The sequence below is a fragment of the Luteimonas suaedae genome (assembly GCF_008312895.1).
GTDB lineage: Bacteria > Pseudomonadota > Gammaproteobacteria > Xanthomonadales > Xanthomonadaceae > Luteimonas > Luteimonas suaedae.
The window spans coordinates 57,672-114,505 of sequence record NZ_VSSP01000004.1; the positions used below are offsets into that span (position 1 = coordinate 57,672).

At 68.7% G+C, this 56,834-nt stretch carries 47 protein-coding genes and 2 pseudogenes (2 of these 49 cut by a window edge); 21 read left to right on the plus strand and 28 right to left on the minus strand.

Annotated elements, in window-relative coordinates; genetic code table 11:
* Window positions 1-792, plus strand: partial view of an alpha/beta fold hydrolase gene (locus tag FXO19_RS07985; protein ID WP_149194557.1) — the 3' portion only. The gene continues 60 nt to the left of window position 1, outside the view; 792 of the gene's 852 nt are visible here — the last part of the coding sequence; its start codon lies beyond the left edge, outside the window; its stop codon occupies window positions 790-792.
* 7 nt (window positions 793-799) lie between these two features.
* Here the strand turns inward: FXO19_RS07985 and FXO19_RS07990 are convergent, their stop codons facing one another.
* A complete protein-coding gene (locus FXO19_RS07990; protein WP_149194558.1) occupies window positions 800-1,738 on the minus strand; it encodes a LysR substrate-binding domain-containing protein in 939 nt (312 codons plus the stop codon).
* A 102-nt stretch (window positions 1,739-1,840) separates the two neighbouring features.
* Here FXO19_RS07990 and FXO19_RS07995 point away from each other — a divergent pair, with 102 nt between their 5' ends.
* The 3 genes from FXO19_RS07995 (at window position 1,841) to FXO19_RS08005 (ending at window position 4,586) form a co-directional block, all read left to right on the plus strand.
* Window positions 1,841-2,950 carry a twin-arginine translocation signal domain-containing protein gene (locus tag FXO19_RS07995; RefSeq protein WP_149194559.1) on the plus strand — a complete coding sequence of 370 codons (1,110 nt, stop codon included), beginning with the start codon at window positions 1,841-1,843 and terminating at the stop codon, window positions 2,948-2,950.
* A gap of 112 nt (window positions 2,951-3,062) precedes the next feature.
* A complete protein-coding gene (locus FXO19_RS08000; protein WP_187775689.1) occupies window positions 3,063-3,674 on the plus strand; it encodes a DUF2242 domain-containing protein in 612 nt (203 codons plus the stop codon).
* 477 nt (window positions 3,675-4,151) lie between these two features.
* Entirely contained in the window at window positions 4,152-4,586 is a 435-nt protein-coding gene (locus tag FXO19_RS08005; protein ID WP_149194561.1) for a sugar transporter, read from the plus strand.
* A gap of 288 nt (window positions 4,587-4,874) precedes the next feature.
* Here the strand turns inward: FXO19_RS08005 and FXO19_RS08010 are convergent, their stop codons facing one another.
* The 4 genes from FXO19_RS08010 to msrB form a co-directional block, all read right to left on the minus strand.
* Entirely contained in the window at window positions 4,875-5,861 is a 987-nt protein-coding gene (locus tag FXO19_RS08010) for a S41 family peptidase (protein ID WP_149194562.1), read from the minus strand.
* Window positions 5,862-6,332, minus strand: a complete 471-nt coding sequence (locus FXO19_RS08015) for a MarR family winged helix-turn-helix transcriptional regulator (protein ID WP_149194563.1) — start codon at window positions 6,330-6,332, stop codon at window positions 5,862-5,864.
* A 118-nt stretch (window positions 6,333-6,450) separates the two neighbouring features.
* Window positions 6,451-6,963, minus strand: a complete 513-nt coding sequence (msrA, locus tag FXO19_RS08020) for a peptide-methionine (S)-S-oxide reductase MsrA (protein ID WP_149194564.1) — start codon at window positions 6,961-6,963, stop codon at window positions 6,451-6,453.
* Entirely contained in the window at window positions 6,960-7,409 is a 450-nt protein-coding gene (msrB, locus tag FXO19_RS08025; protein ID WP_149194565.1) for a peptide-methionine (R)-S-oxide reductase MsrB, read from the minus strand. The genes msrA and msrB overlap by 4 nt, the downstream gene beginning before the upstream one ends.
* A 261-nt stretch (window positions 7,410-7,670) precedes the next feature.
* Between msrB and FXO19_RS08030 the strand changes: the two genes are divergently transcribed.
* A complete protein-coding gene (locus FXO19_RS08030; RefSeq protein ID WP_255516346.1) occupies window positions 7,671-8,048 on the plus strand; it encodes a DUF2277 domain-containing protein in 378 nt (125 codons plus the stop codon).
* 244 nt (window positions 8,049-8,292) lie between these two features.
* On the opposite strand, the gene FXO19_RS08035 is transcribed toward FXO19_RS08030, so the two are convergent.
* Complete coding sequence (locus tag FXO19_RS08035) at window positions 8,293-9,261, minus strand: bifunctional helix-turn-helix transcriptional regulator/GNAT family N-acetyltransferase (RefSeq protein ID WP_149194566.1); 969 nt, start codon at window positions 9,259-9,261, stop codon at window positions 8,293-8,295.
* A 347-nt stretch (window positions 9,262-9,608) separates the two neighbouring features.
* Between FXO19_RS08035 and FXO19_RS08040 the strand changes: the two genes are divergently transcribed.
* Window positions 9,609-9,839: a hypothetical protein gene (locus FXO19_RS08040; RefSeq protein WP_149194567.1), complete on the plus strand. Its 231-nt coding sequence runs from the start codon at window positions 9,609-9,611 to the stop codon at window positions 9,837-9,839.
* Window positions 9,840-9,910: 71 nt separating this feature from the next.
* On the opposite strand, the gene FXO19_RS08045 is transcribed toward FXO19_RS08040, so the two are convergent.
* Window positions 9,911-10,648 carry a DUF899 domain-containing protein gene (locus tag FXO19_RS08045; RefSeq protein WP_149194568.1) on the minus strand — a complete coding sequence of 246 codons (738 nt, stop codon included), beginning with the start codon at window positions 10,646-10,648 and terminating at the stop codon, window positions 9,911-9,913.
* Window positions 10,649-10,766: 118 nt separating this feature from the next.
* The gene (locus FXO19_RS19415; RefSeq protein ID WP_223115458.1) at window positions 10,767-11,228 is read right to left on the minus strand and encodes a hypothetical protein; all 462 of its coding nucleotides are present in this window, start codon (window positions 11,226-11,228) and stop codon (window positions 10,767-10,769) included.
* A gap of 181 nt (window positions 11,229-11,409) precedes the next feature.
* Between FXO19_RS19415 and FXO19_RS08060 the strand changes: the two genes are divergently transcribed.
* Window positions 11,410-11,790, plus strand: coding sequence for a RidA family protein (locus FXO19_RS08060; RefSeq protein ID WP_149194569.1), 381 nt, complete (start codon window positions 11,410-11,412; stop codon window positions 11,788-11,790).
* 43 nt (window positions 11,791-11,833) lie between these two features.
* Here the strand turns inward: FXO19_RS08060 and FXO19_RS08065 are convergent, their stop codons facing one another.
* The 8 genes from FXO19_RS08065 to FXO19_RS08090 all read right to left on the minus strand — a co-directional run bounded on the left by FXO19_RS08065 (window position 11,834) and on the right by FXO19_RS08090 (window position 19,304).
* A complete protein-coding gene (locus FXO19_RS08065) occupies window positions 11,834-12,883 on the minus strand; it encodes a saccharopine dehydrogenase family protein (protein ID WP_149194570.1) in 1,050 nt (349 codons plus the stop codon).
* Between the two features lie 8 nt (window positions 12,884-12,891).
* Window positions 12,892-13,044 (minus strand): hypothetical protein, encoded by a 153-nt coding sequence (locus FXO19_RS19195; protein ID WP_187775690.1) that lies wholly within the window; start codon window positions 13,042-13,044, stop codon window positions 12,892-12,894.
* On the minus strand, window positions 13,041-13,178 hold the full coding sequence (locus FXO19_RS19200; protein ID WP_187775691.1) for a hypothetical protein: 138 nt from the start codon (window positions 13,176-13,178) through the stop codon (window positions 13,041-13,043). Before FXO19_RS19200 ends, FXO19_RS19195 begins: the two co-directional genes overlap by 4 nt.
* 102 nt (window positions 13,179-13,280) lie before the next feature.
* Complete coding sequence (locus tag FXO19_RS08070; RefSeq protein WP_255516347.1) at window positions 13,281-14,009, minus strand: helix-turn-helix transcriptional regulator; 729 nt, start codon at window positions 14,007-14,009, stop codon at window positions 13,281-13,283.
* A gap of 219 nt (window positions 14,010-14,228) precedes the next feature.
* Window positions 14,229-15,062, minus strand: coding sequence for a nuclear transport factor 2 family protein (locus FXO19_RS08075; RefSeq protein WP_187775692.1), 834 nt, complete (start codon window positions 15,060-15,062; stop codon window positions 14,229-14,231).
* Entirely contained in the window at window positions 15,038-16,063 is a 1,026-nt protein-coding gene (locus FXO19_RS08080) for a nuclear transport factor 2 family protein (protein WP_187775693.1), read from the minus strand. Before FXO19_RS08080 ends, FXO19_RS08075 begins: the two co-directional genes overlap by 25 nt.
* A gap of 81 nt (window positions 16,064-16,144) precedes the next feature.
* Complete coding sequence (locus tag FXO19_RS08085; protein ID WP_149194573.1) at window positions 16,145-18,367, minus strand: DUF5916 domain-containing protein; 2,223 nt, start codon at window positions 18,365-18,367, stop codon at window positions 16,145-16,147.
* Between the two features lie 103 nt (window positions 18,368-18,470).
* A complete protein-coding gene (locus FXO19_RS08090; protein ID WP_149194574.1) occupies window positions 18,471-19,304 on the minus strand; it encodes a nuclear transport factor 2 family protein in 834 nt (277 codons plus the stop codon).
* Between the two features lie 292 nt (window positions 19,305-19,596).
* On the opposite strand from FXO19_RS08090, the gene FXO19_RS08095 reads away from it, so the two are divergent.
* Window positions 19,597-20,562 (plus strand): LysR substrate-binding domain-containing protein, encoded by a 966-nt coding sequence (locus tag FXO19_RS08095; RefSeq protein WP_149194575.1) that lies wholly within the window; start codon window positions 19,597-19,599, stop codon window positions 20,560-20,562.
* Here FXO19_RS08095 and FXO19_RS08100 read toward each other — a convergent pair.
* On the minus strand, window positions 20,559-21,842 hold the full coding sequence (locus FXO19_RS08100) for an arginase family protein (RefSeq protein ID WP_223115459.1): 1,284 nt from the start codon (window positions 21,840-21,842) through the stop codon (window positions 20,559-20,561). The two genes, FXO19_RS08095 and FXO19_RS08100, sit on opposite strands and share 4 nt — an antisense overlap.
* Here FXO19_RS08100 and FXO19_RS08105 point away from each other — a divergent pair.
* A complete protein-coding gene (locus FXO19_RS08105) occupies window positions 21,841-22,467 on the plus strand; it encodes a LysE family translocator (protein ID WP_149194576.1) in 627 nt (208 codons plus the stop codon). The genes FXO19_RS08100 and FXO19_RS08105 overlap by 2 nt on opposite strands.
* Before the next feature lie 52 nt (window positions 22,468-22,519).
* Here FXO19_RS08105 and FXO19_RS08110 read toward each other — a convergent pair whose 3' ends face one another.
* Together FXO19_RS08110 and FXO19_RS08115 are read right to left on the minus strand one after the other, a co-directional pair.
* Window positions 22,520-23,734, minus strand: a complete 1,215-nt coding sequence (locus FXO19_RS08110) for a potassium/proton antiporter (protein WP_223115460.1) — start codon at window positions 23,732-23,734, stop codon at window positions 22,520-22,522.
* A 127-nt stretch (window positions 23,735-23,861) separates the two neighbouring features.
* On the minus strand, window positions 23,862-24,131 hold the full coding sequence (locus FXO19_RS08115; RefSeq protein WP_149194578.1) for a hypothetical protein: 270 nt from the start codon (window positions 24,129-24,131) through the stop codon (window positions 23,862-23,864).
* A 126-nt stretch (window positions 24,132-24,257) separates the two neighbouring features.
* Between FXO19_RS08115 and FXO19_RS19550 the strand changes: the two are divergent.
* The 3 genes and pseudogenes from FXO19_RS19550 to FXO19_RS08130 form a co-directional block, all read left to right on the plus strand.
* Window positions 24,258-24,458, plus strand: a pseudogene (locus FXO19_RS19550) (hypothetical protein); the annotation flags it as partial.
* A 93-nt stretch (window positions 24,459-24,551) separates the two neighbouring features.
* Window positions 24,552-24,935 carry an ArsR/SmtB family transcription factor gene (locus FXO19_RS08125; protein WP_149194580.1) on the plus strand — a complete coding sequence of 128 codons (384 nt, stop codon included), beginning with the start codon at window positions 24,552-24,554 and terminating at the stop codon, window positions 24,933-24,935.
* Complete coding sequence (locus tag FXO19_RS08130) at window positions 24,932-25,486, plus strand: SRPBCC family protein (protein ID WP_149194581.1); 555 nt, start codon at window positions 24,932-24,934, stop codon at window positions 25,484-25,486. Before FXO19_RS08125 ends, FXO19_RS08130 begins: the two co-directional genes overlap by 4 nt.
* A gap of 68 nt (window positions 25,487-25,554) precedes the next feature.
* On the opposite strand, the gene FXO19_RS08135 is transcribed toward FXO19_RS08130, so the two are convergent.
* Window positions 25,555-26,481: a dienelactone hydrolase family protein gene (locus tag FXO19_RS08135; protein WP_149194582.1), complete on the minus strand. Its 927-nt coding sequence runs from the start codon at window positions 26,479-26,481 to the stop codon at window positions 25,555-25,557.
* A gap of 194 nt (window positions 26,482-26,675) precedes the next feature.
* On the opposite strand from FXO19_RS08135, the gene FXO19_RS08140 reads away from it, so the two are divergent.
* Window positions 26,676-27,110 carry a low affinity iron permease family protein gene (locus FXO19_RS08140; RefSeq protein WP_149194583.1) on the plus strand — a complete coding sequence of 145 codons (435 nt, stop codon included), beginning with the start codon at window positions 26,676-26,678 and terminating at the stop codon, window positions 27,108-27,110.
* A gap of 375 nt (window positions 27,111-27,485) precedes the next feature.
* Here FXO19_RS08140 and FXO19_RS08145 read toward each other — a convergent pair whose 3' ends face one another.
* Entirely contained in the window at window positions 27,486-28,562 is a 1,077-nt protein-coding gene (locus tag FXO19_RS08145) for a LacI family DNA-binding transcriptional regulator (protein ID WP_187775694.1), read from the minus strand.
* Window positions 28,563-28,777: 215 nt separating this feature from the next.
* Between FXO19_RS08145 and FXO19_RS08150 the strand changes: the two genes are divergently transcribed.
* The 6 genes and pseudogenes from FXO19_RS08150 (at window position 28,778) to FXO19_RS08180 (ending at window position 41,139) form a co-directional block, all read left to right on the plus strand.
* Window positions 28,778-30,934 carry an alpha-glucuronidase family glycosyl hydrolase gene (locus FXO19_RS08150; protein ID WP_255516348.1) on the plus strand — a complete coding sequence of 719 codons (2,157 nt, stop codon included), beginning with the start codon at window positions 28,778-28,780 and terminating at the stop codon, window positions 30,932-30,934.
* A 65-nt stretch (window positions 30,935-30,999) separates the two neighbouring features.
* A complete protein-coding gene (locus FXO19_RS08155) occupies window positions 31,000-32,949 on the plus strand; it encodes a sialate O-acetylesterase (RefSeq protein ID WP_255516355.1) in 1,950 nt (649 codons plus the stop codon).
* 349 nt (window positions 32,950-33,298) lie between these two features.
* Entirely contained in the window at window positions 33,299-34,555 is a 1,257-nt protein-coding gene (manD, locus tag FXO19_RS08160) for a D-mannonate dehydratase ManD (RefSeq protein ID WP_149194585.1), read from the plus strand.
* Between the two features lie 170 nt (window positions 34,556-34,725).
* Window positions 34,726-36,425, plus strand: a pseudogene (locus tag FXO19_RS08165) (glycoside hydrolase family 43 protein).
* 172 nt (window positions 36,426-36,597) lie between these two features.
* Window positions 36,598-39,414, plus strand: a complete 2,817-nt coding sequence (locus FXO19_RS08170) for a glycoside hydrolase family 3 protein (RefSeq protein ID WP_149194586.1) — start codon at window positions 36,598-36,600, stop codon at window positions 39,412-39,414.
* Between the two features lie 249 nt (window positions 39,415-39,663).
* Window positions 39,664-41,139: a mannitol dehydrogenase family protein gene (locus tag FXO19_RS08180; protein WP_149194588.1), complete on the plus strand. Its 1,476-nt coding sequence runs from the start codon at window positions 39,664-39,666 to the stop codon at window positions 41,137-41,139.
* A 37-nt stretch (window positions 41,140-41,176) separates the two neighbouring features.
* Here FXO19_RS08180 and FXO19_RS08185 read toward each other — a convergent pair whose 3' ends face one another.
* From FXO19_RS08185 to FXO19_RS08195, 3 genes are all read right to left on the minus strand, one after another.
* A complete protein-coding gene (locus FXO19_RS08185) occupies window positions 41,177-42,478 on the minus strand; it encodes an aminotransferase class V-fold PLP-dependent enzyme (protein ID WP_149194589.1) in 1,302 nt (433 codons plus the stop codon).
* Window positions 42,478-44,862, minus strand: a complete 2,385-nt coding sequence (locus tag FXO19_RS08190) for a TonB-dependent receptor plug domain-containing protein (RefSeq protein WP_149194590.1) — start codon at window positions 44,860-44,862, stop codon at window positions 42,478-42,480. The genes FXO19_RS08185 and FXO19_RS08190 overlap by 1 nt, the downstream gene beginning before the upstream one ends.
* 161 nt (window positions 44,863-45,023) lie before the next feature.
* Window positions 45,024-47,156: an alkaline phosphatase D family protein gene (locus FXO19_RS08195; protein ID WP_187775695.1), complete on the minus strand. Its 2,133-nt coding sequence runs from the start codon at window positions 47,154-47,156 to the stop codon at window positions 45,024-45,026.
* A gap of 200 nt (window positions 47,157-47,356) precedes the next feature.
* Here FXO19_RS08195 and FXO19_RS08200 point away from each other — a divergent pair, with 200 nt between their 5' ends.
* Complete coding sequence (locus FXO19_RS08200) at window positions 47,357-49,684, plus strand: TonB-dependent receptor (RefSeq protein ID WP_149194592.1); 2,328 nt, start codon at window positions 47,357-47,359, stop codon at window positions 49,682-49,684.
* Window positions 49,685-49,834: 150 nt separating this feature from the next.
* On the opposite strand, the gene FXO19_RS08205 is transcribed toward FXO19_RS08200, so the two are convergent.
* Both FXO19_RS08205 and FXO19_RS08210 read right to left on the minus strand, forming a co-directional pair.
* Complete coding sequence (locus tag FXO19_RS08205; RefSeq protein ID WP_187775696.1) at window positions 49,835-52,789, minus strand: TonB-dependent receptor plug domain-containing protein; 2,955 nt, start codon at window positions 52,787-52,789, stop codon at window positions 49,835-49,837.
* 400 nt (window positions 52,790-53,189) lie between these two features.
* Window positions 53,190-54,203 carry a glycosylasparaginase gene (locus FXO19_RS08210; protein WP_149194594.1) on the minus strand — a complete coding sequence of 338 codons (1,014 nt, stop codon included), beginning with the start codon at window positions 54,201-54,203 and terminating at the stop codon, window positions 53,190-53,192.
* 367 nt (window positions 54,204-54,570) lie between these two features.
* Here FXO19_RS08210 and FXO19_RS08215 point away from each other — a divergent pair, with 367 nt between their 5' ends.
* Window positions 54,571-54,939 (plus strand): L-rhamnose mutarotase, encoded by a 369-nt coding sequence (locus tag FXO19_RS08215; RefSeq protein WP_149194595.1) that lies wholly within the window; start codon window positions 54,571-54,573, stop codon window positions 54,937-54,939.
* Between the two features lie 103 nt (window positions 54,940-55,042).
* Here FXO19_RS08215 and FXO19_RS08220 read toward each other — a convergent pair whose 3' ends face one another.
* Window positions 55,043-56,458 carry an aspartate aminotransferase family protein gene (locus FXO19_RS08220; protein ID WP_223115461.1) on the minus strand — a complete coding sequence of 472 codons (1,416 nt, stop codon included), beginning with the start codon at window positions 56,456-56,458 and terminating at the stop codon, window positions 55,043-55,045.
* Between the two features lie 10 nt (window positions 56,459-56,468).
* Window positions 56,469-56,834: the 3' portion of a VOC family protein gene (locus tag FXO19_RS08225; protein ID WP_149194596.1), read on the minus strand. It continues 66 nt past the right edge of the window; the window shows 366 of its 432 coding nt (coding positions 67-432); its start codon lies off the right edge, out of view — the gene reads right to left on this strand; it ends in the stop codon at window positions 56,469-56,471.

A 56,834-nucleotide genomic window follows, 5' to 3' on the forward strand; every position in this document is an offset into this window, starting at 1 on the left:
GCGGGCGACCGGGAGCAGCCGGCGCTGCTCCTGCTCCACGGGTTTCCGAGTTCCTCGGAATCGTTCCGGAACGTCATCGGGCCGCTCGCGCAGGACTGCTTCGTGATCGCCCCGGACCTGCCGGGATTCGGCGCTTCCGAGCCGATCGAGCCGCCGACGTTCTCGCGCTTCGCCGATGTGATCGAGGGGTTGTTGACGCAGCTCGGCGTCGAATCCTTCCATCTCTATCTTCACGATTTCGGCGCGGTGGTGGGCTTGTACCTGGCCACGCGCGCGCCGCGGCGGATCCGCAGCCTCATCGTCCAGAACGCCAATGCCCATGAGAGCGGAATGGGGCCGGGGTGGGCGGCCACCCGGGCCTACTGGGCCGACCCCAACCCGAAGCACGAGGCCGAGGCGACCGCCCATCTGAACTTTGAAGGGGTCCGCTACCAGTACGTGGGCGACGTGCCGCCGGACATCGCCGCGCGTCTCGATTCCCGGCTGTGGGAGGAGGACTGGCGGATCATGTCGCTTCCCGGCCGGATCGACATGCACCGTGCGCTGGTGCTCGACTACCGCAACCATGCCGCGCGATTCGGAGAAATCGCCGACTACCTCGATCGCCGGCAACCGCCGGCGCTGATGCTGTGGGGGCGGCACGATGTCTTCTTCGACCTCGACGAAACCCTCTCCTGGATGCGGGCGCTGCCGCGCATGGAAGCGCACATCCTCGACGGCCCGCATTTCCTGCTGGAGACCCATGCGGACGAATGCGCCGCGTTGATCGGCGCGTTCGTCCGGCGGCTCTGAGCGATGCTCATGGTTCCATGATCCGCGCCCTGCGGGTGAAGGCGCGGGCGGCGTCGAGGTCGCGTTCCACCTCGTCGCACAGCCAGTCGCGGAACCTGGCGACCTTCCCGCTGTGCTGTCGAGCGACGGGGAAGGTAAACCAGAACGATCTGCCGTCGCCGGCGACGAAATCGTGCGCCGGCACCAGCCGGCCGGCCTTGATCTCACTCTGGAACAGGATGGGCGACCCGATCGCGACGCCGTGACCGGCCGCCGCCGCGGCGATATCGAGATACTCGGCCGACAAGCGGGTGCCGAAGCTGCCAGGCAATGCGACATCGCTGAAGCCCAGCGCGCGGTACCAGAGCGTCCACCAGTCGTCGCGGCCCAGCAGCGGAACGTCCAGTGGGCGACGTGGATCGGCGATGCCCGCTACCGCCGCCTTCAGGCCGGGTGCGCACAGCGGCATGAAGATACTGGGGAACAGCTCGATCGCGCGCAGTCCGGGCCAGTTGCCGTATCCATTGCGAATGGCCGCGTCGAAACGGCCCGCGCCCAGGTCCTGGGCCTCCGGCGACAGGTCGATGTCGAGCACGATCTCCGGGTGCTTCAGGCGAAATCTGCCAAGTTTCGGCGTGAGCCAGCTCGTGCCGAGGGTCGGCAGCGTCGTCAATGAAAGCCGGGCCTCGTCCGCGTCGGCGGCCTTGATAAAGCTGGCGCGCAGGGCGGCAAAGGCGTTCGTGGCCTCCCGCGCGACGAGTCTGCCCGGGTCGGTGAGCTCGACGTGCTGGGCATGGCGCAAGAACAGGCGCACGCCGATCTGTTCCTCCAGGCGCCGCACGTGATAGCTCACCGAGGCCGCTGTGGTATCGAGCTCCTGCGCCGCCTTGGCGAAGCTGCCGAGGCGAGCCGCGACTTCGAAGGCCCGGATTGACACAAGGGACGGAAGCGGGCGCTTGCTGACCATAAGTCTGACTTAGCCTGAGGGCTGGGATTCGAATGGTCAACGACCCCCGGGTCCACCACCATCCGGGCAGGTTTTCCCGCAACCACATCAAGGACACCGCCCATGAATCGGCACCTGCCTCCCCCTTACTCGCGGCGTGATTTCATCAAGATGCTGACGGTAGCGGGCGGCGGAGCCGCCCTTGGCCTGCCTGCACTGGCCGCGGCGCGATCCGGTCGCCACGGCATGGCTGGTGGCGCGGCCGGCCGAGGCGCCGCGCGCGACTGGAACTGGCTGGTCGGCAGCTGGGACGTGTGGCACCGCCGCTTGAAGGAGCGCCTGGTCGGCGACACGCGCTGGGAAGAGTTCCCGGGCAGGAGCGTGCTATGGCTCGCCATGGACGGCCTGGGTACGATCGACGACAACGTGGTCGACCTGCCTGGTGGTTCCTATCGCGGACTGACCCTGCGCGCGTTCGATCCGGGCACGGGTCAATGGTCGATCTGGTGGCTCGACGGACGTCATCCGACCCGTATCGATCCGCCGGTCGTCGGCGGCTTCGAAGGCGACGTCGGCACCTTTTTCGGCCGGGACACGTTCAAGGGCCGGCCGATCACGATGCGGTTCCGGTGGCAGGACATCCACGGTGTGCGGCCATGGTGGGAGCAGGCGTTCTCCGACGACGGTGGTGCGAGCTGGGAAATCAACTGGCGAAACTATTTCACGCGCACGGACGCCGCGCCGACGCCGCTGCCGTTGCTGGCCGACGCGCCGTCCGACTTCGATTTCCTGGTCGGGAGCTGGGACGTGCGGCACCGGCGCCTCAGGCGACGGCTGGTCGGCAGCAACGACTGGGACACGTTCGACGGCACACTGGTCAACTGGCCGGTGCTCGGCGGGAAAGGCAATGTCGGCGATAACGTCATGAATCTGCCCAGCGGGACGATCCGGGGGATCGGGCTTCGCTCCTTCGATCCCGGCACCAGGCTGTGGTCGAGCTGGTGGCTGGACAGCCGCACGCCGTCGACCATCGCGCCGCCGACGCGCGGCGGGTTCGCCGACGGCGTCGGCACCTTCATCGGCGACGACACGCTCGACGGCCGGCCGATCAAAACACGCGTGGTCTGGTCGCACATCACCGCGCGCTCGGCGCGTTGGGAACAATCCTCATCGGCGGATGGCGGCGCGACCTGGGAGCCCAACTGGATCAGCGAGCTGGCGAGGAAAACTTAAGGCTGCGGGAAAATTAGGGATAGAGGACGACCTGCCGCGCAACAGCACGTTCAGTCGGCTTGCACGCCGTCGCCGGTACACTCGGTGTCCCCCGAGATCGCGCGTTCCTTCCATGCCCTCCGCCAAGCGATTTCATCGACCCATCGCGCTCGCCGTCGTGCTGGCGACGTCGTTGGCTGCCTGCAGCTCGAACCGCAGCAAGTCGCAGGCGCCGCCCCTGGGCGAGGTGTTCGGCGCCGAGGACACGTATTCACGCAGCTACCCGGTGGCGCCGGCCGTTGCCTGCGAAGCCGCGCGCCGCGCGTTGCTCGGGCAAGGCTACTTGATCGGCCGGATTGCACCGGAGACGGTGGAGGCCACCAAGAACTTCCAGCCCGAGTCCGACATCCACACCCAGCTTGCCGTCCGCACCACCTGCGTGCCGAAGGCGGACGGTGGCTCGATCGTGTTCATCAACGCGGTGCAGGAGCGCTACGCGCTCAAGGCCCAATCCAGTTCGGCCAGCGTCGGCGTCAGCATGATCGGCTCTGTGTCGCTGCCGATCCCCATCGGCGGCAGCAACGCCAACCTCGTGCGGGTCGGCAGCAACACGGTACAGAACCAGGCGTTCTACAGCAGCCTGTTCGACCGCGTGAACTTCTATCTGCCCGGCACCCCGACCGACACGCCGCCTCCGCCGGAGCCGGACACTCCGCCCGATCCGGTCATAGGGGAACAGGAGTGAGGAAAGCAGGTCGAGAGAAAGGGTGATCGAGGCATCGGTGCCCACTGCGCCAGCGCGCGATGATTCGTGAGAGTCGAGACGGGACAACGTATAGGGGCCTGCAGGGCGGAATACGCAGCGACGGGTCGCTCGTGTGCCCGACCACGTCCACATAGGCAATGGCGCCAGGCACAAATGGCGCTTACTTAGGCATCGTCATTCCCGCGAAGGCGGGAATCCATGGACGTCAAGCCAACGAAAATCAACGGCCTTGAATTCCCGCCTTCGCGGGAATGACAGGCTAGATGTTTCTGGTCGAGTAAGTGCCATTCGTGCCGGGGCGATTTTCAGACGGGATTCCAGGGGACGTCGTCCATGCCTTCTGCGGCAGGAAGCCTTGGTTACCAGGAGGCACTACGGGTGTGATCCACACGCCGGCGTCGCAGCCGCTGCGTTACGGTCGGACAGAAAAACGTCCCTGACCGCAAGGAGTCGTCGATGCCGGCCACTGCCGAATCCGGGGTGCCGCTGCGCCACCACGTTATCGCGGTACTGGCGGCGGCGTGGAACCTGCTCGGGGTGACGCTGTTCGTGGTGCGGATCGCGATGACGCCGGAGCTGGCCGCGCAGGTCGGCGGCGCCGCGGCGGCGGCGGCCGAAATGCCGGCGTGGATCGACCTGGCGTTCGGGGTCGCGGTGGTCACCGGGCTGTCCGGCGCGATCGCCTTGCTGGTGCGCCGACGCTGGGCGGCGCCGATGCTGCTGGTGTCGCTGGGCGCCGCGGCCGTGCAGGCCACCGCCGTACCGGCCGTCCTGGCCATGCGCGATGCGCTGCATGCGTCGGCGCTGGCGGTGCCGGTGGCCCTGCTGCTGGTCGCGCTGGCGCTGTGGTCGTACGCGCGCAGCGTCCGCACGCGCGGATGGTTGCGCTAGCTGGCGGAAGGCCGAATAGCCAGGTTCACTCCCCGACCAGAGGTTCGAGCACGTGCGGGACGGCGTGATGCTCGTGGGCGATCAGCCAGCGGCCGCCCACCTTCGTCAGTCCCAAGGCCAGGCGGCAGACCGGGCGCGCGTGTTTCCATCCAGGAATCGTCGCGAACGGCTTCCGGTGCGCAGCGCTGTTCGCATTCCGCGCCACTCCCGCCAGGTTCGATTGCGGCGGCGGCCGGCGCGCCGGCCGCACGGTCCGGAGCACATCTGGCGAGGCCCGCGGTCGCGCCGCTACTCGCGCGCGCGCGCCAGCGCTTCCTGCGCCATCGCCACGGCGGTCTCCAGCGCCGCCTCGGCCGGCACGGCGACGTCCGGTTTCACGCCAACCGTCTGCCAGTTGGCGTTGGTGAGCGGGTTGACCGAGCGCTCGGTCTCCAGCCACAGCATCAGGCCACGGCCGACGCTGCGGTACTCGAACGGGTTGGCGCCGCCGCCCGATGCCTCGCCGACGACGGTCACTCGGCCAAGCGCCTGCAGGTCGTAGGTGAACGCTTCCGCCGCGGAAAAGGTGCGCGGCGAGGTGAGCACGTAGACCGGCTTGTCCGCTCCGTAGCGCGGACCGGGCACGTAGGGGTGGGTGTGCTGTCGGGTCGTCTCGCCGGTCTTGCGTGCGTAGACCCCGCTCAGGGGGTGATGGCCGCCGTCGAACAGGTAGGAGCTGAGCAGGTTGGCCATTTCGCCGTGCCCGCCGCCGTTGGCGCGCAGGTCGATCACCAGAGCGTCGGTGTGCGCCAGGAACCGCATCGAGGCCACCGCGGTGTCGCCACCCATGTCGACCGGGGCGAACACGCTCAGCTCGAGCAGGCCGATGTTGTGGTCCAGCCGCTCGACCTTGCGGAACCCGAAGTTCAGCTGCGGCCCGTAGTAGCGTTCGCGCTCGCGGCGGTCGAAGTCGGCATCCGCGTCCGCGTCCTCGCCGGCCGCGGCGGGCTTGCGGTCGACCTCGACGTACAGATGTCCCGGCCCGGAGATGCCGCGGATGGTGGCGGTCAGCGCGGCGGCCAGGGCCTCGTCGGAGGATGCCGCGTAGGTACCGGCCGCCAGCTCCCGGCGCAGCGCGCCGGCGATGGTGCGGCCCAGATCGGGGTCGACGTATTCGTCCTCGATCAGTTGTGCCACCCGTTCGACGATGGCGGCATTGCCCTCGCGTACCCGGGCGTCGGCGACGATCGACGCGCCCAGCAGGGCCGCCGCGATCAGGAAGCGATGCAGTGCCATTTACTTGTTTCCTTGCCTGGACAGAGCCTTTTGGATCCGGTCTTCGAAGGGGCGCTGCTCCAGCGCGGCGATGGCGGCGCCGGCGACGTCGGCGAGCGAGGCGCCGATGTCCTCGTCCAGCGTGGCGGCGGCCCGTGCGGTGGCGCGCCAGTGCCGGGTCAGCAGCGGCAGCGCCTGGAGCAGGGCCGGGGACATCGAGATCCGCTTCGAACGTGCATCGGCGCCGGGCTCGGTGCATACCCAGCCGGCCCGCGCCATCTGCGCCACGGTCTGGCTGAGCGCGGAGTGGCTGAGCCCGGCCGCCTCGGCCAGGGCGCGGATGGTCAGCGGCCCGTGTGCCTGGAGCGCGCGGACGACCGGGGTATAGCGCGGGCGGTAGCCGGGCAGCCCAGCGGCGGTGTAACTGTGCTCGACGCCGCCGTCGAGCAGCTGCAGCAGATGGCGCAGGCGGGTGCCCAGGGTGGCGTTCATAGAGCCTCAACAGCGCTTATATATAAGCACTGTCACAAATTCCCCGGCGCGGGTCAAGAGGCGCCTCGCGACCCACACGGCGATGTCGCGCCGGAAGCGATGGCGCGCGCGTGCGCGGTTACTCCGTCGCCGCGCCCCGGCGCGGCAGCACCCATCCGGGCCGGACGAAATGACAGGTGTAGCCGTCCGGGTAGCGTTCCAGGTAGTCCTGGTGCTCCGGCTCGGCTTCCCAGAACGGGCCCGCCGGCGCGACTTCGGTGACCACCGTGCCGGGCCACAAGCCGGAGGCGTTGACGTCGGCGATGGTGTCCTCGGCGACGGCCTTCTGCGCGTCGTCCACGTAGAAGATCGCCGACCGGTAGCTCGGGCCGAGATCGTTGCCCTGGCGATCGGGCGTGGTGGGGTCATGGATCTGGAAGAAGAACTCCAGCAGGGCGCGGTAGCTCGTCTTCGCCGGGTCGTAGGTGATCTCGATCGCCTCGGCATGGGTGCCGTGGTTGCGATAGGTGGCGTTTTCGACGTCGCCGCCGGTATAGCCCACGCGCGTGGAGACCACGCCCGGCAGCCGGCGGATCAGGTCCTGCATGCCCCAGAAGCAGCCGCCGGCAAGCACGGCGCGTTCGGTCGTCATCGGATGTCCTCCACCTGGTCGAGGTAGGCGCCGTAGCCTTCCGCCTCCATGCGCTCGCGCGGCACGAAGCGCAGCGAGGCCGAGTTGATGCAGTAGCGCAGGCCGCCGCGGTCGGGCGGGCCGTCCGGGAACACGTGGCCGAGATGGCTGTCGCCGTGCGCGGAACGCACCTCGACGCGCTTCATCCCGAGGCTGTCGTCGCCGAGTTCGTTGACGTTGGCCGGTTCGATCGGCTTGGTGAAGCTGGGCCAGCCGCATCCCGATTCGTACTTGTCCGAGGAGGCGAACAACGGCTCGCCCGAGACGATGTCGACGTAGATGCCCGGGGCCTTGTTGTCGAGGTGTTCGCCGGTGCCGGGCCGCTCGGTGCCGTTCTGCTGGGTCACGCGGAACTGCTCGGGGGTCAGCCGGGCGATGGCTTCCTCGGTCTTCCTGTAGTTGGCCATGTTCATGCTCCGTCGCAGTACGGGGATGGCGGCCCGAAAGCGGCGCCGTTCCATACAGATGCGCGCGCTGGGCGGGGTTTTCAATCCACCCCGGGGCCAGGCCGCCGTGACCGGAAGAGGAAAGATGTCGCGGCCTTGCGGTGAGCCGAGGCCCGCCGCCACACCCGGGCGACGATCCGCGATGGCTATACCGTGGGCCGGGGGCCAACTATACGATGGGCCTTGGGCCCGTATGGTTGCGTTGACGGTGTGTCGCGCGTCGTGTCGATCGCGCCATGCCTCATCCGTCGCATTGATAACCCAGACACGCTGGAGGATCCCATGTGCCGGAACATCCGCACGCTGTACAACTTCGAACCGCCCGCCACCCAGGACGAGATCCGCGCATCCGCGCTGCAGTTCGTGCGCAAGCTGAGTGGTTTCAATACTCCGTCCAAGGCCAACGAAGCCGCGTTCGAGCATGCCGTCGCACAGGTGACCGATGCGGCGCGAACGTTGATCGATTCGCTCACCACCGTGGTGCCGCCAAAGAACCGCGAAGTCGAGCGCGCAAAGGCGGCGGCATCGTCCGCCAAACGCTTCGGGGGGCGTGACGGCCATGCGGTGGGCAAAGGCCCACCCGATAGCCAACCCCGATAGGGCGGGCCCTGGGCCCACCGCACCACCCCGGCGGCGACCCGGACGGCCACGCGATGGGCTGGAGCCCGCTCCTTCGGCCGTTTCGTCGCATGGCGGTTGATCGGCGGCCTCCCGCGCGACAGGCTGCATCCTGGCCGCAACAGGGGAGGATCATGAAGACAATCGCGCTGCTTCTCGCATCGGTTTCCATCGCCTCGAGTAGCGCATAACGCCGATGGGCGGACCTGCCGCCCACCACGCTGCGCTACGCGCCGCCGTTCCGCTGCTCGCGGTAGATCATGTAGACGTCCGCACGCTGGTAATGCGTGCCGGGTTTCACCCCCGGCTGCAGCACGAAGCCCGCGCTTTCGTAGAGCCGCAGCGCCGGCTGCAGGCGCTTCTGCGATTCCAGGAACAGCTCGCGGCCGCCCAGCCGTTGGAACTCGGTAATCGCGGCCTGCATCAGCTTGCGGCCGATGCCCAGGCCCTGGTGGCGCTCGGTGACGGCCATCTTGGTGAGCTCGTACACGCCGGGCGCATCCACCATCAGCGCGCAGGTGCCGACCGCCTCGTCGCCGACCAGGGCGATCAGGATCGCGCCGCCCGGCTCGAGGACGTGTTTCTCCGGCTCCGACAGCACGGCGTGGTCGATCGGCTCGATCCGGTAGTACTTCGCCAGCCACTCGGCGTTGATCCGGTAGAAGTCTCCGCGCCATTCCGGCGCGAACGGCACGATGCGCACCTGGGCGGCCTGTCGCTGGCGCAGCCGCTGGGCGATTTCGGCCGGCAGCGGTTGTTCGTCCAGGCTGGTCTCATACCGCGACAGTGCGTCGAGCAGGTCCACGCCGATGTCCATGATCCGGTGCTCCACGGTGTCGCGCATGGCCTGCCACAGCGGTCGCGCGGCCTTGAGTTCGGCTTCGCAGCGTTCGGTGAGCGCCAGCACCCGCTGTCGGCGGTCGCTGGGAGCGGGCTCGCGCTGCAGCAGGCCGGCCCGGGTGAGCTTGGTGGCCAGCTGGCTGACGGCGGAATGGGTCAGGCCGATCTCCCGGGCGATCTCGCCCACGCTCAGCGGCCCACGCTCCTGCAACAGCCGCAGCACCGGGAACCAGCGCGCCTGCAGGCCGATGCCGTGCTCCTGGTAGACCTGATCGATCAGGTCGTAGCTGCGCTCGCTGATGACCTTCAGGCGACTGGCGAGGGCGAGGGTGCCCTGGACCGAGAGGAAGCTCATGGCGATGTCCGGCGATACTTACGTAAGTGCTAACATAAACATCCGCGTGGCGGTCGGCAAGCCTGTCGGCAGCTTCGGTCCGTCCGCCCGGCGGCGGGGCAGGCTGGACAGGGGCTCGACAAGCACGGAGCGACGACGACCTGCCATCGAGAGACGGGCGCTTAAGTAAGCGCCACTCCACTCTGGCCCCGCTTCTGGCCGGGTATCCTCCCGTCGCTATATTTTCCGGCTGGTCGGCCGTTCCGAGGGGTTCGTCGCACGTCGGTTGCCAACGACGGTCGGGGTCCGCAACCTGTTCCTGCCGACGCCAAGACCGGCGCCGCGCACGAGGCCGCAGGGAGACTGAGATGAAGACGCTGATCGTAGTCGTTGCCTGGTGCATCCTCTTTGTCCTGTGCTGGCCGCTGGCCCTGCTGGCGCTGGTGCTCTGGCCGATCGCCTGGCTGCTCGCCTTGCCGTTCCGTCTGATCGGCATCACCTTCTCGGCCCTGTTCGCATTCCTGCAGGCGGTCCTGTTCCTGCCTGCCCGCGTGCTGGGCTGGCGCCCGGCACCGGCGCGTCACGCGGCGACCGCCTGAGCCGACCGGGTCGGCTTCATCCTGGTATCACATGTCGATACGTCCGGCGGCTTGCTTCGCGCCTTGCCGGACTAGCCGTCGCGCTTCTGCAAGGCGGCGTCTGCGGCGTCCGACACCTCGACCCACTTCGGGTCGGGCGCAGCGCCGGGAACGTAGCTGTCGTGCCAGTTCCACCACTTGTACGGCGGGGTCTGGGGATAGCCTTCCGGCGAGTCCTCCCAGGTCTCCTGGCGCCCGAGCGCCGTCAGATCGAGGTAGCTCCAGGTGGTGCCCATCGCCTCGTCGCCGCGATTGTTGATGAAGTAGGTGCGGAACACGCGGTCGCCGTCGCGGATGAACGCGTTGTGGCCGTGCCATTCATCGACCCCGAAGTCGGCGTCGAAACTGTCGGTGATGGTGTACCAGGGAATTTCCCAGCCCATCCGCGCCTTCAGGCGCGCGATGTCGGACTGCGGTGCGCGCGAGGCGAACACGAGGGTCGTGTCGCGCGCGTTCAGGTGGGTGAGGTGGGCGACCTGGTCGGCCACCAGGGAACAGCCGATGCAGGCATGCTCCGGCCAGCCGTGCACGCCGGGTTCGAAGAACGCGCGGTAGACGATCAGCTGGCGGCGGCCTTCGAACAGGTCGAGCAGGCTCGCCTTGCCCGCGGGCCCGTCGAAGGCATACGTCTTTTCCACGGCAGCCCACGGCATCCGCCGCCGCTCGGCGGCCAGCGCGTCGCGGGCGCGGGTCAGGGCCTTTTCCTTGACGAGAAGCTGCTCGCGTGCAGCCTCCCACTCTTGCGGCGACACGATGGGTGGCGTGTTCATGGCGTGCTGTCCTTTCTTCTGGCCGTTCATGGATGATGTAGTCGTGGTCATCGCAACCTCCGGATCTGTCGATCTTTCGTATCGTAGGGATGGAACGTCGCTGCCGTGCCCGCTTCCATCATCGGGTCGTCGCGCCGGAAGTTGCATTCCATGTTGCCTGCGCGCTGTTGTTCCTCGGTGAAGGATGCGTTGAAGTTGAAGTCGCTTCCGTGCGACGACGCTCAGGGAAACGCGCTGCCGGTTCCGCGTCATGGGAGCCGCCCTCGACCGTGCGGATTGCAGATCGATCGGCTAACGCCGGATCACGGCCGCCGGCGCCGCTCCGGCGGCGGGAGACCAGCTTCAGCCACGGTGCCGTGTGGAAGGCGCTCATGAGCAGGTACATCAAGGCCATTCCGTCGAGCGGGGACGCGCCGTGCGCGGTGGGGCCCGTCATCCCGTGCGAGCCGCCGCTGGAAATGGCCGTCAACAGCGCCATCGTTGCGAAGGCCGGCGCGGCCGCGAGGCAGACCCAATCGGCTGCGACGAGAGAGGCGCTTGCGAGCCGGTTTTCACGTGTCTGGATTGTGCACGTCTTCATTTCAGAGCCTCCGGTTTTCTCGATGCTGTCGGTTGTTGCCGGGCATGCGGCATACGCTAGCGTCGAGTACTCGAAGGGTGGGAGTGACAAGTGTGTCGGGATTCGGATCGCCCCGTTGACCACTGCTCCGCCAGGCCTTGGACGCCGGTGGCGCGACTTCTCGCTGCGATAGGGACGGGCCATGCTCCGCTGGAGCCTTTGCGGAAACACAGCGACCGCCGACGATTACAAGCCGGCCGGCAGGACGGGTGGTTTCGTCGGCGATGCGGCGGCGCAGTGGCGCGCGGTCCTCACGAACATCAAATCGGACCTGGAGGAACTCGGCAGCGCGCTCGAGCATCTCATCAGGCTGGCCATCTTCGTCAGGGGGCCGTTTCCCGATGGCGGCGTTCTGGGCTCTCCGAACTATCGCCTGGACGTGATGGACGAGTTCTTTGCCGAGCATTGCCCGAAGCACTGCAGCGACAACAACCCGCCGCCCTCGGAGGTGATCGGCGTGGCGGCGCTTGCGCAGCTCGATATCGTCGTTGAAATCGTTGCGGTCACGGTGCTGCCGGACTGAATCGCGGCTGACAGGCTTTCAGCCGGGCATGCGGGGACGCTCTTCAGGTCCGGGTCTCGAAGAAGACCGAGAAGTGCTCCGGCGACAGCGCCGTCAGGAAATCGCGGGCGTCGAACGCCTGCGCGGTGGAGAGCGTGCCGGGCCCCGGCGTCTCTCCGGCCATCACGCGGTCCAGCGCCTCGACGATCAAAGGTGCAGTGACCGCGTAGATGTCACGCCCCTGCGCGATGGCGCGACGCATCCGCCCCTGTCGGCGCACCTGCACGTCCATGGCGAACGTCTGCGCGGAACGTCCGCGCTCGTCGGCCGCTATCGGCGGCGGCGTGTCCGGATCGCGAAGGTCATGCAATGGCGCCAGGTTCATGTAGGCATGCACTTCCGGGCAGCGGAGGTGGCGGGCGATGGCGACGATCTCGGACAGGGGCAGCGACACCGTTTCCTGCGTGCCGAAAGGCGGCGGAAATTTCCAGGTCCGCATTGGTGGCGGATCCGGCGCGACGCGCAGTGCGCCGCCCTCGACCACCCAGCGCCTCCCGTGGTTGCGTTCGCCGGTCACGCGCGTCCCCCGCGTGGGATGCCAGCCGTCCAGGCCCACCGCGATGTCGATGGCGTCCGCGTCCGGCCAGTCACCGAGGGCGGCGGTGGCGAGCAGGTCGGCCAGCGCGCCGTAGAACGCCACCGATGGCAGCGCAACGACGCCCGCTTCGCGCACGCGAGCGCCGAAGCGTTCGTGCACCGCGAACGCCGCGCGCTGCTCCGCGCTGGTGTCGAGGTAATGGATGCGCGCGCGCAATGCGGCTTCGAGCACCGCCTCGGCGGTATCGAGGAAGGGACCGGCGGCGTTGATGACGGCGGCCGTCCCGTCCAGCGCGCGATCCAGCGAGCGCGGATCATCGACCGCCGCCACCCGCCGTTCGAGACCGGGAAACCGCACCGCCATGGCTTCCAGCCTGGCGGCGTCGCGGCCGCAGAGGATCGGCGTGCGGCCGCGGCGCAACAGCTCGGCGACGATGAAGCGCCCGGTATGGCCATACGCGCCGTAGACGGCCACCGTCGCCGACGATCCTGCCGGCCGCTCCGGTTCCGCTGGCATTCCGTGGCTCATGCGTCACCCGGCGCCATCGCCCCGGGCGCGGAGGCATCGCCATGGACGAACGGGGCGGCTGCACCGCCACCGAGTTCGACCTGGATGACCGCGCCCGAACGCGCGGCCAGGGTCTTGCGCGTGCCGAAGGATCCGCGTGCATCGATCACCTGCGCGCCTCGGCTTCCCTCAGCTTCTGCGCGCATTCCTCGCAGCACGCCTCGACGACGTGGCCGCCGACGGTCACTTCGATGGCATTGCCGTCCAGCGGGTAGTCGCAGGCGGCGCAGGTCTTTTCGTTCATGACGTTCTCCGTTCGTGCCCGTCAATCCGGGCGTGCCCAGGAGATCATCGCGAGCGGCTTGGCGCTGTCGAAATCTTTAGCGATCGGCGGCGGTCAGGCACTCTAGGCCAGCGCCGATTCGCGAAACGCGGACGGCGTGCGGCCGTAGGCCTGCTTGAATGCCGCGGTGAAGTGGCTGTGGCTGGAGAAGCCCAGGTCGAGCGCCAGCGCCGAGATGTCCTCGCAGCGGACGACGAGATCCAGGGCGCGCGCCAGTCGCAGCCGCAGGTGGTAGCGGTGCAGCGGCAGGCCTTCGACCTGCTGAAAAGCCTGGGTCAGGTAGATCGGCGATCCGCCGATCTCGGCCGCGATTTCCGCCAGGCTCCAGCGCCGGCCCACCTCGCTGGCCAGCAGCACCTTGACCCGGTCCACCAACCGCCGGCGCGCCCGGGTGGCGGCAGTGGCGTGGGCGGTGCGCGGCCCCAGACTGCGGCACATCAGGGTCAGCGCCAGGGTTTCGGCTTGCAGCGGCTCGATGCCGCCGTGGTGCAGGCCGTGGCGCAGCAGCGCGACGAGCGCCTGGGCGCGCGGGTCGATGCGCAGAGATTGCACGCGGAAGCCAGGTTCCTCGCGCCGGTGCAGCAGCGCGGCGGGCGCCAGCTCGCGCAGCAGCGCCGGCGATATCGACAGCACCAGGCTGGCGTCGCCGCCGATGACCGGGTGGCTGACCTGGTAGCCCTCGCCGGCGTTGAAGAACAGCACGTGGTTGGCGTCGGCTACCGACTGGTCGCCGCCGACGTGGCGCAGGTAAAGGCCGCGGTAGGAAACACCAGATGGGTGGCGGCCGCGCATTCCTCGGCGCTGCGATGGCGGCAGCTGCCGCGACAGCACACGTTCTTCACCGCGAGCGTACCGGTGTCCAGCAGCGGGCTGATCTCGAATTCCGGCACCGGAATATCTGCGCGGCGGCCGCCGATGCACGCAGCTTAGCGCGTCAGGACCGGCCGGGCGCGAACCGCCGCAGCCGCCGCGTCAGGAAACCTCGGCTCCCTTTGTCCCTAGGCGGAAGCGTCACGGAGCCAGATGCCACTCGTCGATGATCAGGCCGTCGCGCACGCGATAGATGGTCAGGTGATCGCGCGGCGAGCCGTCGGGGTCGGTGTAGCGTTCGCGGGTCGCCACCCATTCGCTCAGCGCCACGCTGTCGACGAGGTCGACTTGCGACCGAGGTCCCTCGGCATACAGTTCACGGTAGAAGCGCCTGCGGCTGGCCTCGTCGATGACGCGCGCGGGAGGAGCGCCGCCCAGCTTTGCAGGATCGCGGCGGGCGTGGAAGTGTTTCGCATCCGGGTGATAGAGCCCGACGACCGCGTCGGCATCGCCACGATTGTTGGCGTTCCCAAGCTGCCGGATCACGGCCTTGGCCGCCGCGCCGGATTGCGGTGCGGCCGCCGGCTCGCGGGCGATGTGCCAGATGCCCTCGATCAGGCCGTTGCGCACGCGGAAGGCGGTGAATGCATGTTCGGGCGGCGCGCCGTCCGGCATGTGGATCGCGACGCGCACGACCGCGAGATCATGCAGCGAGACCATTTCGAGCACCTCGTGGCGCATCGGCGGTTGCGCGACGAACGCCGCCTTGAAGTACGCACGCAGCTCCTCGCGCGTGCGCATCCTGTCCGAACGCGGGCCGACGAGCGTGTGCGCTTCGGTCGGCAGGCGATAGATCTCGATCCGGGGCGCGAATACGGCGGCCAGGCCCTCCACGTCGCCGGCGCTCAAGGCTTCGAAATCCTTCAGCACCACGGCTTCGGTGTCGTTGGCCGCGGTTATCGCGCTGGCGACCGTCGGCGACGCCGGCAGCGCGGCCAGCAGCAGGACGATCAACGGCAGGACCGGGATTCGCATGACGGCACTCCTGGAGTAATGATGGGCATGCCAGAACGCGCCATGCCGGGGCGCGCGGCCCGCAAGCCGGGTGCGGGGAGCGATGGACGCATCGCGCCAGACGCCGGCGTTTCGAGGATGTCTTCGCCGAGCAGCCATTGCTCCGTGACGCGTCCGTCGCGGACGCGATAAATGAAAGCCCGATTGACGGTCCTTTCCGGGGCATCGGAGAAACCGGTGAGGTGTGATTGCTCGACCACCAGGTCGCCCACCGAAAACAGCTTGATGGCTTCGACCTGCGCCGGCGCGCCGGCGAAATAATGGCGGAACAACGTTTCGCGGCTGGCGGCATCGCCCAGCATTTCGGGCGGCGTGTCTGCGAGCTTGCGCGGGTCGTCGGAATAGCGGAAGTGCTTCGCGTCCGGACTGAACAACACGAGGAAGCGGTCCGTGTCGCGCGCGTTGTTGGCGGCGATCAACTGCCGGATCACCTCGGCCGGGTCGGGCCCGACCGGCGCCTGGGCGGGAATCCAGGCGATATGCCACAGATCATGGATCTGGCCGTCGCGGACACGATATCCGGTCAGGAACCGCATGCCGGATGCATCGTCCTGCGGATCGGTGGACACCCCCGCCGCGATGATCACGTCGCCCACGGCCGCCATCTCGGCGACCGTCTCGCGCGCCATCGGCTTGGCGGAGATCGCCCTGAAGTAGGCCGCCAGCTGGTCCTTGCTGCCGATCGTGTCCGACAACTCGCCGGTGAGCTTGTATGGATCGGTGGGTCGCTCGTAGCTGCGGGCGTCGTCGGCGACCAGAGCGAGCAGGCCCGGCAGGTCGCCGTTGCTCCAGGCCTCGGCATGGGCCAGCACCACTTGTTCGGGCGTCGGCGCCGTCTGAGCGAACGCTGCGCCGCTGCTGGCCGGTACCAGCACGAGCGCGAGCATCGCACAGGCGAATCTGGAGCTTGCCGAAGCCAGTGTCATGACGCGAAGCCTAGGCCCGGGCACGAGGCCGGACAACGCCAAAATCGACCCCCATGCATAAGCCATGTTTGTGGATCGCGGCGGAAGTCGGATCAATCATGACCATGTCATTCCCAATCAAAACCTGAAACGCAGCTTGGCCAGGAACTGATCGGCATCGCGCAGCTGCAGCGCCGCTTCGAGCAGATCGAAGCTCGACCGCGGATCGCCCTCGGTGGCCAGCGTGCCGCCACGCGAGTAGACGAGGTACAGGTCAGACTGCGGTGCGAACACGTAGCGGTAGCGCAGTTGCAGGCCGAATGAATTCACGGCGAAGTCCGGCAGGCGCTCGCCGGTGGCGGCAAGGGTGCCGTCATCGAGGCGGTAGCGTCGCCCCTCGCGCGCATCGACGGCGAGCCACTGCGCCTTGAGGCGGAACTCGTGTTTCCGGCCCGGGAACCAGTTGGCGTCGACGCCATAGATATGCATGCGCCGACGATAGCGCCCGAACTCGCGGCCATGCTCCCACACCAGCCAGTCGCCCGGATGCAGTGGCTCGACCCGCAGCTGCAGGTTGAAATCGTCGCGCGGAAACCAGTCGAGCATGAACTTCTCGCCGACTGCGGTGCCGCCGAGTCCCGCCTCGAACACATGGAGTTCACTGCGCAATTGCCAGTGCCGTTGCACCGGCGTGCGATGGGTGACGATCAGCCGCTGGCGCGCCGGTCGCTCCCAGTCGCCGTTTCCGCGCGAAATCAGGTCATCGATGCCGGCGCTTTCCAGGGTGAGGTCGAACTGGAGCGAGGCGCCGCTGCGGAAGTCGCTTGTCTGGGTCAGGCGCAGCGTTCCCGGCAGCGCCTCGCCGTCGTCGTTGCTGCGCGCCTGCGCCTTCGCGCGCCAGCGCGTGGCCCGTAGCCGCGCACTTCCGGCCGCGGCGCGATGCACGTACTCGGTCGTGGCCTGGAGCTGGTTGAGGCCGGGGCGGCGCTGGTACCCCATGTCGTTGAAATCCAGGTCCCTGCCGAAGTGCAAGGCCTCCACCTCGTGTTGCCAGCCGTCGGTCGGCGTCCACTTCACCCGCGCCCAGGCGCCGTCGCCGCGGATGGAGATTTCTCCGGTCTTCACCGCGCTGGTCAGCAGCTGCGCATCGACCCGCCACTGCGGGTCCGGCCACAGGCTCAGGTCGAACGCCTGGACATTAGCGTCGCGATCGAGCGCCGGGCGCCCGACGTACGTGCCCAGCCAGCCCACGCTCAGGGCCGGCCCCAGCGATCGCAGCAGGCGCGCGGCGTAGAACGAACGCCCGGTGTCGTCGGCTTCCTGCGCGGCGAGCGCACCGTAGCCGAGCGAACCGAACGAGCCGTTCACCTTGAGGGCGGCATCGATATCGGCCGCACGGCCGGAGCCGTCGTCCGACGCGCCGCCGATGCGGCGGGTGTAGACCAACTGCCCGTCGTCCGGCGTGTGCAGGTCGAAGAAGCCCTGGTTCTCGGTGAAGAAGGGCCGGCGATCGGTGAACAGCGTTTCGATCGCGTCGAAATTGACGACCAGCTCGTCGGCCTCGACCTGTCCGAAGTCCGGGTTGAGCGCGGCGCTGAGCTGGAAGCCGGACGACGGTTTCCAGAACAGGTCGGCGCCCAGCTTGTAGTCGCGGTCGTCGTCGACGAAATCCTGCTGCGCGGTCAGGTACGGGAACACGTGGAACGAGGCGCGACGGTACTGCGGGATTTCCAGCGAAGCGAAGTCCGACACGAAGCGTCCACGCGAGGCCGCCGCGGGCGGCGCCCCGGACCGCTCCCGGGTGGCGCCGAGGACGCGGTCGAAATGCACCTTGACCAGGCGGGAGGGCGTGGCGCTACCGCGCATGGTGACGGCCGACCAGGGAATCAGCATCTCGACCGTCCAGGCCTCGTCGGTTTCGTGCACGGCGCTGCGCCAGTCGCCGTTCCAGTCGTAGTTGAAGCTGGTCTCGTTGGTGACGACGTAGTCCGCGATCGATCCGGACAGCAGCACCGAATAGCCATACCCGACCCTGCCGTCGCCATCGAAGTCGATGATGAAGTTGACCTGGTCGGACGCCCGGCTCTGGTCGCGCTCCAGGCGCGGTTTCAGGCGGGGAACGTCCGGCGAATGCGTATTGATGAACGCCACGGCGATGCCGTCCGGCGTCGACAACAGCCGCGCCTCGGTTGGCAGTGTCGGCTCGCCCAGGGTGTAGGGAACGACGACCCGGAAATCGGCGTAGCGGTGGGCGTTCTCCCATTCCGCTTCGTCCGGGCGGCCATCGATGACGAGCGCGGCGTTGGCCAGGCCCGGACAGGCGAACAGGCAGGCAATGGCGATGATGGATGCGTTCGACATGGGAGGCCGGGCAGCAGGGATCGATACCCGCGCGGGCGCGGGCGACGTGATTGCAGGCGCTTGCGGCAATGCGTCAGGCCATCGGCATGACGTGAGCCCGTGACTACTGCCGCGGCTGTTCGGCGACGTACCAGTCGTCGATGATCCGGCCGTCGCGCACGCGATAGATCGATAGCTCGTCGAGAATGCTGCCGTCGGGTTTGACGGCTTCGTCTTGCGCCACCACCCATTCGCCCAGCGCCACGCTCGCCACGGTCGTGACCTGCACCGGCGCACCCTGTGCGAATATCTCGCGGAACACGCGCTGGCGGCTGGCATGATCGGTGACGCTCGCCGATGGGCCGCCGCCCAGCCGCTCCGGGTCGCGACGGAAATGGAAGTTGCGCGCATCCTCCGCGAACAGTGCGAGGAACGCATCGACGTCGCCGCGGTTGTTGGCCTCCGCCAGCTGCTGGATCACCGCCTTCGCCGCGGCGCCGGATTGCGGCTGCGCAGCGGCCTCCTTCGCCACGTGCCAGATGGATTGGATCAGGCCGTCGCTTACCCGGAACACGGTGAGTGCGTGATCCGCAGGTGCGTCCTCGTGTGCGTGGATCGCCACGCGCACCGCGACCAGTTCACCCAGCGAGAGCATGTCGATGACTTCATGCCGGGCGACGTCGCCGTTGGCGAACGGGACCTCGAGGTGCCGGCGCAGCCCGGCGCGATCGCGGATCTGATCGACGCGCGCCCCGACCAGCGTGTGCGCGTCGGTCGGCAGGCGATACATGTGGATGTCCTCGGCGAACAGGCCGACCAGCCGATCCAGGTCGCCCGCGCTGAGGGCCTCGAAGTCCGCTCGCACCGCCGCTTCGGGGCTGATTACCGCCGGCGATGCGACCGGTCGTGCGGGTACCGCCAGCAGCAGCGCGGTCAACAGGATGGGCAGGATTCGCATGGCAGTCCTCCGGTGGGTGTGGGTACAACGCGGGCGATCGCCGCGATCGTCGTGCGGGCGTCGCGCCGGTGGCGGTCAGTGCGGGACCGACGGCCGGAACCGTGGTCGGATTTCATTGATGGCGGCCTCCCTGAGACGAGGCTTCTTGCCCAAGGGTGACTTTTGTCAGATAGTCGCCGCCGAAGCGCCTCAATGCATCGAGCAGGCCATTGATCTAGTGATGCCAACGAAGCTAGGTCCGGACATCGCGAGACACAACGAAAATATGAGCCTCGATAAATAAGGTGGATTTATGGATAAGGTTGCCGCCACAGAGCCGTTGCCGCCCCTGAGCATGGTGCGCGCGTTCGAGGCCGCCGCACGGTTGTCGAGCTTCACCCGCGCCGCGGACGAACTGCACATGACCCAGGCTGCGGTGAGCTACCAGATCAAGCAGCTGGAGCGACGCCTGGGCCTGAGCCTGTTCCAGCGGTTACCGCGCCAGGTCGTGCTGACGGCGGCTGGACAACGGCTGGCGCCGGCGGTGCTGGACGCCTTCCGCACCCTGCGCACGGTCTTCGGGCAGGTGCACGAGCGCGCCGAGCACGAACTGGCCATCACCGCGCTGCCGACCATCGCCGCCACCTGGCTGGTGCCGCGCCTGGGCGCTTTCCAGCTGGCGCATCCCAGGCTGGCGGTGCGGCTGGATACGTCGGTGCCGACCGTGGATTTCAGTGCGGGCGAATTCGATGTCGGCCTGCGCAGCGGCCGTGGCGATTGGCCGGGGCTGGCGGCGGATCGATTGCTGCCGAGCCTGTTCACGCCCCTGTGCAGTCCGCAGGTGCGCGAACGCTTGCGTGCGCCGGCGGACCTGCTCGGGCTGCAGCGCATGGGCCGCGAGCGCTGGTGGCGGCAATGGTTCGATGCCGCCGGCGTGATGGACGCCGATCTCGCGGCCAGGCCGAGTATCGACCTGAGCGTCGAGCAGTTCGAGATCACCTCGGCCGTTGCCGGGCACGGCGTGGCGATCACCTCGCCGCTGTTCTTCCGCAAGGAACTGTCGTCGGGCGAACTCGTGCAGCCGTTCGATCTGGTCCTGCGCGACGAGCGTGACTACTGGCTGGTGTATCCGGCCGGCCGCCGCCACAGCCCCAAGCTCCAGGCGTTTCGTTCTTGGCTGCTGGAGGAAGCCGCGCAGGAGCCGGTCTACGCGTCCGTCCTGGCGGACGAGCCCGCGCCGGTGTCCGCCACTCCGATCGGCCCGCGCAGCGCGCCCTAGATCGAACCGCCGGGTTCGCCAGGATCCACGCGCTTGCCGGAGAGGGCGTCCGCCAGCACGTCGGCGAGCCTGCGGCCCGCTTCGCCGTCCTTGTCGAGATCGGGATTGTAGACGGTGACCTCGATGCCGATCGCCATGCCGCTGGAAAGCGCGATGTCCAGCGTCCGCCGCAGTTCGTGGATCGAAAGGCCGTCGGGCAGGCGATACTCGACTGCCGGCATGACGTCGTCGTGCAGGCAATCGGCGTCGACATGGATGAAGAATCCCTGCAATCCCGGCCGCGTCAGATGCTCGACCGCTGCGGCGGCGGCGGCTTCCACGCCGAGTTCGCGAACCTTGGCCAGGTCGTAGGAGAGCAGCTCGTCCGGCAGCGGTTGGCTGCCGTACTCGGCCTGGTCTTCCGCATCACGGAAACCGAAAGCGACCGTATCCTCCGCGCGTACCAGCGGGCCGAGGCCTTCGAGGTCGCTCAGCAGGGCAGGGCCATGTCCTGTCGCGAAGGCCAGGTCCATCGAAGCGGCTTCGCCATACGGCTCGGCCTCTGGCTGGTAGAAATCGGCGTGGCCGTCGATGAACAACAGTCCGTAGCGGCCGCGGCGCTTCAACGCCAGTGCCGGCCCGAGCAAAATGGAGCAATCCCCGCCGAGCACGACGGGAAACTCGTCCCGGTCGAGAACGTCGGCGACCGCATCGGCCAGTTTCGGCGACCATGCCGCGATCGCGTGCGCATTCAATGTCAGCGTGTCCGGATCACGCACGCCGTGATCGCCGGGCACTTCGACCCGGGCGGCATGGCGGGCCTGCAGGCGCTCGGCCAGGCCGTGGCGCAACAAGGCCTCGGGCAGCAGTTCGACGCCGGTGGACCTCACCCCTAGATTGGAAGGCGCTTCGATGATGGCATGGCGGCGATCGTTCACGGGCATGGCGTGTTTCGACGAGACGCGATGCGGCTCGGTCCTGAGCATTCGGGCGGGACGAGTATCCGCATACGTCGGTAAAGGCCATGTCACCGTCCCGAAGAAAAAGTGCCGGGATTGGCGCGCCATCCATTCCCACCTTCGGGAATGACGTAGCACGCCGGCGGAGCAGTCTTCCGCACCGTCCATGCAACCCGTCGCCAGCAAGGCCGCGTGCCCGGACCGAGCTGCATGGCGTCGCGCACGCCCGGCACTCGCGGCGCCGGCAAGCGCTGTCCATCGCGACGGCCGGAGTACGGCGTGCCTGCGTCTGGTATATAACGCGGCTAGCGAGGCGAGACACCGCTCGGGAGACGCGCGCATGATCGATCCGATGACCCTGATCACCTATGTCGCGATCGTTCTCGGCTTCGTGTTCATTCCGGGCCCCGCCACCTTGCTGACGGTCGCGCGCGCCAGCAGTTCCGGAACCCGCGTGGGTATCGCCACGGGCGCCGGGATCGCCGCGGGCGACCTGGTTCATACGGTCCTGGCGATCGTCGGCATCTCGGCGGTCATCGCTGCTTCGGCGGTGCTCTTCAGCATCGTCAAGTATCTGGGAGCGGCGTACCTGGTGTATCTCGGCGTGCGGGCGATCCTCGAGAAAACGCCGCTGGACCCGACTTCCGGCGCGCTCCCGGTCACGGCGGCCAAGGCGTTCCGCCAGGCCGTGCTGGCCGAAGTGCTCAACCCGAAGACCGCGCTGTTCTTCCTCGCGTTCCTGCCGCAGTTCGTGCGGCCCGGCAATGGCTCGGTCGCAGGCCAACTGGCCGTGCTGGGCGTGGTGTTCGTCCTGCTCGGCCTGCTCAGCACCGTCGTGTTCGCGCTGGGCGCCGGCAGCCTCGGCAACTTCCTGCGCCGGAACCCGACCGTTCTGAAGTGGCAGGGCAAGTTCGTCGGCGGCGTGTACTGCGCGCTGGGGGCCCGCCTGGCTTTCCAGGAGCGGTGAGTCGAAAGGCGGGCGCGTGGTCTCGGCGGCCACGTCGATGCATCCTTTCCCGTCAGCCGGCGGGCGCCTTGGGTCGAGGGGCATTCAGCCCCAGCCGGCGTGCCAGCCAGCCGAGGGTGGGGCCCTGGATCACGCTGGAGAGCAGCACCACGAAGAACACGATGTTGAAGATGGACTGCGCACCCGGCACGCCGGCGACGATCGGGAACGTGGCCAGGACGATCGGTACCGCGCCACGCAATCCGGCCCAGGACACGAACAGCTTGGCGCGCCAGCCGTAGTTGCGGAACGGCGCCAGGCACAGGAAGACGCTCAGCGGCCGCGCCACGAACATCAGCACCGCGGTCACCGCGAGGCCCGGGCCGAGCACTTCCACCAGCTGGCTGGGAAACACCAGCAATCCCAGGGTCATGAACATCATCACCTGCGCCAGCCAGGCCAGGCCGTCCTGGAACATCGAAATGGTGCGCCTGGACGGGAACTCACGGGCGCCGGCCACGATGCCCGCCATGTACGCGGCCAGGAACCCGTTCCCCTGCAGCAGCCCCGCCAGGCCATAGGCCAGCAGCGCCGCGGCGATCGACACCACCAGCGCCAGCCCGCCCACGCGCAGCCGCGCCCGCCGCAGCAGTGCCGGAAAGCCGGCACCGATCGCGTAGCCGACCAGCGCGCCCACCACCATCTGCAAGCCGAACGCCGGGATCAGCGCAAGCGGCGAGGTCTGCGGTGCGGTGATCAACAGCAGCGCGGCGCCCACCAGGAAGATCGCCATCGGGTCGTTGGAGCCGGACTCCAGCTCGATCAGGCCCTTGAGTTCTTCGCGCAGCGGCATGCCGCGCGAGCGCAGCGCCGCGAACACCGCGGCGGCATCGGTGGAGGCGATGACCGAGCCGAGCAGGAAGCCCTGCAGCGGCGTGAAGCCGAGCAGCCACATCGCCGCCACCGCCACCACCGCGGCGCTGATCATCACCCCGGCGGTGGCGAGCATCAGCGCCGGCGCGGCGGAGCGGCGCACCTGGCGCCAGATGGTGTCCAGGCCGCCGGAGAACAGGATGAACACCAGGCTCAGCACGCCGATGCCCTGCGCCAGGCCGACGTTCTCGAACGAGATCCCGCCGAGCCCCTCGGAGCCGGCGAGCATGCCCAGCAGCATGAAGCCGATCAGCGCCGGCAGTCCGAAACGGCTGGAGAGGCTGCCGGCCAGCACCGTGAGCACCAGCAGCAGGCCAAGGCTGAAGAACACCAGTTCGGACGAGTAACCGGGCACGGCGGCTGACATCGAGGGGGGCGGCCATGGTAACCGAGGCCGCTCATGCCTCGGGTCCGCTACGGACACGTGGGAAACCGGCGACAATTTCGACGAGAGAGTGCCGATCCCGGATCCGCGTTCCCGCCTAGCGCAAACGCTCCACGCTCAGCACCGTCGTCTCCACCAGCTCCGACCCGAACCATTGCAGGGTATGCACGCCCTCCAGCGTGTACCAGGGCGCCTGCGTGCGCAGGTGCAGGTAGGTTCTGCCTGCGGGACCGACGCCGTCCGGATCGACGCGGAGAAAGACCTCGCAGTCGGCCTGGCCTTGCGATCCGTTCAACACCACGGTGGCGTTCTCGGGAATGAGAGCGGTCTGGTCATTCCGCGCAATTGCCACGATTGCCTCGATCATCACGTCCTCTCCATGAGCGCGTCACTAGAGCGCTCCGTACCCGCAAGAACGCCGCAGCAGGAGGCCTGTGAACTCTGCCAGGAAGCGCGGCTTTTCGACGCAGGGGCGATGGCGGCGGGTGCCGGATTGTGGCATCTCGGGCGGCCTGGCGAATGCGTTGCGGCGCTGGACGCCACGCTTGCGGCAGCCAGCGACGACGAAGCATCCCTGGCGGCAGTGCTGCGGGAGCAGGGTATGGCCTTGCCACCCGGCGACTGGGATGCCTATCTGCCGATCGCTCGCGCCACGTGGTTCAACCGGAGCAAGTGCGAGACGGCACCGCGATAGCCGACCAGAGGGTGGCAGCGGCGGGAGACGCGGCCAACGGGAACATTTCACCTGTCGGTTGACAATTTTTCGAAGCGGCTTATATTCAACCATATGGTTGATACATGCGAGCGTCTCGACACCGTCTTCCGCGCCCTTGCCGATCCGACCCGCAGGGCGATGCTGCGCGACCTTGCCGCCGGACCGCGCACCGTCGGCGAACTCGCCGCGCCCTTCGACATCTCACTGGCAGGCGCATCCAAGCACATCCAGATGCTGGAACGTGCCGGCCTGATCCAACGCAAGGTGCAGGGCAGGGTGCATACCTGTCGGCTCGACGCGCGCCCGCTGCATGCCGGCGCTGAATGGATCCGCCACTACGAGCGTTTCTGGAACCGGAAACTCGACGCCCTCGAAACCCTGCTCGAGGCGGAGGACGGCGGCAAGTCCGCGACCAAGTCCGCCCGCAAACCCAGATCCCCCCGGAGGAAATCATGAATACCGCAACGTCCGAAACCGACTACGGCGTCGCCACTGCCCCCGACACCGTGCGCATAGAGCGCCTGCTGCCGGGTCCGATCGAGCGGGTATGGGCGTATCTCACCGAGAGCGAACTGCGCCGCCAATGGCTGGCAGCGGGCGAAATGGAGATGCAGGTGGGCTCGACCTTCGAGCTCGTCTGGCGCAACGACGAGCTCACCGAGCCGCCGGGTCGACGCCCAGCCGGTTTCGACGACGACGAGTATCGGATGCAGAGCCGGATCACCGTGCTCGAGCCGCCGCGCAGACTCGCCTTCACCTGGAGCGAGGGCGAGGCCGGCATGAACGTGGGCGATGTTTCCTTCGAACTGCAACCGAAGGGCGACAAGGTGCTCCTGACCTTGACCCACCGCGGCCTGGTCGAGCGTACGAACAAGCTGATGGTCGGCGCCGGCTGGCACACGCACCTCGATGTCCTGGCCGCGCGTGCGAAAGGCGAGACGCCGGAGCCGTTCTGGGACCGCTGGAGCCGGCTCCGCGAGGAGTACGATCGCCGCATGCCGGGCTGATCAAGTCGGCCCCGGGGGCGCGATGCGGTGCCCCGCGATCCCGGCATCGGCCGGGATCATGCCGGTTGCTAGGCGGCCGGCTCCGCGGCGTTGCCGCCGGCGCGCAGCGTGCGCTCGAACAGCGCGAGCATGCGGCGCCAGGCCTCGCGCGCTGCGTCCTCGTCGTAGCGCGGGGTGGTGTCGTTGTTGAAGCCGTGCTGCGTGCCGGGCGGTTGGAACAGCGTGTAGCGCACGCCCGCTTCCTTCAGCGCGGCTTCGTATTCGGGCCAGGCGGCATTGATGCGCTCGTCGTGCTCGGCGAGTACCACCAGCAACTCGGCCTCGATGTCGGCTACGTCCTCCAGCGGCGCGGCGTTGCCGTAGAACGGCGCGGCGGCCTCGAGGTCGGGCAGCCGGGTGGCGAGGAAGTTCGCCATGCCGCCGCCGTAGCAGAAGCCGACCACGCCGAGCCGGCCGTTGCCGCCGTCGATCCCGCGCAGCATGCGCGCCGCGGCGAGGAAGTCCTCGCGCGTCTTCGCCTGGTCCAGCTCGCCGAACAGCGCGCGTGCCGCGTCCTCGTCGCCCGGGTAGCCGCCCAGCGGGAACAGCGCGTCCGGCGCGAAGGCGATGAAGCCTTCCAGCGCCAGCCGACGCGTCACGTCCTCGATGTGCGGATTGAGGCCGCGGTTCTCGTGCACGACGAGCACGGTCGGCAGGGGACCATCGGCCTTCGCCGGCCTGGCCAGGTAGCCGCGGGCGGTGCCGTAGCCCTGCGGCGAGGCGAACTCGATGAACTCCGTCGACAGCCGTGCATCGTCGGGCTTGATCTGCTGCGCGGCGGCGAACTGCGGGCTCAGGGCGGCGAGCAGGCCGGCCGCGCCGGCGGCGCCGACCGCGAACCGTGCCGCGCCGGCGAGAAAACCGCGACGATCGATCTGGCCATGCACGTACTGGTCGAACAGGCGCAGTACTTCCGGATCGAAGTCGCTGGCCTTGCGGCGGGGTGGCCGGGGCATCGGAGTCTCCGGGTAGCGAGCGTCCGGGGATTAGACCACACGCCATGCGGCGTCCGGATGACCGGGTCACTCGCGATCACCGGCCGCGGGCCGGAGCCGCCGTGTGCATCGGTCTGATACGCAAGCCCGCGAATCACGTCGCATAGACGCATGCCTGCGCAGCATCGGCCGATCGCGGCAGCTGGAGAAAAAAAATGATAAACGGCTCCTTCAGTATCCTGGCGAAAAAGGCCTCCTTTGCGGCGGGAACCCCCTGGGTGTTCTTCGGCGCACTGATGATCGTCATCGTCTGGGCCATCAGCGGGCCGGTGTTCGGCTTCAACGATACGTGGCAGCTCGTGATCAATACCGGCACCACCATCATCACGTTCCTGATGGTGTTCCTGATCCAGCACACCCAGAACGCGGACGCCGCGGCCGTGCAGATCAAGCTGGACGAGCTCATCCGGGTGATCACGAAGGCCGACAACGTGCTGCTCGACCTGGAAAACATGGACCCGGTCGAGCTGGAGACCATTCGCAAGAAGTACGAGAAGCTGGCGCGCGAAGCGAACCGCGAGAAACGTAAACGAATCGCGAGCGAAGCGGGAGCGGCCAACGATGCGGATCAGGCGAGCGGCCGTGAATGAGGTCTCCGGACACCGGTGTTCCGATCTCGATAATCGGATCGAAGAGGACAAACGGAACGCGGGGAGTCGGCCGCCGCGCTGGCGCGGCGACTTCGGCCACCTCGAGCTGGAGTGGCTGCAGCTGGTTCATGGTCGAAGCAGTCGGCTACGCGGTGCTCGGCGCTCCTGTCGCCAGGTCCTGCACGGGCGATTTTGCGTTGCAGCAATGCATTCTCCGGGGCCGCTGGTAGAGTGACATGAGGTTCCCCGGGGTCGACCGCGACAATGACAGAGCTGGCTGTTCCTTTCGCCGGTGTATTTTTTTGCCGGTTTAGTGGTAGCGCTAACTTTTTTGCGGCAGGGGGCGGGACACGCGCCCGGCCACCGGCCCGGGCGTCAGTTTTCCCTGGAGCGGCGCCGCTCGGGCGGGGGCGCCACGGAGTCGCGGCTGATCAGCCGGTACGGGATGACGTGATCGACCAGCACGCGGGTACTGCGGTCCTTGCGGCGAATGCTGCGCAACAGGATGTCGATGGCCGCGTCCGCCATCGAGGCGATGGGCTGATGGATCGTGGTCAGTTCGGGCCATACCGTGGTCGCCGCCGAGGTGTCGTCGAAGCCCACCACCGACAGGTCACGTGGTACGTCCAGCCCGCGGCGATGCGCCACCGAGATCGCCGCTGCGGCCATGTCGTCGTTGCCGGCGAAGATCGCGGTCTGCGGCCGGCGTTGCGACAGCAGCTTCTCGGCGGCTTTCAGGCCGGAGCGGTAGGTGTAGTCGCCCTGCTGCACCAGGCCGCGCTCCAGCGCGATGCCGGCGTCGTCCAGGGCGGCCTTGAAGCCCTCGAAACGACGCGCGCTGGCGCTCAGGTCGGGGCGGCCGTTGATATAGCCGATGCGGGTGTGGCCCTTCGCGATCAGGTGCTCGGTGATCTCCTTGCTGGCACGAAAATCGTCGATGCGCACGCAGGAGATCTCCTCGCTGAACCGTCCCGACGCGATCGCGACGACGGGGACGTTGGCGCGCACCAGTTCCATCACCGCGGTCTTCGAGTCGCACAGCGGCGGCGGCAGGATCACTCCGGCCACCTTCCCGGCCAGCTTGCGTGCGGCCTTGCGTTCGGCCTCGGCGTCGAGGTCGTCCCAGTAGTCGATGACCAGCTGGATCGCGGTGCGCGAGGCGACGCGCAACAGGCCGACCAGAAGTTCGCGCAGATAGGCGCCGCTCGGATTGGTGTAGATCAGCGCGATGCGCGTGTGCTGGGCCGCGGCCAGGGAACTGGCCGCCAGGTTGGGCGTGTAGTCCAGTTCGCGCACGGCGCGCATCACCCGCTCGCGAGTGGAGTCGCGCACCTTGCCGTGGCCGTTGACCACGCGCGAGACCGTCATCGGCGAAACACCGGCGAGCGCGGCCACTTCGTCGATGGTGACGGCGCGCCCCCTGCGGCGGGCGGATTTCCTAGTCTTCTCCAACGTTCGTTCCTTCAGTCGGCCGGCCCCGGGTGTCGCGACAGGAATACCACGCCGCGCTCGCCATCGAGGCCATCACGAAACCCGATCCAGGACCGGACATGAAAACGCTGCAGATGTTACCGCTAACGGATGGGGTGGGCGACGGGCCGGGCGGAAACGCTGCATCGGCAGAGCATATCGCGGAACATCCGGCTTTCCGCCGACGTACGTGGTCCATGCTGGGCGTCATGTGGCTTGCCATCGCCTGCCTGGCGAGCACGCTGTACATGCCTGCCGCGAGTGCCGAGGATGGTTACGAGCTGTGGCTGCGCTATCGGCCCGCCGGGGACGCGCATGTGGATGCGTACCGGATGCGAGCTTCCCGGCTGGTAGCCGCCGCCGCCACGCCCACCCAGGCCGCCACCCGAGCGGAACTGCTGCGCGGACTCGAAGGGCTGCTCGGCGCGCCGCCTCCGCTGTCGGAAGCCGCTGCCGAGGGTGCCGTCATCGTCGGCACGCCGTCGGCCTCGCCGCTGATCGCGCGGCTGGGGCTGGAGACCGGCGACCTGGGACGCGAGGGCTATCTCATCCGCAGCGCCGTGATCGACGGTCATGCGGTCACGGTGATCGCGGCCAACGAAGACATCGGCGCGCTCTACGGTGCCTTCCATTTCCTGCGCCTGCTGCAGACCGGGCAATCGATCGAGCGGCTGGACCTGCGCGAAGCGCCGCGGGTGAAGCTGCGCGTGTTGAATCACTGGGACAACCTGGACGGCCACGTCGAACGCGGTTACGCCGGTGCCTCGATCTGGGACTGGCACAAGCTGCCCGACTGGCGCGACCCGCGCTACACCGACTACGCGCGCGCCAATGCGTCGATCGGTATCAACGGTACCGTGCTCAACAACGTCAACGCCGACGCACTGGTGTTGACGCCGATGTACCTGGAGAAGGCGGCGGCGCTCGCGGATGTGTTCCGCCCCTTTGGCGTCCGTGTGTACCTCAGTGCGCGCTTCAGCGCACCCATCGAGATCGGCGGCCTGGAGACGGCCGACCCGCTGGATCCGCAGGTGCGGCGCTGGTGGCGGGACAAGGCCGACGAGATCTACCGCACCATTCCCGACTTCGGCGGCTTCCTGGTCAAGGCCAACTCGGAAGGACAGCCGGGTCCGCAGGACTACGGCCGTTCGCACGCCGACGGCGCCAACATGCTGGCCGAAGCGCTCGCGCCACACGGTGGCACGGTCATGTGGCGCGCGTTCGTGTACTCGGACGAGGAACCGGACGACCGCGCCAAGCAGGCCTACAACGAGTTCGTGCCGCTGGACGGCGAGTTCCGTGACAACGTGCTGGTGCAGGTCAAGAACGGCGCGATCGACTTCCAGCCGCGCGAGCCGTTCCATCCGCTGTTCGGCGCGATGCCGGACACGCCGCTGATGATGGAGTTCCAGATCACCAAGGAGTACCTGGGATTCGCGACGCATCTGGTCTACCTGGGCCCGATGTACGAGGAGGTGCTGGCCGCGGACACCTACGCCGCGGGCGAGGGCTCGACCGTGGCGAAGGTGGTCGACGGCTCGCTGCACGGCTATGCGGTCACCGGCATGGCCGGCGTGGCCAACATCGGCGCCGACCGCAACTGGAGCGGCTCGCATTTCGACCAGGCGAACTGGTATGCCTATGGCCGCCTGGCATGGGATCCGCGGCTGTCGTCGCGCTCGATCGCCGAGGAATGGGTGCGGATGACGTTCGCCGGCGACGATGCGTTCGTCGCCACCGTCGTGGACATGATGATGGGCTCGCGCGAGGCGGCGGTGGACTACATGACGCCGCTCGGCCTGCATCACCTGATGGGGCGCGACCATCACTACGGCCCCGGCCCCTGGGTGGAAGGCGGGCCGCGTGCGGACTGGACATCGGTCTACTACCACCGCGCCACGCGCGCGGGCATCGGCTTCGACCGTACCGCCAGCGGCAGCAACGCGGTCGCGCAGTACGCGCCGCCGGTCGCCCGCGAGTTCGGCGATCTCGAAACCGTGCCCGAGGCGTTCCTGCTCTGGTTCCATCACGTGCCCTGGGACTACCGCACGCAGTCGGGCCGCCCCTTGTGGGAGGAACTGGTGCACCGGTACACGCGCGGCGTGGACTACGTGCGCGGCATGCGCGAGACCTGGAACGGGCTCGAAGGCGACATCGACGCCGAGCGCCATGCGCAGGTGGCGGCGTTCCTGGCCATCCAGGAGAAGGAAGCGCAGTGGTGGCGCGACGCCAGCATCGCCTACTTCCAGAGCATTTCCGGCCTTCCGCTGCCGGATGGCTACGCACCGCCGCCGCGCTCGCTGCAGTACTACCAGTCGCTGGAATTCCCGCATGCGCCGGGAAGCGGGCGGTGAGCATCACTGCGACCACTGCGTGCTTGCCGCTGGGCTGGTGGTCGCGTGCCGCCGCGGCTGCGCTGCTGGCGTTCTCGTTCTGCGGCGCGACCGTCGCGCACGCGGCCGATGACAGTGGCGCGACGCTGCTGCACGCCATGTTCCAGGACCACGCAGTACTGCAGCGCGACCGGCCGATCCGGATCTGGGGCCATGCGCAGCCCGGCGAGGAGGTGCGGATCGCCCTTGCCGGCGCGCGCGCGCGCGGCCGTGCCGACGAGACCGGGCGCTGGGAAGCCCGGTTGCCGGCGCTGGCGGCCGGCGGCCCCTACACGCTGGTGGCCACCGCTTCGGGCGGGACAGCGCAGACCGTGGACGACGTGCTGGTCGGCGACGTGTGGCTGTGCTCGGGCCAGTCCAACATCGTGCTGCAGGTGCACCGCACGCTGGACTCGCGCGCGGAGATCGCGGGCGCCGACAACGACATGATCCGCATGCTGACGGTCGGTGAGACCGGCAGCGTGGTGCCGCTGCAGACCTTCGCCGAGCCGGTGCGCTGGCTGAAGACGAATCCGGAAACCGTGCGCGACTTTTCCGCCACCTGCTACTACTTCGCGCGCGAACTGCAGAAGCGGATCGACGTGCCGATGGGCCTGATCAGCGCGGCCTGGGGCGGATCGCGGATCCAGGCGTGGATCCGCGATGACGCATTGCGCACGACCGGCGATTACGACGCCGAACTCGACGTGCTGGCGCTGTATGCCGACGATCCGGTGGCCGCGGTCGCGGACTGGGGCGGGGTCTGGGCCGAATGGTGGCGCGGGCGTTCCGACGTGGCCGCGGGCGACGAGCCGTGGAATCCCGCCGCCGCCGCGGGTGCCGACTGGCGCGAAGCGCCGCGGGAGCTCGGTGCCTGGGAACGCTGGGGCGTACCGGAGCTGGCCGAGTTCGACGGCATGGTGTGGTACCGCACGACGGTGAAGCTGACCGCGCAGCAGGCGGCGCAGGACGCGCTGCTGGCGCTGGGCCCGGCCGACGAGATGGACATGACCTGGGTCAACGGCCGCGCCGTCGGCAGCACCTACGGTGCAGGCGACGCGCGCGAGTACCGGTTGCCGCGCGGCCTGCTGCGCGAAGGTGACAACGTCGTGGTCGTCAACGTGCTCGACACCTATCGCGACGGCGGGCTCGCCGGGCCCGCGTCCCGCCATGCGCTGCGGTTCGACGACGGTTCCAGCGTGCCGCTCGACGATGCGTGGAGATACCGCGTCGTGCCGGGCGTCGACTGGCCGCCGCGGGCACCCTGGCAGTCGGCCGCCGGCCTATCGACGCTGTACAACGGCATGATCGCGCCGATCGGCCGCTACGACCTGCGCGGCGTCGTCTGGTACCAGGGCGAATCCAACACCTTCGAGGCCGACCGCTACCGCGGACTGCTGCAGGCGCTCAGGCGCGACTGGCGCGCGCGCTTCGGCGCCGGCCTGCCGCTGCTGGTCGTGCAGTTGCCCGGCTACGGCATGCCCGCGACGCAGCCCGCCGAGAGCGGCTGGGCCGAACTGCGCGAGGTGCAGCGGCTGACCGCCGCCGAGGACCCGCTGACCGGATTGGCGGTCACGATCGATATCGGCGACCGCTACGACGTGCACCCGCCGAACAAGCAGGAACTCGGCCGCCGCCTCGCACGCGTGGCGCGTCACGTGGTCTACGGCGAGCAGCTGCCGCCGTCCGGTCCGGTGCCGCGATCGGCGACGCGCGAAGGCGAAGCGGTCGTGGTGCGCTTCGGCGATCTCGACGAAGGCCTGGTGGCGTACGGTGCGGACGGTCCCATCGGTTTCGAGTTGTGCGCCGCCGGGGCGGGCACGTGCCGCTACGCGAACGCGCGGATCGACCGCGATCGCGTGACGTTGCGCGCACCCTCGGCACCGGCCGCCACGCGCGTGCGCTACTGCTGGGCCGACAGCCCGATTTGCACCCTCTACGACGGCACCGGCCTGCCCGCCGGCCCGTTCGAAATGGAGATTTCCGTCGCGCCATGAAATCGTCGCCTCGTGCAGAAAGGCGTGTCGGCCACCGATCGAAGCCGACAAAGCCATGCAAGGAAACGTTGTCGGGGAAGGCCCCGACATCGTCATTCCGGCGAAGGCCGGAAGCGCTTCACAACAGCCCGAAGGGCTGGTCATCCAGGGCTTACCCGCAGGTCGCGGGAGGCCCGGACCCCGGCTTTCGCCGGGGTGACGGCATTCTTCAGGCGTTTCCTCGGCTGCAAGCAATCGTTTGCCCGGGTTCATCCGCGCCGATCCGTGGCGAACGGCTTTTTAGAACCCAGTTCCGGCCTTCCGCCCCCGCGGAATCGCCGATGGAGATAGCGACCATGAGCGACACCCCATGAACCAGACATCGGAATCCGGACACCCGGAGCAGGGGGCTTCGCGCGAGCGCGAGATCGTCGACGCCAAGGTCATCGTGACCTGCCCGGGGCGCAACTTCGTCACCCTGAAGATCACGACGCGATCGGGCGTCACCGGACTGGGCGACGCCACGCTCAACGGACGCGAGCTCGCGGTCGCCGCCTACCTGCAGGAGCACGTGGCGCCGAACCTGATCGGCCGCGACGCCGGCCGCATCGAGGACACCTGGCAGTTCCTGTACCGCGGCGCGTACTGGCGCCGCGGCCCGGTGACGATGACCGCCATCGCCGCGGTGGACGTCGCGCTGTGGGACATCCTGGGCAAGATGGCCGGGTTGCCGCTGTACCGGCTGCTCGGCGGGCGCTCGCGCGAGGGTGCGCTGGTCTACGGCCATGCCAACGGCGGCGACATCGGCGAGGCCAGCGAGGCGGTGGGGCGCTTCATCGAGCAGGGCTTCCGCGCGGTGCGCGCGCAGTGCGGCGTGCCCGGCGTCAAGAAGGCCTACGGCATTTCCGGCGGCAGGGCCTACGAGCCGGCCGAGAGCGAACTGCCGGCCGAGACGACCTGGTCCACGCCGAAGTACCTGGAGACCGCGCCGAAGCTGTTCGAGCGCCTGCGCGCCGACCACGGCAACGACGTCGAGCTGCTGCACGACGTGCACCACCGCCTGACGCCGATCGAGGCGGCGCGGCTGGCGCGCGATCTCGAGCCCCACCGCCTGTTCTGGCTGGAGGACGCCACGCCGGCGGAGCACCAGAAGTCCTTCGAGCTGATCCGCAAGCACTCGGTCACGCCGCTGGCGGTGGGCGAAGTGTTCAACTCGATCTGGGACTGCAAGCACCTGATCGAGCAGCAGCTGATCGACTACATCCGCACCACGATCGTCCACGGCGGCGGCATCACCCACGTGCGCCGGCTGGCCGACTTCGCCGCGCTGCACCAGGTGCGCACCGGCTTCCACGGCGCCACCGACCTGTCGCCGGTGTGCATGGGCGCGGCGCTGCACTTCGACACCTGGGTGCCGAACTTCGGCATCCAGGAGTACATGTTCCACTCGGACGAAACCGACGCGGTGTTCCCGCACGACTACGCCTTCCGCGACGGCCGCCTGCACTGCGGCGAGACGCCCGGCCACGGTGTCGACATCGACGAAACGCTGGCGGCGAAATTCCCCTATGCGCCGAAGCAGCTGCCGGTCGCGCGGCTGGAAGACGGCACGATGTGGGACTGGTGATGGGCATGCCCACGAAAGCCCCGGCACGAACGTCCGCAGGGAACCCTGTAGGAGCGGCTTCAGCCGCGACCGGCTTTGTCGGCAGGGCGTCGCGACTGAAGCCGCTCCTACAGGTTGCCGGCCCCGATCGCCGGCAATGCCGCCGGGCGGCAGCGGCTCTTGCACGGCCGATGGCGGTGGTCGCGCTGTTCTCCGTCGCGCTGGCTACGCCGGTCCTTGCGGTGCAATCCGCGGAGCCGGCACCTGTTCTCTTTGACTGGTTCGAATACACCGGCCGTGACGCCGCCTTCGAGACCCCGCTGCCCGAAGGCCACTACCGCAATCCGATCCTGGCCGGCTTCCACCCGGACCCGAGCATCACGCGTGCGGGCGACCGCTTCTACCTGGTCAATTCCAGCTTCGCCTTCTTCCCCGGCATCCCGGTGTTCGAGAGCACGGACCTGGTGCACTGGCGCCAGATCGGCAATGTGATCGACCGTCCCGACATGCTCGACTTCGACGGGCTGGGCATGTCGCGCGGGGTGTTCGCGCCGGCGATCGAGTACCACGACGGCACCTTCTACGTGGTCAACACCGCGGTGGACAGCGGCGGCAACTTCATCGTCACCGCCACCGATCCGGCCGGGCCGTGGTCGGATCCCGCCTGGCTGCCGACCGTCGACGGCATCGACCCGTCGCTGTTCTTCGACGACGACGGCAAGGTCTACCTGCTCAACAACGGCCCGCCCGACGGCGAGCCGCGTTACGAAGGACATCGTGCGATCTGGATGCAGGCCTTCGACATCGCGACGCTGCAGCCGGTCGGGCCGCGCCAGGTGCTGGTCGACGGCGGCGTCGACCCGTCCACGAATCCGATCTGGATCGAAGGGCCGCACCTCTACAAGCGCGACGGCTGGTACTACCTCAATTGCGCCGAGGGCGGCACCGGGCCGCAGCATTCGCAGGTGATCCTGCGCAGCCGCGAGGTGTGGGGGCCGTACACGCCCTACGAGGGCAATCCCATCCTCACCCAGCGTGACCTGCCGGCCGACCGCGCGCATCCGATCACCAATGCCGGGCACGCGGATCTGGTGGAAGCGCCCGACGGCAGCTGGTGGGCGACGTTCCTCGCCAGCCGCAACTACGGCGAGGTGCACTACAACACCGGTCGCGAGACGTTCCTGCTGCCGGTGGAGTGGAAGGACGGCTGGCCGACAATCCTCGAGCCCGACCTCGAGATTCCCTATGTCGCCCCCGGTCCGACATTCCTTTCGCGCACGGCTTCGCAGGCGCCGTCGTCGGGCAACTTCACCTGGCGCGACGAGTTCGACGCGTCCGAGCTGGACCGCGCCTGGATGTTCGTGCGCGTGCCGAAGCAGGCGTGGACGGACCTGGCCAGTCATCCCGGCCGGTTGGCGATCGAGCCGCTGCCCGAAGGCCTGGACACGCTCCGCAATCCGGCATTCCTCGCGCGCCGGCAGCAGCACATCGCCTTCGAGGCCAGCACCGCCCTGCAGGTGCCGGCGGGCGCGGGCACCGAGGCCGGCATTGCCGCGTTCCAGAACGAGATGCACTGGTACTTCCTCGGCGTACGCCGTGTGGCCGATGGCGAAGGCAATGCCGAGGGCGAGGGCGGACACATCGAACTGTTCCTGGAAAAGAGCAGCCGTGAAGGCAGGCAGGTCGTCGCCACCCGTACCTTGCCGGCCGTGGACACGCTGCTGCTGAAGATCGAGGGCGACGGCGGCGACTACGCCTTCGGCTTCGATGCCGGCCAGGGCTGGCAATGGCTGGCACAAGGACAGGACGGCACCCTGCTCAGCACGACGTCGCCGATGGCTTCATCGGCGCCACCCTGGGCCCGCACGCGCGTCTCGTCCCGGATCAATGAGGGAACAATCATGCAAGCAACATCGATCAACGCCATGCCCCGTCTTCTCCCGCGCGCGACGTCGGCCGACACCCAGCTCCCTTTCTCTCGAGCAAGGCCGGCCAACGTCGTGCCCTCTCTTTCTCAAGCGAGGCCGGCCGCCGCCAAGCTCCCTCTCCCCCATCGCGCAGCGATGGGGGAGAGGGTTGGGGTGAGGGGGGCTCTTGCCTTTGCTCCTGCGGCTGGCCAGGAGCACTCGCGCCTTCACCCCAGCCCTCTCCCCCGGCGCTCCCGGGGGAGAGGGGGCGTTCCGGCGCTGGCGCTGCTGCTCGCGCTCGCCTGCGCCACGGCCTGGGCCGGGGAGCCGGAACGCGCAGCCGAGGACACGCAGAACACCCCCGCCTGGCTCGATCCCGATCGCGGCTTCGAGGAACGCGCCGCCGAACTCGTGTCGCAGATGACGCTCGAGGAGAAGGCCGCGCAGATGCAACACGACACCCCGGCCATCGAGCGCCTGGGCGTGCCCGCCTACGACTGGTGGAACGAGGCCCTGCACGGCGTCGCCCGCGCCGGCGGTGCCACCGTGTTCCCGCAGGCCATCGGCCTGGCCGCGACCTTCGACACCGCGCTGATGGCCGACGTCGCCCACGCCATCGGCGACGAGGCCCGCGCCAAGCACCACGAGTTCGCCACCCGCGGCCAGCGCGGCCGCTACCAGGGCCTGACCTTCTGGTCGCCGAACATCAACATCTTCCGCGACCCGCGCTGGGGCCGCGGCCAGGAAACCTACGGCGAGGATCCCTTCCTCACCGCGCGCATGGGCGTGACCTTCGTGCGCGGCCTGCAGGGCGACGGTCCCGGCGATGCGGACCGGACCACCCCCTACCGCAAGCTCGACGCCACCGCCAAGCACTTCGCCGTGCACAGCGGTCCCGAGGCCGACCGCCACCATTTCGACGCGCACCCATCCAGGCGTGACCTGTACGAAACCTACCTGCCCGCGTTCCAGGCGCTGGTGCAGGAAGGGCAGGTGGCCGCGGTGATGGGCGCCTACAACCGCGTCTACGGCGAGTCGGCCAGCGCCAGCCGGTTCCTGCTGCAGGACATCCTGCGCCGCGACTGGGGTTTCGAGGGCTACGTGATGTCCGACTGCTGGGCGGTCGAGGACATCTGGAAGAACCACAAGATCGTCGCCACCGTCGAGGAGGCCTCCGCCCTCGCGGTGAAGAACGGCACCGAACTCAACTGCGGCCACAGCTATGCCAAGGCGCTGCCGGTCGCGGTGCGCAAGGGACTGATCACCGAAGCCGAGCTCGACGATGCGCTGACCAGGTTGATGGCATCGCGCTTCCGCCTCGGCATGTTCGATCCCCCCGAGCAGGTGCCATGGGCGCAGATCCCGTATGCGGTGAACCAGTCGCCCGAACACGACGCCCTGGCGCGCCGTGCCGCGCAGGCGTCGATCGTATTGCTGAAGAACGATGGCCTGCTGCCGCTCTCGAAGGACCTGCGCCGCGTGGCCGTGATCGGCCCGACCGCGGACGACACCATGGCGCTGCTCGGCAACTACTACGGCACGCCTGCCGATCCCGTCACCGTGCTACGGGGCATCCGTGAAGCGCTGCCGGACGCCGAGGTGATCCATGCGCGTGGCGCCGACCTGGTGGAGGGCCGCGAAGACCCGGCCGCCGCGCCGCTGATCGAACCGCGCTACCTGCGCCCGGCACCGGATTCGGCGGAGCGCGGCCTGCGCGGCGAGTACTTCCGCGGTCGCCAGCTGGCCGGCGAACCCGTGCTCGCCCGCGTCGATGCGCAAGTCGGTTTTCGCTGGGACCGCGGCGCGCCCACCGACGACCTGGCCGCGCGCGGCGAGATCACCCCGGCGCAGGCGCTGGCCGGCGACGACTTCAGCGTGCGCTGGAGCGGACAGCTGCTGCCGCCGGTCAGCGGCCGCTACGAACTGGACGTGGCGGCCAACGACGGCTTCCGCCTGTTCCTGGACGATGAGCCGGTGCTGGAGCGCTGGACCGACACCGAGCGCCTGGCCGGCGACAGCGTCGCGCTCGAGCTGGAGGCGGATCGCGCCTACGACCTGCGGCTGGAGTACTACGAAGCCGAGCGCGACGCCGGCGTGCGCCTGGCCTGGCGCATGCCCGGCGCCAAGCCGCCGTTCGAGGAGGCGCTGGAGGTCGCACGCAGCGCCGACGCGGTGGTCTTCGTCGGCGGCCTGACCGGCGACGTCGAGGGCGAGGAGATGGACGTCAGCTATCCCGGCTTCGCCGGCGGCGACCGTACCGACCTGCGCCTGCCCGCGCCCCAGCGCAAGCTGCTCGAGGCGCTGCACGCCACCGGCAAGCCGGTCGTCCTGGTGCTCACCACCGGCTCGGCGCTGGCCATCGACTGGGCGCAGGACAACCTGCCCGCGATCGTGCTGGCCTGGTACCCCGGCCAGCGCGGTGGCAACGCGGTCGCCGACGTGTTGTTCGGCGATGCCAATCCCGCCGGCAGGCTGCCGGTGACCTTCTACAAGGCGGACGAGCAACTGCCCGCCTTCGACGACTACGCCATGGCCGGCCGCACCTACCGCTACTTCGAAGGCGAGCCGCTGTACCCGTTCGGCCACGGGCTGTCGTACACGCGCTTCGACTACGCCAACCTGCGCATCGACCGCGATGGCGATTCCGTCGCTCCCGACGACGCGCTGACCGTGCAGGTCGACGTGCGCAACACCGGCGAGCGCGCCGGCGAGGAAGTCGTACAGTTGTACCTGCGCCCGCTGGAGCCGCAACGCGAACGCGCGTTGAAGGAGCTGCGCGGCGTGCAGCGCATCCACCTGCAGCCCGGCGAGGCGCGCACCGTGGCGTTCACGTTCACTCCCGAAACCGATCTGAGGCACTACGACGATGAAGCTGGAGGTTACGCGGTCGATGCGGGCGATTACGAAGCGCAGATCGGCGCATCGAGCGCGGACATCCGCGTGAAAGAGCGCTTCACTGTCAGCGCCAAGTAGCAATAAGCCCCTCTCCCTCCGGGGCGACGGCGCACGGCTTGCGCGCCATTGGCGCGCGTGCGCCGGAGCGTCCGCGCCGCGGAGCGGGGGTTGGGGTGAGGGTACGGCGAAGTCGCGATGGTTCAGTTGTCTGCGCCTCCGCCGTACCCTCATCCGCCCTTCGGGCACCTTCTCCCGGAGGGAGAAGGGAGAGGCAAATCGGAACGCACTCCTGGAGACGCAGCCCCAATGACCAATCCCGCTCCTGCCATGCCGCGTTTGAACGAAGCAACCTTGCCCAGGCTGCCGGAAACGGTCGCCCGGCCAGCCTATGACCGAACCAAAACCCGCATCGGCATCGTCCACATCGGCGCCGGCGCCTTCCACCGCGCCCACCAGGCCGTCTACGTCGACGACCTGCTGGCCGACGACCCGGACTGGGCGATCTGTGGCGTCTCCCTGCGCAGCGCCGACGTCCGCGACGCACTGCGCCCGCAGGACGGCCTGTACACGCTGGCCCTGCTCGGCGGTCACCCGAGCCTGCGCGTGATCGGCGCGATCCGCGAGCTGCTGTGCGCACGCGAAGAGCCCCAGGCCGTGCTCGCACGCCTGGCCGACCCGGCCGTCCGCCTGGTCACCCTGACGATCACGGAGAAGGGCTACTGCCTGTCCGGCGACGCCCTCGATCTCGCCCACCCCGGCATCGTCCACGACCTCGCCTCCCCGCAGAGGCCGGCAAGCGCGATCGGCTACGTCGTCGCCGGCCTGGCGCTGCGCCGCGCCGCCGGCATCGCACCGTACACCGTGCTCAGCTGCGACAACCTCGCCGACAACGGCGGACGGCTGCGCCGCGCCGCGCTGCAGTACGCGCAGGCGTTCGACCCGGACCTCGCGCGCTGGATCGAAACCGAAGTCTCCTTCCCGCGCTCGATGGTCGACAGCATCACCCCCGCCACCGACGACGCCCTGCGCGAGCGCGTCGCCGCGCGACTCGGCTGCACCGACGCCTGGCCGGTGCAGCGCGAGCCCTACACCCAGTGGGTGATCGAGGACCACTTCTGCAATGCCCGCCCGGCCTTCGAGCGCGCCGGCGCCACCATCAGCGACGACATCGCCGGTTACGACCGCGCTAAGCTGCGCCTGCTCAACGGCCCGCACTCGGCGCTGGCCTATCTCGGCTCGCTGATGGGCATCGAGACCGTCGCCGACGCCATGCGCCAGCCGGCCCTGGCCGGTTTCATCGAGCGCCTGATGCGCGAGGACATCATTCCCACCCTCGACGCACCGCGCGGCTTCGACCCGCACGCCTACGTCGGCGCCATCCTCGCCCGCTTCCGCAACCCGGATATCCGCCACCTGCTCTCGCAGATCGCCTGGGACGGCTCGCAGAAACTGCCGGTGCGCATCCTCGGCACCATCGCCGACGCGCTCGCCGCCGGCCGCCCGGTCGACCGGTTGTGCCTGCTGGTGGCCGCATGGATGCGGTTCGTGTCTCGACAGGCACGCGCCGGCGTCGCGCTGGTCGATCCGCTGGATGCAGCCTTGCGGGAGATCGGGGGAACCGCGACCGGCGATACGCAGGGCGACGTCGCTGCGTTTCTCGCGCTCGACGCGGTATTCGCTCCGGTGTCGGGCGATGCCCGGTTCGCCGAGGCCTTGCGCAAGGCCTACGCCACGCTCGGCGATGCCACCCCTACGGCAGTGGCGCATGCACTCGACGCCGCCGGCGCAGGCACGGAGGCGTAGCATCCGCCCTGCGCGTGCGCGCTCCAGGACAGGCGCGTTATGCCGCAGCCAGCACCCGCAACGCCTTCGCCAGCCGGTCCACCTCGTCGGCCGAGGTGAACACCGCCGGTGTCGCCCGCACGCAGGCGCCGCTGGCCAGACCGGTGCGGTGCACGGTGAAGACGCCGAATTCGTCGTGCAGCCGGCGGGCGAGGGCCTTGTTGGCCTCCACGCCCGGCTGGTTCCGCAACCGGAACGAGGTGATCGCGCCGTGCAGCGCCGGATCGTCGGGCGTCAGGATCTCCAGTCCGGGCAGGTCGCGGACCTGGTCCACCCAGCGGTCGCGCAGATAGCGCACGCGCGCCTCCTTGTGCGCGGGCCCGATGCGCTGGTGCAGCTCCAGCGCCGTCGGCAGGGCCATGTAGGCCGCGAAATTGGCGGTGCCGGTATGGATGCGCGCGTGGATGGCGCCGTGCGGGTCCGGCTCGCCCATGTAGGGATCGATGTCGCCGATGCGCGGCCTGCGGATGTACAGCGCGCCGGCGCCGACCGGCGCGCCGATCCACTTGTGCAGGTTGATGCCCGCGAAGTCGGCACCGAGCTCGGGCAGATTGAAATCCAGCTGACCCCAGGAGTGCGCGGCATCGACGATGACGTCGACATCGCTGGCGCGCGCCATCTCGGTCAGCTCGCGCACCGGAAGCACGAGTCCGTTGCGATGGCTGACGTGGGTGAGCAACATCATGCGTACGCGCGGATGGTCGTGCAGCGCCTTGGCATAGGCGTCGAGGAGCTGCTGGCGTCCCGGCCGCACGGGCAGGTCGATCGATACGATGTCGACGCCGCGACGCCGGTGCAGCCAGCGCATCGCGGTGATCATGCTGTCGTAGTCGCTGTCGGCGTGCAGCACCGCGTCGCCCGGGCGCAGGCGGTTGTAGCCGCCGATGAGGGCCTGCAGCGCTTCCGTGGCGCCGCGGGTCAGGGCGATTTCGTCGGCATCGACGCCGAGCGCGGCCGCCAGCGACGCGGCCAGCTTGCGATGGATCGCGGGGTAGTCCTGCCGCGCGAAGTACGCGTTGCCATGATTCACCTGCTGCAGGGCGTCGCGGTAGCGCGCCATGGTCGCGCGCGCCATCGAGCCGAAGAAGCCATTGTCGAGCTGGGCGACGTCGCGGGTGACATCGTAGAGCCGCGCCACGCGGCCCCAGTGCGCCTCGTCACGCGCCAGCCGTTCCGCCGGTCCCGCCGGCATTGGAACCGCCAGGTCGGCACCCGCGTCACCGGCCAGGGCGGCCGGCAACGTGGCCGCCAAAGGCGCCAGTCCGGCGGCACCCAACAGCCGGCGTCGTGAGGCCTGCATCAGAACGCCACCCGGAGCTGCGCGTAGACGTTGCGACCGTCGGTATCGTACGGCGCGTTGCGCGAGTAGATCAGGCCGCGGCTGGCCTGGAACGTCGCTTCGTCCGGATAGCTGTCGAGCACGTTGTCGGCGCCCGCGCGCAACGTCAGCATCTCGGTGGCCCGCCAGCTCACGGCGAGGTCGAGCAAGGTCTCGGCACCGAAGCGCTGGAAGATGTCGCCGTCGGCATTGCCCGACGAATCGGTCCACGAGCCGTAGTGGCGGACGCGGCCGAGCAGGCTCCAGTCGCCCTGCTCCCAGGTATGGGTCCAGGTCGCCTTCTGGCGCGGGATGCGCCGCTCGAAGATCACCCGCTGGGTCTCGTTGCTGGCCACGCCGGTGTCGCCGCCGTCCACTTCGGTCTTGTTGTAGTTCCAGGCCAGGGTCGTGCCGAGGCGTCCGGGTCCGAGACTGCCCCGCCAGGTCGCGACGATGTCGATGCCGCGGGTGGTGGTGTCGAAGTCGTTGGTGAAGAAGCTGACCGAGGTGTACTGGTTGGGATTGGGCACACCGTCGGGAATCTGGAAACTCTGCGAGGTCGAGAAGCGGTCGGTGACCTCGATGTCGTAGAGGTCGATCGAGCCCGAGAATCCGTTGCCGGACTGCCAGGCCAGGCCGGCCGTGACCGACCGCGACTCTTCCGGCGTCAGCGGCGTGGCGCCGAGCATCCGCGCGATCGGATCGCTGGGCGAGAGCCGGCCGGACGTGAAGACCTGCAGGGTGTTGGTGTCCAGGCCCTGGGTGGTGCTGGTCGCGTACAGCTGGCCGGGGGTCGGGGCGCGGAAGCCGCTGGAGATCGATCCGCGAAGCGCCACATGGTCGTTGAACTCGAAACGGCTCGACAACTTGCCGTCGAGTGAATTGCCGAACTCGGAATAATCCTCATAGCGTGCGGCGGCGCCGACGTTCCAGCGCTCGGTCAGTGGCACTTCCACATCGAGGTAGGCGGCGCTGGAGGTCTGGTCCCATTCGCCCGCCTGCTGCGTGCTGAAGCCGGGCGCACCGTTGGCATTGGGCGCCAGTCCCGCGACGGCACCGGGGCCGACGGCGTAGGACGCCGGGTCTCCCGCGGTGATGCCGTAGGTCTCGGTGCGGTGCTCGGCGCCGAAGGCGATGTTGACCGGCAGCGGCAGCGCGTCGACCGCCCATGCATAGACGAAGTCCGCGTTGAAGTCGAGTTCGTCCTGCGACAGGCGGCCGAGCCAGAATCCGGTCGGGCTCTCCGGGCCGAGCGATGCGTTGATCGAGTTGTCGAGGAAGAAGTCGATGTCGTTGCTGCCGTAGGACGCGCTGACGTCCCAGGTGAAGTCCGGATTGAACTCGCCGCTCAGGCCGACGACGGTCTGCAGGTCCTCCTGCTCCATGCCGTAGCGCGGCGAGAAGCCGACCGGGTAGATCTCGGAGGCGTTCCAGTCCGGGAACACATCGGTATCGCTGTAGACCGATGCGGTGCCATCGGGATTGCGCCAGTTGAAATCGCTGAAGCCCTCGCTCGTGCCGAGCAGGGCGTAGCCGTACAGGGCGACGGTCTGCGTCAGCGGGACCCTGGCGTCGAAGCCGCCGCGGACGCTCTCCAGGTCCGGCTGGCCCCAGCGCTGTACCGGATCGGGCACGTCCAGTTCCGGATGATCTTGCTGGAAGGCGATCGCGTCCGCGCGCTGGCGCGTGCGTGAGGTGGCGTCGGATCTTGCGATCTCGGCGAACATTGACAGATGGCCGTAATCGCCCAGCGCGATGCCGTGGCGGGCGCCGTACTGCTGCGCGAAACCGTCGCCTTCGGCGTACTCGGACAGCTGGGCGGTGAGCTCGGTGCCGCTGTCGTCGCTGAGGATGATGTTGATCACGCCGGCAATGGCATCCGAGCCGTACTGCGCGGATGCGCCGTCGCGCAGCACCTCGATGCGCTCGATCGCCGCGGTCGGGATCTGCGACAGGTCCGGCGCCTGCGCGCCGCGTGAGCCGAGCAGGGCGGTGCGATGGAAGCGGCGGCCGTTGACCAGTACCAGTGCATGGTCCGGCGACAGTCCGCGCAGCGAAGCCGGGCGCACGAACACCAGTCCGTCGGCCATCGGCAAGCGCTGGACGACGAACGACGGCACCAGCTGCGCGAGTACGTCGTTGAGGTCCGTACTCTCGACCGCCTGGATCTCCTCGGCACTGAACACGTCCACCGGCACCAGGGTGTCGAACTGCGTGCGGCTGGATCCGCGGGATCCGGTGACGACCATCGCGTCGAGCGAGGTCACGTCGTCGGCCGGCGCGGACGCGGACTGGGCCCGGGCGGAATTCGGGGCGAGCGGAAACAGGGCCAGCAGCGCCGCTGCGGCCAGTGCGTTGTACTTCATCGGGACTCCGGGGTGGATGACGCAAAAAAAGGACGCACGAGCTCGAGGGAGCTTGTGCGTCCGTGCGTGAGCATGATCGGGCCCGGAGATGTCAACGATAAGACGAGAGGTCGGAGTTGCCCCGCATACGCGGTCGACCGGACGCACGCCGAACGCGTTGCCTACTCGACTGTCCGCAGCCGCATGTCGGCGCGATCGAGGGTGAAGCGCTGCGCGTGCGCGCGCGACCGCAGTGCCTCCGGCGTGTCGTAGAGCCGCGTGCGGCAAACATCGTCGGGCAGCTCGTGGAAGGTCGCCTCCACCCGGGCGCCGTCGATCGACAGTACGCCGACACCGTGACGTTCGGTCTGTACGTAGCGCAGCGGGGCGAACCCGTCGGCGAACAGCCGCTCCAGCATCGCCACCATGCGCCTGCCGGCCGCGGCCTGTTCGCCGTCGCCTTCGCTGCTGCGCGCGAGGATGCCCTTGAGCGTCTCCGAGGACACCGCCGGTGCGGTGAACTCGACCGTGCCCGCGCTGTGCTGGGTGGCGAAGCCGGCATGGATGTCGCCAGAGAGCAGGATCACCCCGCCGGCCGGATCGAACAGGTCCGCCATCAATCGTTCGCGTTCGACCGGAAAGCCATCCCAGTGGTCGACGTTGAGATAGAAGCGGCGCCGCATCGGCTCGGGCGCGGCGATCTCCGGACGTGCCAGGTCCAGCACCAGCGAAGTGAAGGACACCGAACTGGCCACGACCTTGAAGCGTGCATCGCTGCCGCGCATGTGCTCCTCCAGCCAGGCGCGCTGCGCCGCGCCGTAGGCGCTGGGCGTGCCGTCGAGCGCGCGCAGCGCGGCGAACAGGTCGTAGCCGTCCTTCACCACCAGGTAGCGCGCGCCGAGCGAGCCGAACAGCTGGGTCTTGCCCAGCGCCAGCCAGGGCAGGCCGCGGTCCAGGCCATCGGCCGGCGGCGGCGCGACCTGCGCCTCCGCGGGTGCGGCGGCGTTGTAGGCGGCCAGGAATCGCGCCAGCACCGGCAGCGCGATCGGACCCGCGGTGGCGGCCGTTGCGCGCTCCCCGGTCGCCGCCGGCGCCTGTCCGGCGTCGCGATAGGCCTGTGCGACGGCCAGGTGCGCCGCTTCCCGCAGTTCCCGGTGTTCCGGCGCGGCCAGGTCGACGTAGGGCACCAGCGACGGCGCCAGCGTGGCGTAGTCCATGCCGAGCTTCGGCAGGCGCGCCTCCAGCGCGGCGCGGTCGTAGACCACGGCGCCCGGAAAGGCGTCCTCGGGAATGGGGTGGTCCGGGCGGGCGCTGCGGTAGTCGGTCAGCACCAGGTCCAGCGCGCGGCCGAAGCGCAGGCCGCGCCACAGCTGCGCGTTGGGGAACAGCCCGCCGCGGTCGACCGGCAGCGGCGCTTGGCCGAAGTCCAGGTCGACCGGCATGTATTCGAAGTACGCCTGCTCGGCGTTGCGGCGGCGTTCGCGGTCGCGCTCGTCGGTGCTGCCGTCGCGGTAGGTGCCCACGTCCTGCCAGCAGTCGTCGGAGAACTCGTGGTCGTCCCAGATCGCGACCAGCGGCGCGCGTTCGAGCAGCGCCTGCAGCGCTTCGTCGCCGCGGAAGGTGCGGTGCAGCTGGCGGTAGTTGGACAGGCTGCGCGCGGCCTGGAAACCCGCCTTGGCGTCGCCCAGTTCGATGGCGCCGGCGCGATCCTCGAACGCGATGGCGCGGTCGTCGCCACGGCTCTGGAACTGCGGGTCGCCTACGGTCTCGTAGATGAAGTCGCCCAGGTGCAGGATGAAGTCCAGGTCCTGTTCCAGCAGCGGCAGCAGGCTGTTGTACCAGCGCCCGCCGTAGTCCTGGCAGCTGAGGAACGCGAACCGCAGCGGTACGTCGGCGTCCGCGGCCGGCGCGGTGCGGGTACGTCCATGCGGCGACGACACGAAACCGGCCTCGCCATCGGCGATGAGGAAGCGATAGTGATAGGTGCGCGCCGCCTCCAGCCCTTCGACGCGCAGCTTGATGCAGCCGTCGCTGTCGTCCGGCACGGCGATCTCGCGATCGAGCCGGAGCGCGGTGAACGCCAGGTCCTCGGCCACCTGCACGCGCAAGGTGCGCGGCAGGCGTTCGGCCGCCACCCGGGTCCACAGCAGCACGCGGTCCGGGCGCGGATCGCCGGAGGCGACCGACTGCGGAAAATGCGGTCGCGAGATGCGCACCGCGTCGGCGGCCATCGCCGCGAGCACGCGGCCGGCAGGCGCAACGGCGGCCGCGGCGGCGGTCACCGCAACGACCTTGAGGAAGCGGCGGCGATTCATGGTGTGCACGGGCGGTTTCACATTGCGGAAAGCGCGCATTGATACGGCGTGCAGATGACCATGCGTTGACACGGCCGCCGCCGCGCCGCCGCGTCACCGCAACGACGCGCCCATGTCATGCCGCTGCAACGGGTGCTGCCGAGGCTAGCGGGCTTTGGTTCGTCCTCGCCCGTCCGGGCGTCACGTCAGGGGAAACACGCATGCCGCACTGCCGCCATCCGCTCGCGCTCGCCTTGCATCTCGGCCTTGTGGCTGCGGTGCTGCCATACGCCGTCGCCGCGCAGACCGCGCCCGAGGCCGATGCGTCGGGCGAGATCGCCTATCTGGACACGATGGTGGTCACCGCGCAGAAGCGCGAACAGCAGGTGAGTGAGGTGCCGATCGCGATCAGCGCGTACTCGGGCGACTTCCTGCAGGACTACAACGTCCGCGAGTTCTCCGACATCGGCAATCTGGTGCCGGGGCTGGTGGTCCAGGAGCAGAGCCCGAACAATCCCGGATTCGTGATCCGCGGCATCACCTCCGACAGCGGCGAGGCGAACGTCGAACCGCGGGTGTCGGTGTTCCAGGATGGCGTGTCGATCTCGAAGTCGCGCGGCTCGATCGTGCAGCCGTTCGACCTGGAGCGGGTGGAGGTGCTGCGCGGCCCGCAGGGCACGCTGTTCGGCCGCGGTGCGCAGATCGGCGCGGTGCACCTGATCCAGAACAAGGCGTTCAACGGCACCGAGGCCGGCTTCACCGTCGGTGCCGGCAACGAATCCGCCACCCTGCTCACCGGCTACGCCAACACGCCGCTGGTGGAGGACAAACTGTACGGCCGCGTCGCCGTGTACCACGAAAAACGCGACGGTTTCGTCGACAACCTGTCGGGCGGCGACCTCAACGGCAAGGACACCCAGGCCATCCGCGCCAGCTTCCGCCTCGACCTGCGCGAGACCGATACCCTGGACCTGATCCTCAACTGGCAGAAGGACACGCCGCCCGGCACTGCCTTCCGCAGCGGTTCGATCCCGACCCGCACCGGCAGCCTGGACGTGCTCGACCGCACCGCCGACCTCAACCGCGGCGAAGCGCTCGGCCTGGACCGCACCGTGCGCGGCGCGACCCTGCTCGGCAACTTCGCGCTGGGCCCGGCGTGGTCCCTGACCACCATCACCGGCTGGCGCGACTTCGACTCCGCCGAGGAGTTCGATGCCGATGGTGCGCAGATCTACGCGCTGGAGTTCGCCGAGATCGCCGAGGGCCGCCAGCTCAGCCAGGAGTTCCGCTTCAACTACGACAGCGGCGGCCGCTTCACCGGCTTCGCCGGCGCGTCCTGGTTCCACGAGAAGGGCAGCCAGCGCGTGCCGTTCCGCGCCGACGAGCGCAGTTTCATCACGCTGCCGGCGGTCGGCCTGGGCATCCCGCCGCTGCTGCCCGACGGCACCCCGAATACCACGGTCGACATGCTGCCGCTCGCGCCCGGCGTGGTGGTGCCGCTCAAGCCCTTCCACGAGGAGCAGTACGCCAACTTCGGTGAGACCGACGCCTGGGAGTTCTTCGCCGACGGCACTTTCGCCGCCACCGACCGGCTGAATCTCACCCTTGGCCTGCGCGGCACGCACGAGGACGTGACTGCGGGTTACCAGGCCGACTACTTCGGCGTGCCGAGCTATCTCGGCCTGGCCGGCCTGGGTGGCAGTCCCGATCCGGCCAATCCCACCAACATCCTGTTCGCGCCGACCGACGGCCGCCTCTCGCGCAGCGAGTCGTTCAGCAGCCTGGTCGGGCGTGCCGTGGCCGACTATCGCATCGACGACGACCACAACGGCTACGTCTCGGTCTCGCGCGGGCGCCGGCCGAACGTGATCAACGTTGACGCGTTCTCGTCGGAAGTGATCGACGACGAGATCGTGTGGAGCTACGAGCTCGGCCTGAAGGGCGCCTTCGCGGACGGTCACCTGCTCTACGACCTGGCCGTGTTCCGCTACGACTACTCGAACTTCCAGACCACGGTGCGGGACGACGACACCCTGCTCTACGTGCCCGCCAACGGCGGCAACGCCACCGCGAACGGCGCCGAGCTGTCGCTGCTGTGGCGCGCCAGCCGCAACCTGTCTGCGTTCCTCAATTACGGCTACGTCGATGCGACCTTCGACGACACCGACGACGACGGCAATCCGCAGGAACTGGCCGGCAACCGTTTCCGCCTCACGTCCGAGCACAGCGCCTCGGCCGGGCTGGATGCCGGTTTCGATCTCGACAACGGTGCGCGGCTCTACCTGCGCCCGAGCTGGAACTGGCGTTCGCAGGCGTACTTCGAGGACGACAACACGCCGGGAATCGAGCAGGGCGGCTATGCGCTGTACAACCTGCGCGCCGGCGTGCAGTTCGGCGACGGCCGCTGGGACGTGAGCGTGTACGGCAGCAATCTCGCCGACAAGGACTACCTGATCGATGCCGGCAACACCGGTCGCCTGTTCGGGACGCCCACCTTCATCCAGGGCGCGCCACGGACGTACGGCATGACGCTCAGCGGACGTTTCTGACCTGCCGGGAAGCGCCCCGGAGCGCTTCGGCTCCGGGGCGCACTTTCGACCCGAACACGAAGGCCGCAGCGCATAGCGGAGCGCGACGCAAGCAAGAGAGCCCGGTTCGCACCGGGCCCTGGTCTTGCAACGACCTTGCGGACGTCCGCATCAGTCGAACCTGTACACGACCTCCGCGGCCACTTCGCGGCCGACCGGATTGGCCACGCAGTAGGCGAAGCCGCCGCACCACTTGTCCTGGTAGTGATCGTCGAAGATGTTGTTGACGTAGAGGTTGAGGCGCAGCGCCTCGGTGGCCTGGTAGCCGACGCTGGTGTTCCAGTAGATCTGGTCCTGGTTGTAGTAATCGACCAACTCGCTCTGCTGGCCGTAGGTGATGCTGCGTGCGCCGGTGTCCGGATCCTCGCGCAGGTCCGTGCAATCGGTGGCCACGTCCGGGCGGAAGCCGTTGGGCAGCGCGGTGCAGCCGCCGTAGCGGTCGCTGCGCCTGCCGGCGATCCAGTCCACGAACAGCACCGTGGTCCACTTGTCGATGTTCCAGCTGGCGCTGGCGCGGCCGCGATAGCGCATCTGACGGTCGCGGTCGCGGCTGTTCTCGAAGGGATCGCCGGGGAACTGGGCGACCTTGTAGGTCAGCTGCTTGGTCCAGTTCAGCGCGAAGTCGAAGGTTCCCCAGGCCGCGGTCGACAGCTGGTAGCGCGAGGCCACGTCGACGCCGCTCACGCTCTGCTGGGCGCGGTTGATCGGGCCGACCTCCACTCGCGTGACCATGCCGTTGTCGTCGCGGGTGACGCGGCCGGTCTGCAGGTCGCACAGCGCTTGACTGGGCGGAGCCCGCTCCGGCTTGTCGAGTGGCCTCTCCGAGCCAGGCAGTCGGCAGAGGGCCTCGTCCAGTAGCACGTCGTCGGGGCCGACGTCGTCGATCGCGTTCTCGATGTCGATGCGCCAGTAGTCGGCGCTGACCGAGAAACCGTCGAATGCGTCCCAGACGAAGCCGTAGGTGAGCGAGTCGCCGGTTTCGTACAGCAAGTCCTGAGTGCCCTGACGCGTGATGACAGGGTTGTCGATGTGGTACGGCTCGCCCGTGCCGCCCGGGCAGTTGCTGGTCTGCCGGTTGGGATCGGACAAGCAGGCGTAGTAGTCGGTCTGGTCGGAGACGCTTTCGCTGGCGTCGGCGTAGACGAAATGCATGTCCGGCGCGCGGAAGCTGGTGGCGTAGCTGCTGCGCAGCAGCAGGCTCGGGAACGGCCGCCACTCCAGGCCGAGGTTGTAGGTGTTCTTGGCGTCGTCGGCGACCGCGTCGTAGCGGTCGTAGCGGCCGGCGGCCGACAGGGTCAGGGTCTCGAGCAGCGGGACCTTGAACTCCACGCCCACCGCGTAGCGGTTGCGGTCGCCGCCGCCGGTCTCGATGTTGCCGAACGGCGTTCCGTACACCGGATCGGTGCCGAGGGTGTTCGGATCGGGGCGCAGCTCGTAGCCCTGCCGTGCGGCTTCGACAACGCCGGCGAAGCCGATCGGGCCGGCCCAGCCCTCGAACAGGTCGCCGCTGAGTACGAAGCTGGCCTGGGTGAGCCAGGTCCGCGCCTGCTTGTCGCCGACCGCGCGGACGCTGTCGTAGCCGCCCCGCGAGACCGGATTCCAGAGCCGGTCGTAGTCGGGCGCGCGGATGTCCAGCCCGGTCGCCGGATCGATGCCCAGCGACGGCCCAAGGAAAAATTCGGCCGCACGTTCCTCGTGGATGGTCGGGAAATGCTCCCGTAACTCGTACTCGGCGCGGCCGGCCATGAGGTCCCAGTCGAAGCGGTCGTTGAAGACGGTGCCGCGCAGGCCGGCGTTGAAATCCCAGTTCGTTTCCTTGGACTTGGTCAGCGCGCGGTCGATGCCGCCGATCTCGCTCGGCACGAAGTAGCGCAACAGGCTCATCTCACGGCCGCTGCCGGCATCGATGTAATTGGGGCTGTCCCAGTCCGGCATGAAAGTGTTGCTCTTGCCGGTCGAGTCCCAGTAGCCGACGGTCGCCCAGGCTTCGACGTCGCCGAACTGCTTGGTGCCGTACACGTAGGCCGAGAGGTCCTTGCTGCCGTTGCGCAGAGTCCAATACTGGAACACGGAACGGTTGGCGCATTGCCAGCCGGTATCGGTCTGCGCGCCGTTGAAATCGTTGTAGAGGATGCGGTTGTGTTCGTAGAAATCGCCGCCGAACTGGTCGCAGGCGCCGGCGGGCGGCCTGATCCGCTGATCGCTGGCCACGTCATATAGACGGATGCCGACTTGCGGCGTGTTCGTCGCCACGCCTTGCTGCACGCCGCCGTAGCCCCAGTTGCGGCGCGGCGAATCGGACTCCTCGTCCATGAACGGCCGTTCGTGCGACCACAGCGGCTTGCGATCGAAGTACTGCAGGGTGTACGCCACGCTCCAGTCCTCGCCGTGCCGGCCGCCGGACCAGGAGGCCTCTCGCACCGAGCGCCCGCCCTCGGTGGTGGTGCCGTAGCGCGCACGCAGGGTGTCGCCTTCGATGTCCTTTTTCAGGATGACGTTGACCACGCCGGCCACCGCGTCGGAGCCGTAGATCGCCGAGGCGCCGCTGGCGAGTACCTCGATGCGCTCCACGATCCCGGTGGGGATGTTGTTGTAGTTGGCGAAGTTGCTCTTGCCGGTATAGGGCAGCGGATAGTCGGCCACGCGGTGGCCGTTGATCAGCAACAGGCTGCGGCCGGGGCCGAGATTGCGCAGGTTGAGCGGACTGGCGTTGACCGAGCTCTGGCCCCAGTCGTAGTCGTTCTGCACGGTGCCGGTGACCTCGGTCAGCGAGCTGAGCGCCTCGTAGATCGTGGTGAAGCCTTCCTTCCTGATCTGCTCGCCGGTGATGATCGTCACCGGCGCCGGGCCTTCGATCTCCGCGCGCTTGATGCGCGAGCCGGTGACGGTGACCGTGTCCAGCGTTCTCGCGTTTTCGTCGGGGCCGGTTTCGGCGGGCGCGCCCGCCTGTTCCGCGGGTGGCGGCTGTTGCGCATCCTGAGCCTGGGCGAGTGCCGCGAACGGCGGGAACAGCGCCAGTGCGAGCGCGCTCGCCAGGGCGTTGCGGTGGAAGGTTGAATACTGCATCGGGAGCCCCCTCCGGACGTTGAATTGGCGTGATGGTTCAACCGCGATGGACAGGCTCCGATCCCGAAACCACCGCACTCGTTTGGCATGCCGAGGATGTGACGCCGTAGTGACATCGTTGCCTCGGAGCGACCATACGCGACAAAATCTGCCCGCATATGTGATCTGCGTCACTCTTTTAGAACGATCCATACATAATCCGCGTGAAGACGATGTTCCACGCGCCGCGTGATCGATCCTGCGGCGTGTCCGGGCAGAACGGGCAGTCCGAAGTTGCGCCGGATGAGTGCGCTCTTGCGCCTGCGGCGCCCCCCGAGTCCGGGGCAGTCGCTCAGGGCACCTTCACCCCGTGAGCGGGGAAGGAAATGCGCTATTCAGGATTTGCGATCGAGGGACAGGCCTATGCCGGGGGATGCTCACTCGAGGCATAGATCGATCGCGCATCCAGCAGCGCGTCCTGCTTCCCGGCGTCGCACACCGCGTAGACGAAGCCCGGGTGCAGCGCGAACGCGCCGACCTCTCCCGCCTTGTTCATCGCCAGGAAGCACACCTGCAGGGTCTTGCTCGCTTCCGGGCGCCTGCGCACCATGCGCTCGATCGCCTCGCGGCACGCCTCCATCGGCGAGCGGCCCTGGCGCATCAGCTCGACCACCAGGAAGCTGGCCGCATTGCGGATCATTTCCTCGCCCACGCCGGAGGCGGTCGCGGCGCCGACATCGTTGTCGACATACAGCCCGGCGCCGACGATCGGGCTGTCGCCGACCCGGCCGTGCAGCTTCCAGGCCATGCCGCTGGTGGTGCAGGCGCCGGCGAGACGGCCGTCGCCGTCGAGCGCGAGGATGCCCAGGGTGTCGTGGTTGTCGCGGTTGCCGGGCAGCTTCGCGCGCTCGGCGTTGATCTGCGGCTGGTACTTCGCGGTCTTCAGCCATTCGCGCCAGGCCTGTTCCGCTTCGGGCGTCAGCAGTGTCTTCTTCTCGAACCCTTGCCCGACCGCGAACTGCTGCGCGCCGTCGCCGACCAGCAGCACGTGCGGCGTCTTCTCCATCACCGCGCGCGCGACCGAGACCGGGTGCGCGATGTCCTCGAGCGCCGCCACCGCACCGCAGCGGCCGTCGCCGTCCATAATGCTGGCGTCGAGCGTCAGCACGCCGTCGCGGTCGGGATAGCCGCAGCGGCCGACGGTGCTGTTGCACAGCGTGCCCTCCGCCCAGCGCGCGCCGGTTTCCACCGCATCCAGCGCACCGTCGCCGCGCGCCAGCACCGGCCATGCCGCCTGATTGGCGCCAACGCCGAAATCCCAGGTCGATACCACGCGCATGCGCGGCGATGCGGTCGCGACGGCGCCGCCATGCGGCAACGCCAGGGCGCTGCCGGCGAGCAGGGTCGAATGCAGAAAACGACGGCGCGTGGTCATGCGGATCTCCGTGGACATGAGAACTGGCGGGTGCGCACCGCAACCGCGAATGATGAGTTTTGTCCGACTTCTCCCACGATACTGCTTTTGCTCGTCATTCCAGAAGCGGACGAGCGCGAAACGCGCGGACCAGCCGAGGGTTGGTTCGAAGGGCGAGGCCGCCGACAAGGCGATCGTGTGCCGGTTCGCGGCGTCGTCCCGAGCGCAGCGAGGATCCGCTTTCGGGCGAAGTGCGCGCAGCAGATCCACTCGCTGCGATTGGAACGACGGGTCATAAGGCGGGACGGCAGTGGCCCTGCGCGGGTTTTCGTGGTGGGAGGTCTGCGCTAGCATCGGTCCAACCGCTGGACCACTTCGCAGGCACGACATGCGCCATTGCCTTGCGCTCGACCTGCACGACGATCCCGATCTCATCGCGCAGTACGAAGCCCATCACCGCGACGTCTGGCCGGACGTGCTGGCGCACTTGCGCGCGCGCGGCGTGCGCGAGTTGGAGATCTTCCGCCTCGGCACCCGCCTGGTGATGGTGATGGACACCGACGATGCCGTGTTCGACGCCGAGGCGATGGCCGATGCCGAGCGAGGACACCCGCGCCTGCGAGAATGGGAGACGCTGATGTGGCGCTTCCAGAAGCCGACGCCATGGACGCCCGCCGGGCAGAAGTGGACGCCGATGATGCCGATCTTCCGCCTGTCGGACACCGATGAGGCGCCTGGCGTGCAGCCGGAGCGTTGAATCTCTCCGGGGCCGGCGAGGGCCAGGCAGCGCGCGCCGCCTGGCAGCCGTACAGGGGCAGGCGACCTGTCCGGAGATGTCACACGCTTTGGCTTCCGCCGAGCTAACCGTTGGCGTACCGGTCGGCCACCGCCAGCGCCTGGTCGATGATCGCAAGCCCCTCGCGCAGGTCCTGCTCGCCGATGGTCAGCGGCGGTACGACGTGCAGGCGGTTGGAGAAGGTGAACGGCCACAGGCCGCGGCGCTTGCATTCGGCCGCCAGCTCCGCCATCGGCGCGTTAGCGCCGCCGGTGGCGTTGAACGGCACCAGCGGTTCGCGGCTGGCGCGGTCGCGGACCAGTTCGATCGCCCAGAACAGGCCCAGCCCGCGCACCTCGCCGACCGACCGGTGGCGCGCCCGGATCTCGTGCAGCGCCGGCGCGACGACCGTCTCGCCCAGGCGGCGGACACGTTCGGGAATGCCTTCCTCGCGATAGATGCCGATGCAGGCGACCGCCGCCGCGCAGGCCAGCGGATGGCCCGAATAGGTCAGTCCGCCCGGATACGGCCGCTCCGCGAAGCCCGCGGCGATGCGCTCGCCCACGATCACGCCGCCCAGCGGCACGTAGCCGGAGTTGACGCCCTTGGCGAAAGCGATCAGATCGGGCGCAACGCGCCAGCGGTCGACGGCGAACCATTCGCCGCAACGTCCGAAACCGGTCATCACTTCGTCGGCGATCATCACGATGCCGTGTTCGTCGCACAGCCTGCGCACGCCCTGCAGGTAGCCATCCGGCGGCACCAGGATGCCGTTGGCGCCGACCACCGTCTCCAGCAGCACCGCGGCGATGGTGTGCGGACCCTCGAATGCGATCGTGTCAGCCAGGTGTGCCAGTGCGCGCTCGCATTCCTGCCCTTCGCCATCCGAGTGGAACGCGGAACGGTATGGATACGGGCCCCAGAAATGCACGAAGCCCGGCGCGGCGTGCGGTTCGGACGGCCAGCGCCGCGGATCGCCGGTGGCGGCGATCGCCGCGGCGGTCGCGCCGTGGTAGCTGCGGTAGGCGCTGAGCACCTTGTGCCGGCCGGTATGCAGGCGGGCCATGCGCACGGTGTTCTCGATCGCCTCGGCGCCGCCGCTGGTGAAGAACACCTTGTCCAGGCCGTCCGGCGCCGCTTCGGCGATCAGCGACGCCGCCTCGGCGGTGGCCGCGTTGGCATGGTAGGGCGCCACCGTGCACAGCGTCTCGGCCTGGGCCTTGATCGCGGCGACCAGCCTGGGATGCTGGTGCCCCACGTTGAGGTTCACCAGCTGGCTGGAGAAGTCGAGCCAGCGCCTACCGTCCTCGCTCCAGAAGTGCGCGCCCTGCGCACCGGCGACGACCACCGGATCGAACGCCGCGTGGGCCGTCCACGGGTGCAGGACGTGTGCGCGATCGTGGCGCCAGGCGGTCGAACGCGCCGCCGCGGGATCGGCGCCGTCCGCCGCCTCGCGCCCGGCCGTATCGGCCGTGGTGTCCATCTCGCCGCGCGTCGTCATCGCCGCCGGCTCAGGGGATGAAAGTCTGTTCGGGATCGTCGAACGACTTGAACTCCAGGGCGTTGCCGGACGGGTCGAACAGGAACATGGTCACGTGCTGTCCCGGCTTGCCCTTCAGGCGCAGGTGCGGGTCCTCGTGGAAATCCACCCCGGCCGCCTTCAGCCGCGCCGCCAGCGCTTCCCACGATCCGCGGTCCAGGTTCATGCCGAAATGCGGGATCGGGACGGCCTCGCCGTCGAAGCGGCCGCTCTGCAGCGGTCGCCCCTCCCCGGAAATGTGCGCGACCAGGTGGTGGCCGAAGAAATCGAAGTCCTGGTACGAGGTGTCGCTGCGTCCCTGCGGACAGCCCATCACCTCGCCGTAGAAATGCCGAGC

What these genes read in the sequence shown, in the direction of transcription:
- FXO19_RS07990 (WP_149194558.1), bottom strand. Translation starts at nt 1,738, where the DNA reads ATGGTCAGCAAGCGCCCGCTTCCGTCCCTTGTGTCAATCCGGGCCTTC.
- FXO19_RS07995 (WP_149194559.1), top strand. Translation starts at nt 1,841, where the DNA reads ATGAATCGGCACCTGCCTCCCCCTTACTCGCGGCGTGATTTCATCAAG.
- FXO19_RS08000 (WP_187775689.1), top strand. Translation starts at nt 3,063, where the DNA reads ATGCCCTCCGCCAAGCGATTTCATCGACCCATCGCGCTCGCCGTCGTG.
- FXO19_RS08005 (WP_149194561.1), top strand. Translation starts at nt 4,152, where the DNA reads ATGCCGGCCACTGCCGAATCCGGGGTGCCGCTGCGCCACCACGTTATC.
- FXO19_RS08010 (WP_149194562.1), bottom strand. Translation starts at nt 5,861, where the DNA reads ATGGCACTGCATCGCTTCCTGATCGCGGCGGCCCTGCTGGGCGCGTCG.
- FXO19_RS08015 (WP_149194563.1), bottom strand. Translation starts at nt 6,332, where the DNA reads ATGAACGCCACCCTGGGCACCCGCCTGCGCCATCTGCTGCAGCTGCTC.
- msrA (WP_149194564.1), bottom strand. Translation starts at nt 6,963, where the DNA reads ATGACGACCGAACGCGCCGTGCTTGCCGGCGGCTGCTTCTGGGGCATG.
- msrB (WP_149194565.1), bottom strand. Translation starts at nt 7,409, where the DNA reads ATGGCCAACTACAGGAAGACCGAGGAAGCCATCGCCCGGCTGACCCCC.
- FXO19_RS08035 (WP_149194566.1), bottom strand. Translation starts at nt 9,261, where the DNA reads ATGAGCTTCCTCTCGGTCCAGGGCACCCTCGCCCTCGCCAGTCGCCTG.
- FXO19_RS08040 (WP_149194567.1), top strand. Translation starts at nt 9,609, where the DNA reads ATGAAGACGCTGATCGTAGTCGTTGCCTGGTGCATCCTCTTTGTCCTG.
- FXO19_RS08045 (WP_149194568.1), bottom strand. Translation starts at nt 10,648, where the DNA reads ATGAACACGCCACCCATCGTGTCGCCGCAAGAGTGGGAGGCTGCACGC.
- FXO19_RS19415 (WP_223115458.1), bottom strand. Translation starts at nt 11,228, where the DNA reads ATGAAGACGTGCACAATCCAGACACGTGAAAACCGGCTCGCAAGCGCC.
- FXO19_RS08060 (WP_149194569.1), top strand. Translation starts at nt 11,410, where the DNA reads ATGCTCCGCTGGAGCCTTTGCGGAAACACAGCGACCGCCGACGATTAC.
- FXO19_RS08065 (WP_149194570.1), bottom strand. Translation starts at nt 12,883, where the DNA reads ATGCCAGCGGAACCGGAGCGGCCGGCAGGATCGTCGGCGACGGTGGCC.
- FXO19_RS19200 (WP_187775691.1), bottom strand. Translation starts at nt 13,178, where the DNA reads ATGAACGAAAAGACCTGCGCCGCCTGCGACTACCCGCTGGACGGCAAT.
- FXO19_RS08070 (WP_255516347.1), bottom strand. Translation starts at nt 14,009, where the DNA reads ATGCGCGGCCGCCACCCATCTGGTGTTTCCTACCGCGGCCTTTACCTG.
- FXO19_RS08075 (WP_187775692.1), bottom strand. Translation starts at nt 15,062, where the DNA reads ATGCGAATCCCGGTCCTGCCGTTGATCGTCCTGCTGCTGGCCGCGCTG.
- FXO19_RS08085 (WP_149194573.1), bottom strand. Translation starts at nt 18,367, where the DNA reads ATGTCGAACGCATCCATCATCGCCATTGCCTGCCTGTTCGCCTGTCCG.
- FXO19_RS08090 (WP_149194574.1), bottom strand. Translation starts at nt 19,304, where the DNA reads ATGCGAATCCTGCCCATCCTGTTGACCGCGCTGCTGCTGGCGGTACCC.
- FXO19_RS08095 (WP_149194575.1), top strand. Translation starts at nt 19,597, where the DNA reads ATGGATAAGGTTGCCGCCACAGAGCCGTTGCCGCCCCTGAGCATGGTG.
- FXO19_RS08105 (WP_149194576.1), top strand. Translation starts at nt 21,841, where the DNA reads ATGATCGATCCGATGACCCTGATCACCTATGTCGCGATCGTTCTCGGC.
- FXO19_RS08100 (WP_223115459.1), bottom strand. Translation starts at nt 21,842, where the DNA reads ATGCGCGCGTCTCCCGAGCGGTGTCTCGCCTCGCTAGCCGCGTTATAT.
- FXO19_RS08115 (WP_149194578.1), bottom strand. Translation starts at nt 24,131, where the DNA reads ATGATCGAGGCAATCGTGGCAATTGCGCGGAATGACCAGACCGCTCTC.
- FXO19_RS08125 (WP_149194580.1), top strand. Translation starts at nt 24,552, where the DNA reads ATGGTTGATACATGCGAGCGTCTCGACACCGTCTTCCGCGCCCTTGCC.
- FXO19_RS08130 (WP_149194581.1), top strand. Translation starts at nt 24,932, where the DNA reads ATGAATACCGCAACGTCCGAAACCGACTACGGCGTCGCCACTGCCCCC.
- FXO19_RS08135 (WP_149194582.1), bottom strand. Translation starts at nt 26,481, where the DNA reads ATGCCCCGGCCACCCCGCCGCAAGGCCAGCGACTTCGATCCGGAAGTA.
- FXO19_RS08140 (WP_149194583.1), top strand. Translation starts at nt 26,676, where the DNA reads ATGATAAACGGCTCCTTCAGTATCCTGGCGAAAAAGGCCTCCTTTGCG.
- FXO19_RS08150 (WP_255516348.1), top strand. Translation starts at nt 28,778, where the DNA reads ATGCTGGGCGTCATGTGGCTTGCCATCGCCTGCCTGGCGAGCACGCTG.
- manD (WP_149194585.1), top strand. Translation starts at nt 33,299, where the DNA reads ATGAACCAGACATCGGAATCCGGACACCCGGAGCAGGGGGCTTCGCGC.
- FXO19_RS08170 (WP_149194586.1), top strand. Translation starts at nt 36,598, where the DNA reads ATGGGGGAGAGGGTTGGGGTGAGGGGGGCTCTTGCCTTTGCTCCTGCG.
- FXO19_RS08180 (WP_149194588.1), top strand. Translation starts at nt 39,664, where the DNA reads ATGCCGCGTTTGAACGAAGCAACCTTGCCCAGGCTGCCGGAAACGGTC.
- FXO19_RS08185 (WP_149194589.1), bottom strand. Translation starts at nt 42,478, where the DNA reads ATGCAGGCCTCACGACGCCGGCTGTTGGGTGCCGCCGGACTGGCGCCT.
- FXO19_RS08190 (WP_149194590.1), bottom strand. Translation starts at nt 44,862, where the DNA reads ATGAAGTACAACGCACTGGCCGCAGCGGCGCTGCTGGCCCTGTTTCCG.
- FXO19_RS08195 (WP_187775695.1), bottom strand. Translation starts at nt 47,156, where the DNA reads ATGAATCGCCGCCGCTTCCTCAAGGTCGTTGCGGTGACCGCCGCCGCG.
- FXO19_RS08200 (WP_149194592.1), top strand. Translation starts at nt 47,357, where the DNA reads ATGCCGCACTGCCGCCATCCGCTCGCGCTCGCCTTGCATCTCGGCCTT.
- FXO19_RS08205 (WP_187775696.1), bottom strand. Translation starts at nt 52,789, where the DNA reads ATGCAGTATTCAACCTTCCACCGCAACGCCCTGGCGAGCGCGCTCGCA.
- FXO19_RS08210 (WP_149194594.1), bottom strand. Translation starts at nt 54,203, where the DNA reads ATGACCACGCGCCGTCGTTTTCTGCATTCGACCCTGCTCGCCGGCAGC.
- FXO19_RS08215 (WP_149194595.1), top strand. Translation starts at nt 54,571, where the DNA reads ATGCGCCATTGCCTTGCGCTCGACCTGCACGACGATCCCGATCTCATC.
- FXO19_RS08220 (WP_223115461.1), bottom strand. Translation starts at nt 56,458, where the DNA reads ATGACGACGCGCGGCGAGATGGACACCACGGCCGATACGGCCGGGCGC.